The sequence below is a fragment of the Acinetobacter sp. MD2(2019) genome (genome assembly GCF_035615615.1).
Lineage (GTDB): Bacteria > Pseudomonadota > Gammaproteobacteria > Pseudomonadales > Moraxellaceae > Acinetobacter.
On the sequence record NZ_VTDU01000007.1, the window covers coordinates 57672 to 114782 of the forward strand.

Annotated in this window: 59 protein-coding genes and 2 pseudogenes (1 of these 61 cut by a window edge); 38 read left to right on the forward strand and 23 right to left on the reverse strand. The window is 39.9% G+C overall.

Annotated features, from left to right (window positions below):
- The 4 genes from I2F62_RS05585 to I2F62_RS05600 form a co-directional block, all read left to right on the forward strand.
- Window positions 1-578, forward strand: the 3' portion of a protein-coding gene (locus I2F62_RS05585; RefSeq protein ID WP_324626035.1) for a hypothetical protein. The gene continues 10 nt to the left of window position 1, outside the view; 578 of the gene's 588 nt are visible here — the last part of the coding sequence; its start codon lies beyond the left edge, outside the window; it ends in the stop codon at window positions 576-578.
- A gap of 71 nt (window positions 579-649) precedes the next feature.
- Window positions 650-940, forward strand: coding sequence for a hypothetical protein (locus I2F62_RS05590; protein WP_324626036.1), 291 nt, complete (start codon window positions 650-652; stop codon window positions 938-940).
- Between the two features lie 11 nt (window positions 941-951).
- A complete protein-coding gene (locus I2F62_RS05595) occupies window positions 952-1494 on the forward strand; it encodes a hypothetical protein (RefSeq protein WP_324626037.1) in 543 nt (180 codons plus the stop codon).
- An 89-nt stretch (window positions 1495-1583) separates the two neighbouring features.
- A complete protein-coding gene (locus tag I2F62_RS05600; protein ID WP_324626038.1) occupies window positions 1584-2189 on the forward strand; it encodes a hypothetical protein in 606 nt (201 codons plus the stop codon).
- A 157-nt stretch (window positions 2190-2346) separates the two neighbouring features.
- Here the strand turns inward: I2F62_RS05600 and I2F62_RS05605 are convergent, their stop codons facing one another.
- Window positions 2347-2649, reverse strand: coding sequence for an Arc family DNA-binding protein (locus I2F62_RS05605; RefSeq protein WP_324626039.1), 303 nt, complete (start codon window positions 2647-2649; stop codon window positions 2347-2349).
- Between the two features lie 116 nt (window positions 2650-2765).
- Here I2F62_RS05605 and I2F62_RS05610 point away from each other — a divergent pair, with 116 nt between their 5' ends.
- The 15 genes and pseudogenes from I2F62_RS05610 to I2F62_RS05680 form a co-directional block, all read left to right on the forward strand.
- Window positions 2766-2954 carry a DNA-binding protein gene (locus tag I2F62_RS05610; protein WP_324626040.1) on the forward strand — a complete coding sequence of 63 codons (189 nt, stop codon included), beginning with the start codon at window positions 2766-2768 and terminating at the stop codon, window positions 2952-2954.
- Entirely contained in the window at window positions 2951-3919 is a 969-nt protein-coding gene (locus tag I2F62_RS05615) for a KilA-N domain-containing protein (protein WP_324626041.1), read from the forward strand. Before I2F62_RS05610 ends, I2F62_RS05615 begins: the two co-directional genes overlap by 4 nt.
- Window positions 3920-4374: 455 nt before the next feature.
- Window positions 4375-7941, forward strand: coding sequence for a tape measure protein (locus I2F62_RS05620; protein WP_324626042.1), 3567 nt, complete (start codon window positions 4375-4377; stop codon window positions 7939-7941).
- 2 nt (window positions 7942-7943) lie between these two features.
- Window positions 7944-8366: a hypothetical protein gene (locus I2F62_RS05625; protein WP_324626043.1), complete on the forward strand. Its 423-nt coding sequence runs from the start codon at window positions 7944-7946 to the stop codon at window positions 8364-8366.
- Window positions 8356-11925 carry a hypothetical protein gene (locus I2F62_RS05630; RefSeq protein WP_324626044.1) on the forward strand — a complete coding sequence of 1190 codons (3570 nt, stop codon included), beginning with the start codon at window positions 8356-8358 and terminating at the stop codon, window positions 11923-11925. The genes I2F62_RS05625 and I2F62_RS05630 overlap by 11 nt, the downstream gene beginning before the upstream one ends.
- 41 nt (window positions 11926-11966) lie before the next feature.
- On the forward strand, window positions 11967-13250 hold the full coding sequence (locus I2F62_RS05635; RefSeq protein ID WP_324626045.1) for a hypothetical protein: 1284 nt from the start codon (window positions 11967-11969) through the stop codon (window positions 13248-13250).
- The gene (locus tag I2F62_RS05640) at window positions 13247-13561 is read left to right on the forward strand and encodes a hypothetical protein (protein WP_324626046.1); all 315 of its coding nucleotides are present in this window, start codon (window positions 13247-13249) and stop codon (window positions 13559-13561) included. Before I2F62_RS05635 ends, I2F62_RS05640 begins: the two co-directional genes overlap by 4 nt.
- Window positions 13558-13959, forward strand: coding sequence for a hypothetical protein (locus I2F62_RS05645; protein WP_324626047.1), 402 nt, complete (start codon window positions 13558-13560; stop codon window positions 13957-13959). The genes I2F62_RS05640 and I2F62_RS05645 overlap by 4 nt, the downstream gene beginning before the upstream one ends.
- A 12-nt stretch (window positions 13960-13971) precedes the next feature.
- Window positions 13972-15930 carry a hypothetical protein gene (locus I2F62_RS05650; protein ID WP_324626048.1) on the forward strand — a complete coding sequence of 653 codons (1959 nt, stop codon included), beginning with the start codon at window positions 13972-13974 and terminating at the stop codon, window positions 15928-15930.
- Window positions 15923-16153: a hypothetical protein gene (locus tag I2F62_RS05655; protein WP_324626049.1), complete on the forward strand. Its 231-nt coding sequence runs from the start codon at window positions 15923-15925 to the stop codon at window positions 16151-16153. Before I2F62_RS05650 ends, I2F62_RS05655 begins: the two co-directional genes overlap by 8 nt.
- 62 nt (window positions 16154-16215) lie before the next feature.
- Complete coding sequence (locus tag I2F62_RS05660; protein WP_324626050.1) at window positions 16216-16614, forward strand: hypothetical protein; 399 nt, start codon at window positions 16216-16218, stop codon at window positions 16612-16614.
- On the forward strand, window positions 16611-16853 hold the full coding sequence (locus tag I2F62_RS05665) for a hypothetical protein (protein ID WP_324626051.1): 243 nt from the start codon (window positions 16611-16613) through the stop codon (window positions 16851-16853). Before I2F62_RS05660 ends, I2F62_RS05665 begins: the two co-directional genes overlap by 4 nt.
- Window positions 16822-17403: an N-acetylmuramidase family protein gene (locus I2F62_RS05670; protein WP_324626052.1), complete on the forward strand. Its 582-nt coding sequence runs from the start codon at window positions 16822-16824 to the stop codon at window positions 17401-17403. The genes I2F62_RS05665 and I2F62_RS05670 overlap by 32 nt, the downstream gene beginning before the upstream one ends.
- On the forward strand, window positions 17400-17762 hold the full coding sequence (locus I2F62_RS05675; protein ID WP_324626053.1) for a hypothetical protein: 363 nt from the start codon (window positions 17400-17402) through the stop codon (window positions 17760-17762). The genes I2F62_RS05670 and I2F62_RS05675 overlap by 4 nt, the downstream gene beginning before the upstream one ends.
- 159 nt (window positions 17763-17921) lie before the next feature.
- Window positions 17922-18131, forward strand: a pseudogene (locus I2F62_RS05680) (TIGR02594 family protein); the annotation flags it as partial.
- Window positions 18132-18277: 146 nt separating this feature from the next.
- Here I2F62_RS05680 and I2F62_RS05685 read toward each other — a convergent pair.
- The 6 genes from I2F62_RS05685 to I2F62_RS05710 all read right to left on the reverse strand — a co-directional run bounded on the left by I2F62_RS05685 (window position 18278) and on the right by I2F62_RS05710 (window position 23847).
- Window positions 18278-19117, reverse strand: coding sequence for a restriction endonuclease (locus I2F62_RS05685; protein ID WP_324626054.1), 840 nt, complete (start codon window positions 19115-19117; stop codon window positions 18278-18280).
- On the reverse strand, window positions 19117-19338 hold the full coding sequence (locus tag I2F62_RS05690) for a hypothetical protein (RefSeq protein WP_324626055.1): 222 nt from the start codon (window positions 19336-19338) through the stop codon (window positions 19117-19119). Before I2F62_RS05690 ends, I2F62_RS05685 begins: the two co-directional genes overlap by 1 nt.
- Window positions 19339-19343: 5 nt before the next feature.
- The gene (locus I2F62_RS05695) at window positions 19344-20639 is read right to left on the reverse strand and encodes a Y-family DNA polymerase (protein ID WP_324626056.1); all 1296 of its coding nucleotides are present in this window, start codon (window positions 20637-20639) and stop codon (window positions 19344-19346) included.
- Between the two features lie 19 nt (window positions 20640-20658).
- A complete protein-coding gene (locus tag I2F62_RS05700) occupies window positions 20659-21285 on the reverse strand; it encodes a LexA family protein (protein ID WP_324626057.1) in 627 nt (208 codons plus the stop codon).
- 575 nt (window positions 21286-21860) lie between these two features.
- Window positions 21861-22565, reverse strand: a complete 705-nt coding sequence (locus tag I2F62_RS05705) for an alpha/beta fold hydrolase (RefSeq protein WP_324626058.1) — start codon at window positions 22563-22565, stop codon at window positions 21861-21863.
- Between the two features lie 13 nt (window positions 22566-22578).
- Window positions 22579-23847 (reverse strand): MFS transporter, encoded by a 1269-nt coding sequence (locus tag I2F62_RS05710; protein ID WP_324626059.1) that lies wholly within the window; start codon window positions 23845-23847, stop codon window positions 22579-22581.
- A gap of 132 nt (window positions 23848-23979) precedes the next feature.
- Here I2F62_RS05710 and I2F62_RS05715 point away from each other — a divergent pair, with 132 nt between their 5' ends.
- The 6 genes from I2F62_RS05715 (at window position 23980) to I2F62_RS05740 (ending at window position 29395) form a co-directional block, all read left to right on the forward strand.
- A complete protein-coding gene (locus I2F62_RS05715) occupies window positions 23980-24900 on the forward strand; it encodes a LysR substrate-binding domain-containing protein (protein ID WP_324626060.1) in 921 nt (306 codons plus the stop codon).
- Window positions 24901-24930: 30 nt separating this feature from the next.
- Window positions 24931-25146, forward strand: a complete 216-nt coding sequence (locus tag I2F62_RS05720; protein WP_324626061.1) for a DUF1653 domain-containing protein — start codon at window positions 24931-24933, stop codon at window positions 25144-25146.
- A gap of 48 nt (window positions 25147-25194) precedes the next feature.
- Complete coding sequence (locus I2F62_RS05725; protein ID WP_324626062.1) at window positions 25195-25779, forward strand: O-methyltransferase; 585 nt, start codon at window positions 25195-25197, stop codon at window positions 25777-25779.
- 414 nt (window positions 25780-26193) lie between these two features.
- Entirely contained in the window at window positions 26194-27102 is a 909-nt protein-coding gene (cysD, locus tag I2F62_RS05730) for a sulfate adenylyltransferase subunit CysD (RefSeq protein WP_324626063.1), read from the forward strand.
- 37 nt (window positions 27103-27139) lie between these two features.
- Entirely contained in the window at window positions 27140-28765 is a 1626-nt protein-coding gene (cysN, locus tag I2F62_RS05735; protein ID WP_324626064.1) for a sulfate adenylyltransferase subunit CysN, read from the forward strand.
- Between the two features lie 132 nt (window positions 28766-28897).
- The gene (locus tag I2F62_RS05740; protein WP_324626065.1) at window positions 28898-29395 is read left to right on the forward strand and encodes a hypothetical protein; all 498 of its coding nucleotides are present in this window, start codon (window positions 28898-28900) and stop codon (window positions 29393-29395) included.
- A 75-nt stretch (window positions 29396-29470) separates the two neighbouring features.
- On the opposite strand, the gene I2F62_RS05745 is transcribed toward I2F62_RS05740, so the two are convergent.
- From I2F62_RS05745 to tusD, 4 genes are read right to left on the reverse strand one after another with little or no spacing between them, the layout of a single operon-like run.
- On the reverse strand, window positions 29471-29782 hold the full coding sequence (locus I2F62_RS05745; RefSeq protein ID WP_324626066.1) for a TusE/DsrC/DsvC family sulfur relay protein: 312 nt from the start codon (window positions 29780-29782) through the stop codon (window positions 29471-29473).
- Window positions 29783-29803: 21 nt separating this feature from the next.
- Entirely contained in the window at window positions 29804-30085 is a 282-nt protein-coding gene (locus I2F62_RS05750; protein WP_324626067.1) for a hypothetical protein, read from the reverse strand.
- A gap of 4 nt (window positions 30086-30089) precedes the next feature.
- Window positions 30090-30440 (reverse strand): hypothetical protein, encoded by a 351-nt coding sequence (locus I2F62_RS05755; RefSeq protein ID WP_324626068.1) that lies wholly within the window; start codon window positions 30438-30440, stop codon window positions 30090-30092.
- Between the two features lie 42 nt (window positions 30441-30482).
- Complete coding sequence (gene tusD / locus I2F62_RS05760; protein ID WP_324626069.1) at window positions 30483-30851, reverse strand: sulfurtransferase complex subunit TusD; 369 nt, start codon at window positions 30849-30851, stop codon at window positions 30483-30485.
- A 64-nt stretch (window positions 30852-30915) separates the two neighbouring features.
- Here tusD and I2F62_RS05765 point away from each other — a divergent pair, with 64 nt between their 5' ends.
- Both I2F62_RS05765 and fumC read left to right on the forward strand, forming a co-directional pair.
- Complete coding sequence (locus I2F62_RS05765; RefSeq protein WP_324626070.1) at window positions 30916-31926, forward strand: NAD-dependent epimerase/dehydratase family protein; 1011 nt, start codon at window positions 30916-30918, stop codon at window positions 31924-31926.
- 90 nt (window positions 31927-32016) lie between these two features.
- Window positions 32017-33411: a class II fumarate hydratase gene (gene fumC, locus I2F62_RS05770; protein WP_324626071.1), complete on the forward strand. Its 1395-nt coding sequence runs from the start codon at window positions 32017-32019 to the stop codon at window positions 33409-33411.
- Window positions 33412-33489: 78 nt separating this feature from the next.
- Here fumC and I2F62_RS05775 read toward each other — a convergent pair whose 3' ends face one another.
- Entirely contained in the window at window positions 33490-33744 is a 255-nt protein-coding gene (locus tag I2F62_RS05775) for a DUF333 domain-containing protein (protein WP_324626072.1), read from the reverse strand.
- Between the two features lie 209 nt (window positions 33745-33953).
- Here I2F62_RS05775 and I2F62_RS05780 point away from each other — a divergent pair, with 209 nt between their 5' ends.
- On the forward strand, window positions 33954-34445 hold the full coding sequence (locus I2F62_RS05780) for a hypothetical protein (protein ID WP_324626073.1): 492 nt from the start codon (window positions 33954-33956) through the stop codon (window positions 34443-34445).
- Window positions 34446-34592: 147 nt separating this feature from the next.
- Here the strand turns inward: I2F62_RS05780 and I2F62_RS05785 are convergent, their stop codons facing one another.
- Window positions 34593-35894: a dicarboxylate/amino acid:cation symporter gene (locus tag I2F62_RS05785; protein WP_324626074.1), complete on the reverse strand. Its 1302-nt coding sequence runs from the start codon at window positions 35892-35894 to the stop codon at window positions 34593-34595.
- Between the two features lie 568 nt (window positions 35895-36462).
- Between I2F62_RS05785 and I2F62_RS05790 the strand changes: the two genes are divergently transcribed.
- Window positions 36463-37572: an S-(hydroxymethyl)glutathione dehydrogenase/class III alcohol dehydrogenase gene (locus I2F62_RS05790; RefSeq protein WP_324626075.1), complete on the forward strand. Its 1110-nt coding sequence runs from the start codon at window positions 36463-36465 to the stop codon at window positions 37570-37572.
- A gap of 65 nt (window positions 37573-37637) precedes the next feature.
- On the opposite strand, the gene I2F62_RS05795 is transcribed toward I2F62_RS05790, so the two are convergent.
- Window positions 37638-39011, reverse strand: a complete 1374-nt coding sequence (locus I2F62_RS05795; RefSeq protein WP_324626076.1) for an AarF/ABC1/UbiB kinase family protein — start codon at window positions 39009-39011, stop codon at window positions 37638-37640.
- Window positions 39012-39224: 213 nt separating this feature from the next.
- Between I2F62_RS05795 and I2F62_RS05800 the strand changes: the two genes are divergently transcribed.
- Window positions 39225-39527, forward strand: coding sequence for a hypothetical protein (locus I2F62_RS05800; protein WP_324626077.1), 303 nt, complete (start codon window positions 39225-39227; stop codon window positions 39525-39527).
- A gap of 79 nt (window positions 39528-39606) precedes the next feature.
- Here the strand turns inward: I2F62_RS05800 and ychF are convergent, their stop codons facing one another.
- Window positions 39607-40698 carry a redox-regulated ATPase YchF gene (ychF, locus tag I2F62_RS05805; RefSeq protein ID WP_324626078.1) on the reverse strand — a complete coding sequence of 364 codons (1092 nt, stop codon included), beginning with the start codon at window positions 40696-40698 and terminating at the stop codon, window positions 39607-39609.
- A gap of 239 nt (window positions 40699-40937) precedes the next feature.
- Between ychF and I2F62_RS05810 the strand changes: the two genes are divergently transcribed.
- A complete protein-coding gene (locus tag I2F62_RS05810) occupies window positions 40938-41696 on the forward strand; it encodes a glutathione S-transferase (RefSeq protein WP_324626079.1) in 759 nt (252 codons plus the stop codon).
- Window positions 41697-42113: 417 nt separating this feature from the next.
- Window positions 42114-42584 carry an Lrp/AsnC family transcriptional regulator gene (locus I2F62_RS05815; protein WP_324626080.1) on the forward strand — a complete coding sequence of 157 codons (471 nt, stop codon included), beginning with the start codon at window positions 42114-42116 and terminating at the stop codon, window positions 42582-42584.
- A gap of 57 nt (window positions 42585-42641) precedes the next feature.
- Here the strand turns inward: I2F62_RS05815 and I2F62_RS05820 are convergent, their stop codons facing one another.
- Complete coding sequence (locus I2F62_RS05820; protein WP_324626081.1) at window positions 42642-44057, reverse strand: aspartate ammonia-lyase; 1416 nt, start codon at window positions 44055-44057, stop codon at window positions 42642-42644.
- A gap of 144 nt (window positions 44058-44201) precedes the next feature.
- Here I2F62_RS05820 and I2F62_RS05825 point away from each other — a divergent pair, with 144 nt between their 5' ends.
- Window positions 44202-45092 (forward strand): LysR substrate-binding domain-containing protein, encoded by an 891-nt coding sequence (locus I2F62_RS05825; protein ID WP_324626082.1) that lies wholly within the window; start codon window positions 44202-44204, stop codon window positions 45090-45092.
- Window positions 45093-45145: 53 nt separating this feature from the next.
- Here I2F62_RS05825 and dapC read toward each other — a convergent pair whose 3' ends face one another.
- The 3 genes from dapC to purT are packed head-to-tail and all read right to left on the reverse strand — an operon-like array spanning window position 45146 to window position 50233.
- Complete coding sequence (gene dapC, locus I2F62_RS05830; protein ID WP_324626083.1) at window positions 45146-46315, reverse strand: succinyldiaminopimelate transaminase; 1170 nt, start codon at window positions 46313-46315, stop codon at window positions 45146-45148.
- A gap of 21 nt (window positions 46316-46336) precedes the next feature.
- Window positions 46337-49003: a [protein-PII] uridylyltransferase gene (glnD, locus tag I2F62_RS05835; protein WP_324626084.1), complete on the reverse strand. Its 2667-nt coding sequence runs from the start codon at window positions 49001-49003 to the stop codon at window positions 46337-46339.
- A gap of 24 nt (window positions 49004-49027) precedes the next feature.
- Window positions 49028-50233, reverse strand: coding sequence for a formate-dependent phosphoribosylglycinamide formyltransferase (purT, locus tag I2F62_RS05840; RefSeq protein WP_420713727.1), 1206 nt, complete (start codon window positions 50231-50233; stop codon window positions 49028-49030).
- Window positions 50234-50594: 361 nt separating this feature from the next.
- Here purT and I2F62_RS05845 point away from each other — a divergent pair, with 361 nt between their 5' ends.
- Complete coding sequence (locus tag I2F62_RS05845) at window positions 50595-51065, forward strand: hypothetical protein (RefSeq protein WP_324626095.1); 471 nt, start codon at window positions 50595-50597, stop codon at window positions 51063-51065.
- A gap of 139 nt (window positions 51066-51204) precedes the next feature.
- Here I2F62_RS05845 and I2F62_RS13180 read toward each other — a convergent pair.
- The 4 genes and pseudogenes from I2F62_RS13180 to I2F62_RS05865 all read right to left on the reverse strand — a co-directional run.
- A pseudogene (locus I2F62_RS13180) lies at window positions 51205-51336 on the reverse strand (hypothetical protein); the annotation flags it as partial.
- 141 nt (window positions 51337-51477) lie between these two features.
- Window positions 51478-51711: a hypothetical protein gene (locus tag I2F62_RS05855; RefSeq protein ID WP_420713728.1), complete on the reverse strand. Its 234-nt coding sequence runs from the start codon at window positions 51709-51711 to the stop codon at window positions 51478-51480.
- 263 nt (window positions 51712-51974) lie between these two features.
- Complete coding sequence (gene brnQ / locus I2F62_RS05860) at window positions 51975-53273, reverse strand: branched-chain amino acid transport system II carrier protein (protein WP_324626088.1); 1299 nt, start codon at window positions 53271-53273, stop codon at window positions 51975-51977.
- A gap of 192 nt (window positions 53274-53465) precedes the next feature.
- Window positions 53466-54077 (reverse strand): TetR/AcrR family transcriptional regulator, encoded by a 612-nt coding sequence (locus tag I2F62_RS05865; RefSeq protein WP_324626089.1) that lies wholly within the window; start codon window positions 54075-54077, stop codon window positions 53466-53468.
- A 214-nt stretch (window positions 54078-54291) separates the two neighbouring features.
- On the opposite strand from I2F62_RS05865, the gene I2F62_RS05870 reads away from it, so the two are divergent.
- The 4 genes from I2F62_RS05870 to I2F62_RS05885 all read left to right on the forward strand — a co-directional run.
- A complete protein-coding gene (locus I2F62_RS05870) occupies window positions 54292-54918 on the forward strand; it encodes a glutathione S-transferase (RefSeq protein WP_324626090.1) in 627 nt (208 codons plus the stop codon).
- Between the two features lie 189 nt (window positions 54919-55107).
- The gene (gene map / locus I2F62_RS05875; protein ID WP_324626091.1) at window positions 55108-55902 is read left to right on the forward strand and encodes a type I methionyl aminopeptidase; all 795 of its coding nucleotides are present in this window, start codon (window positions 55108-55110) and stop codon (window positions 55900-55902) included.
- Window positions 55903-55928: 26 nt separating this feature from the next.
- The gene (locus tag I2F62_RS05880) at window positions 55929-56822 is read left to right on the forward strand and encodes an alpha/beta hydrolase (protein ID WP_324626092.1); all 894 of its coding nucleotides are present in this window, start codon (window positions 55929-55931) and stop codon (window positions 56820-56822) included.
- Between the two features lie 161 nt (window positions 56823-56983).
- Window positions 56984-57111, forward strand: a 128-nt coding sequence (locus tag I2F62_RS05885) for a transposase (RefSeq protein WP_324626096.1), incomplete at its 3' end; no start/stop codon positions are given.

Sequence of the window (57111 nt, forward strand, 5' to 3'; positions counted from 1 at the left end):
TTTTCTTGGCCAAGAATGCCACTTTAACGCTGAACTACAACAATCAAGACTTTGAAGTACGACAAGTGCAAGTAAAAGACTTTGATTTGTGGCTTAGTGTTGCTGAAGAGGTTAAAAACTTGGTGGACACTAAAAATTATTCAGATGAATTTTTACAGTCATTGTTTGAACAAGCACCAATTCAATGCTTGCAACTAGTGTCCATAGTGACGGACATTCCTGAGCAATTGATGTTGGATTGCATTCTTCCGGCACTCAAATTAGTGCTGACAGTAAATGAAGCTTTTTTCCACGAGCAAGCTGAAAAACAAAAATCTTCGCGTGGTCGCCGTAATCAGCAAAGTACATCCGATGAATCATCGTGGTTTGATTTATTTCAATTGTTGGTGCGGTATGGCCATTCGCATGAAAGCATCATGAATATGAGCTATGGCACATTTAAAAAGTACGTTTCGGCATGCATTAAACAGCAAAAAAATGAAGCGCTGGGCGATTTAAATACCATGCGTGTAGCACAACATGCCGATAAAAAAGGTGTAGAGCGTTATGTGGATAGTCTAAATATTACAGAGCGTTAATGAGTTGTTACATTGATTAACATTACGGCTTTTATTAGTATATGTATGAAATGCCTATAAAAGTGATTCTAATGAAAAAAATATTAATGTGTTTAGCTCTACTTATTTCTAGTTCGGCGTTTGCAATTGGCGACACCGATTCATTCTATTCTACTTCAGGTGCGCTAGTTCGGATTGGTGATACAGAGGCGGAATTGCTGAATAAAATGCGTGCACACCAAAGCCCAGCAATTGAGTGGGTGCAAAATAATCGCGGTTATTCGTTTAGAGCTGAAGTCTACACGTTTTCGATTGAAACCATGATTTATAAGGTCTACATCTCACAAGGTAAGATTTTTAAAATTACCTCTAATTATTCGTGAGGGTGTGGAAAATGAAATATATCATTATTGCAGTCGTTATTATTGTGTCGGGCCTTGGCTTCTATTCTTATAAATCTAGCCAAGCCAGCAAAGCCGAATATGCTCAGAAAATGGCGGATTATGAGAAGCAGCAACTTATGTCTGTTAAGGTTTCTGAATTAAAATCCAAAATTGATTTACGAGATCAGGATGCACTCAAACTGATTCAGTCTGCAAAACTAACAGTTGAAGATGCTACCTTTTACGAAAAAATCAATGAAAAATGGCAAGATGCAATCAAAGTAGCTGGGGCAACAGCAAGAATTAATCTTAATCAATCTGTTGATGGTTTACAGCAAATTAAGCGTGAATTAAGCGAGAAAGTAACTTCAAGTGATTGCGATAGCATGTCTAAAGACACATTACTTTTAGCTTACGATAAAACTATCGACTCTTATTTATCTTTTATGCAAAACAAGGAAACAGAAGCAAGCCTAAACCAATCTTCCAGCGATCAAGTGATGGCTGAAGCAAATAAGATATTGTCATACTGTAAATCTGCAAGTGGGACGTAAATATTATGAATTGTCCTAGCTGTAATTCAGGAAACACCAAAACATTCCAAATGGTGTACATGTCGGGCACAAGAAATGGAAAATCCAGCATGAAGGGTGTTGGTATTTCCACATCAGGAAATATTTCTTTGGGTGTGGGTGGTGGTAGCACATCATCACAATCGCTATTAGCTGCCAATTGCCAACCGCCTAAAATAAGCCAATTGCCGAAACTTGGTTTATTTGCGTTGATCTTTTTTGTATGGATTCCGCTTACTGGAATTGTGCTAAGTGCATTTTCAGCGCCAAGTTTTCTTAAGGGTGTCGGTTCTTTTATTGTTGGTGCTGTGCTACTTGGTTTGGCAACTTACGCCGTAATTAAGTTGTTTAACCATATTAGATTTAGCGGCAAAGAAAAGCTGCATGAATATGCTAATTCGTGGCTATGTTTAAAATGTGGAACAACCTTTTTACCACCAAATTTTAAAACAATATCGGCTGGAAAGACGGAAGTTGCACAGCTAACCAAGCAAATAGCAGAAGATGCGAAGCAGCTAAAGCAAGAACAGTCGAAAAGCATATTAGTGAGCGATACGGCATTTACACCTGTAATCAATGAGGAGCAACTTACGACTTGTTCGAGTTGCGGCAATCAGGTGAGTAAATCGGCTATTAAATGTCGGCACTGCCAAACAATGTTAGAAGAAGCACCCTAGGGTGCTTTTTTATTCGAGAGTGTTCTACCATAACGGCAAAGTTAAATCTCAAGATCGGATTGATGCTTTGAAGCTTACCGCATGAAGATATACTCGAAGAGCCTGAAATGGACTTGTTTGATGCGCCTAGTAAAGGGTTTGTTTAGCTATTAAATAGTTAGTCTATTTTATTTTGAAATTGCTCTAACAACTCATTCTGTTTTTCCACTTGCTCTTGTAGGTTTTTAATTATCCCAAATAGGCTTTTTAAATTCTGTAAAGAGTCCAGTGTATTTATGATTTGGTCATCTAGAATTTTTGGAAGTGCTGCGTTGTACACAAAGCTTTGTTCTAGGCGAGCAATAATGTCCGCATTCATTGAGCGGTTATGAGATTTTGCAGACTCAGCTATTTTACTTTTTAAATCATCCGACCAGCGAAGATTGTATTGCGTTGTTAAGTGACCGCTATCACTACTCATTAGAAACCTTATAAATTGAGTTATAACTCAATACATAATAATTCTATTAATCGGGTATTGACAATACTACCCGATCAATACTACTATTAATTATACCCGATTGATAGGATGTTTAAGTGGAATTACCTACCAAGCCAAAAAAAGGCAGAGCAACCCACGCTAAGGTTCAATATAACCTTAGAATTGATCCAGACTTACTAAATTGGCTTAAAGATCTAGGGTGTGAATATGAGCGACCAGTGAATTATTTAATTAATCACGCAGTAAAACAAATGAAAGAAGCAATAGAGAGTGCGAAAGCATGAAATTAACAGACAACAAAAAAGCCCCTGAATCTTGGCGGATGCGGAGCTTGATTGAATTGTCACTAAATAGGAAAAGTAACATGACAAGTTTAACACAAAACCAATTCAACACAAATGCTCAACCTTTAGTACTGGGTGGCTTCTCAATTCGCCAAGATGACGAAGGACGTTATTGCTTGAATGATTTGCATAAGGCGAGTGGCAGCGACAAGAAACATCAGCCTGCTTACTTTATTCGTAATCAACAAACAAAAGACTTAGTTTTAGAAATTGAGAATCCAAGTAATGGGGCATCTGCAAATTTGCAGACCCCCGCAATTGGAAAAATAAACGATGGTAAAAATAACGGCACATACGTTGTTAAAGAACTCGTTTACTCATACGCAATGTGGATTTCTGCAAAGTTTCATTTACAAGTGATTCGTGCTTATGACTCTTTGGTGATGGAGTGGCTGCTTAATGACAAGCAAACCATTTCACCAGACCAAGCAGGCATTCTTTACAACATTGTTCACACACGTGCAGCAGGGAATAAAAACCTAATTGTGCAAATGTGGAGTCGTTTAAAGAATCACTTTAAATATTCTGCAAGCTATCGTGAGTTAAAGGCTTTTCATTTTGAAGATGCTAAACATTATTTAGAAGTTATGGATTTGAAGGCTAAGAAAGAAACTGAATCAAGAAATGAAGGTGGTGTTAATCAAACCTCACAACCTTGGCAAGATGTGAATGTTCAGTTCTTAATGTGGTATGTGCCGAAGTTAGCCAAAATTATTAAAGATGACGTTTATCCAGCATTAAGGCTGTTAAGAAGTGAATATGCCGCACAGGTCATTGGCTATGCCCAAGAAGCAGTTTGCCATGCGAACGTTTTGAACAGAATTGCTCTAAACAATGGCATGACTCACTACGATCGTGTTGGTGGCCATCCAGTGCATACCTTGGAATGGTATTTGGATAAGTAGTTTTAAATGAATCAAAACCCACTTTCGAGTGGGTTTTTTATTGCCAAAATTTTGTAAGAGCCTCTCTTACAAATACGTTTTCTTTCAATCCCTGTTTTTGGATTCTAAGATTTAATAACACCCAAAGAAAAACCCCGATACGGCAAATATCGGGGTTTTTTAATATCAACCTAAAGAGTTAGGAGACATTAGCAATCTATGTCTAAAGATAACAAATTTTCTTTCAAGTTTCTAGGAGTAGTTATGGAAGCTATGAACTTAAAACCCGATAGTTTTGTAAAGGTGTTTTGGCATATCGCACTTATCACTGCATTTATCATGATTGTTTCGTTTTTAATTCAGTGTGCGAAATTCTATTTAGGAATGCATTAAATGATAAATATTGCAAAAACAAAGCGCACTTAAAACCGACCTTCAAATGGTCGGTTTTTTATTACCTAAAATTCGAGAAAATCATGGCTAAAGATTTAGTTTTTAAACTTGTAATGGATGCTGATGTTAAAAGCTTTGTGACCAATACAAAGCAGTCTGAAGCAACCGCAAAATCTGTATTTGAGTCAATCAAGCAGGAAGCTGAAAAATTACGTGCATCTACAGCAAAGGCAACCGAGCAAATTGGTAATATCATTCCACAGGGTACTGAAACCTTAGTTCATGCTTTAACTCAATCCCTAAAAGAAGCATCAAGAATTATCACGGAGTCTGGAAGTGACGCTGTGGTCGCTGCGAAAAATTTCGAGACACTCGGCGCCAAAGGTAATCAAGCACTCGTACAGATTGATAGAGATTTGATAGAGGCGAAAAATAATTTAGCTGAATTTACTAAAACAAGTGCGTCACCAAAAGATATTGAGTTAGCAAGACAGCGAGTCCAGCAATTAGAGCTAAGTATTGATCAAACACACGCAGCATTTCAGGAATTTCAAACAGTCGCTTCTAATGCAAATAATGAATTAAACAAAATAGGAACATCTGCCAATCAAGCAGCTAAAGGTGCACAGATAGCAGAATCAGGGTTTAACGTATTAAAAGCATCACTTGCTGCACTAGGTTTGGGCGTAACGGCAAATGAGCTTTTGCAAACAGCGGACGCTTACAAAAACTTAAGTTCACGTGTCCAAATTGCAATTGGCGAACATGGCAACTTAAGTCAAGCCATGTCTGACGTTGTAAATATTGCGCTTAAGACAAATTCAGACCTAGAAGCCACTGGAACGCTATACACCAAGATTACCAAGGCTGCTCAAGATTTAAATAAGGTTCAGCAGGAACTATTTAGTTACTCAAATAATGGCACCAAGCAGCTTAAAGTAAATCAGCAAGATGTATTGCAGATTACCGAAAGCTTAAACAAGGCTACACAAATTAGTGGCAGCACGGCGCAAGCAACTGAAGCATCGTTGTACCAACTAGGCCAGTCATTATCTACAGGTGTTTTGCGCGGAGAGGAATTTAACTCTGTATTTGAAGGTACACCAAGAATCATGCAGGCCATTGCAGATGGTTTGGGGGTGTCTACAGGGCAGCTTAAGAATATGGCTGATGCTGGCCAACTGACAACAAATGTTTGGTTGCCTGCATTTCTAAGCCAAGCCAATAAGTTAAATTCGGAATTTGCCAAATTTCCTTTAACGATAGGTACCGCAACCAACAACCTAAAAACATCATGGGCGGTATATCTAGGTGAGCTAGATAAGACTTACGGAATTAGTGCAAATGTGGCAAAAGCTATTCAGCTTATTTCTGAAAACCTTGGAACATTGGCCAGTGTTTTAAAAATTGCAGCAGAAGCCGCGATTGCCTATAAAGCAATTGATATTGCTCAATCGCTTATGGCTAAAGCAAATGCTGCAAATATGGCTAAAGTTGCCTTGGCAACCGAAACACAAGCGATTGTTGCTAATACTGCTGCCAACTTAGCCAATGCAAATGCTGCAAAGGTAGCGGCGGCAGCGCATAATCAAGTTTCACAAAGCACATCAGGGTTAGCCCCTACCTTTACAAGTGTAACTGGTAGAGTAGCTGGGTTTTTAGGCAGATTGGGTACTTATGGCGCTGTTGCAGGGGGTGTTGTCTTAGGCGGTAAAGCTATAGTAGATAGTCTAAAAGAAACAGGTAATTGGCTAGGAGAATCAGTTGCTAAGTTTGCTTTACATCGCCAAGGATTAAAGACTGTTGAAGAAGCCGAAGCGGAACTTGCTGCACAACAAAAAAGAAGCAAAGTAGCAGCTGAAGAAGCTGCGGCAACGAAACGCCGTGATGCTGCTGCGGCCGAATTGGCAAAAAATGCGGCTTTAGGTCTAAATGATGCATCTAAAAAGGTGGTTGCAAACTTTGATCAGCAAGTACAATCGGGAACAAAAGTCACTGAAGCATTAAAAGGTGTTGCAGAAGCTTTTAGTTTTGATAGCACAACGGGCATTAATAATGGCATTACTGCGCTTATGGCATTACAGGCGCAAGGCAAGGCAACAGGGGAGCAAGTTAAAAAAGCCTTATCAGGTGCGCTAGATGGTCAAGATCTTGTTGTATTTGAGACCAACTTTTCAACAGTTGGGGCAAAAATTCAAAATGAGATGGATAAAACCAATGCTGAGTTAAAGCAAAAGCAACAGGCGTATAACGATTGGAACAAAGCATCATCTAATTTATCGTATAACGATTGGGTTGCACAAAGCCAAAAATATAAAGATGGTATTGCAGCAACTCAAGCAAAGGTTAGTTCACTTCAAACCCAGTACAACAACACCATTCAAGGTGCTGCAATGGTGCATGGTGCTGTTTTAGACCAAGCCATTAAACGCACAGGTATTAGCTATGAGGAATTGCAAGGCAAGTCAACCAAAGCCTTTGTTTCGGCCAGCAACGATACCAATTTGCTAATTGGTGATTTGGATAAACTCAAGGCGGACGGCGTAGATACTGGGCGTTTATTAGGCTCAAGCCTAGGTAATGCAATTAACACAGCAACAAACCAGTCTGAGCTAGAGGGGTTAAAAAACAAAGTTAAGGGCTTGCGTGGCGAATTGGGTGAAAAGGTAACTGATGGTTTGCTTCAACAAATAGATCAGAAAATGATTGATGTTAAAGCAGCAACCGATGCATCTTTACCTGGCATTAATTCCGTGGCTGAAGCTTATAAAAAGTTAGGCGTACAAACCAGTGAGCAAGCTAAAGTTACGTCTCAAGGTTATATTGATGCATTTAACAAAATGCAAAGCAGTGGTAAGGCTACAGCAGCACAGTTGAAGCAAGCGTTAATCAATATGGCTGATCAAATCTATGCTTCAGGTGACCGTGGCAAGATTGCTTGGTATGAAAACCAACTGGCCATTAACGGTTTAACCTCCAAAGTTGATGAATTCGGAAAAGCCTCTGTTTCATCGTTAAATGACGTTTCTGCATCTGCAAATTCCACCGCCCAAAGCTTCTCATCCCTTGGTGATCAAGCCGAAACCGATGCAGACCGTGCAGCATCGGCATGGGAAGACGCAGCAGACCGTGTCGATGGCGCAAAAAGCGCAATGGACAAAAAAGGTGGTGGCAGTAGCGACTCATCTTCAAGCACCGGCGGTAGCGTTAGTGGACTTTGGTACACCAAGGAGAATGTTGAACAAAAGCTGAAAGATATTGGCTATAGCGACACACAAGCGTATGAAATGTCTAAAAAGCTTTATGACCAATCCAAAGGCGGTGGCGCACTTGGAGCAACCAGAGCAAGTCTTAGCTATTACGCGCGGCAAGGCATTGCAGCTGCTGATACTTTTGGGCCGAACATGTCGAACACGGCCTATATTGATGAACAGCTAGAGAAATACCGCGACAATTTGATGCAAAGCAAAGCATCAACCGAAGCGGCCACCGCTGCTGCATCGAATGCCACAAGCTCGGCAGGGCCAACCAAAACCATCAAACTGGAAGGCCCTGACGGACAGAGCGTACCAATAACAACTCCAGCGACACAGGCAGACACGCTTGAAAGCATCTTAGGGCAACTTGGACGACATAAAAGGAGTTCTTAAACATGAATTTAACCCGCATTAAAACAGGCGAAACCGTCCATTTAGAGGACGGTTTTTTATGGTCTGATGAATTTGATTGGCAACCGATTAAACAGCAGCTTGATTACGCCGTTGACGGTACACCTATCGTGCAAGAAGGTAAGAAGAAAGGCGGTCGCCCGATTACGTTGTTATCTAAAGATGCATCGCAAGGCTGGATCCAACGCAAATATTTAAACCAGCTTCACGATTGGTCAATTGCTCAAGCCGAGCAATTCACACTGCAGTTTACTTACCCACACGATACACGCTCATTCAAAGTGATTTTTAACCACGAAAACACGGCGTTTGAAGCAACACCGGTGAAAGAATTTCCGACCGTGTCGGAAGATGATTATTACAACGTAACTTTGCGTTTGTTGGAGTTCACACGCGATGCCAATTGAAACAAATAACCTCGTCATTTACGGCGCACAGCGTAACACCGACACCGATGACGGCGGTGGCCAGTACAATGGTCAACAAATCAAAGACGGTGATAGCAATAACCTGTTTGATGATATTTCTGTACTCGACCGCACCATGGGTGATGTGTCGATGCGTAAGTGTTTTCCTGCGGTAAATACCAATGACACCGATAAACTCATGGGTGCAGTGGCATATATCGCTAAAAACCCTGCCGATCCAAATGTGTCTGTGAGCCTGTTTTCTACCAAAGACTGGACAGATAAACGTAGTAGCGCACAAAACCGTGTAGAAAACTATTTGGCGAAAGGTGGTCAAGCGGCAGGGACCTTGCTCGACACGGCATATAAAGGCATGAAGCAAATTCAAACTGCGTTGTTTACCTCTGAAACCGCTTACACGGTAGGTACAACACTGGTATTGGCACAAAATGAAGGTAAAAGCACACAAGCGATTCAGTTTGTACGTGTAACCGCGGTTACAACACGTATTGCTAAAATGGTGATCGATCAAAAAGAAGTTGAATATCAAATTGCAACATATACAACCCAGACGGCGCTTGAGGGTGATTTTGTCGGGCTGTCGGCGAAAGACTGGTACAACGGAGCAACATCACAAACGCTATTACGTGAAACCCTGGTCGCCGACACAGGTAAGTACTATGCATCGGTGAATATGTCTGAAGATGCCGCCGTGGGTGATACGGTTATTACCGGTGATAGTGCTTATATTCAAATTATTCCGAGCGCTGAAACTGAAATTCCAGTTGTTGATGTCAGTGCATCGGGTGAAAGCATTTCTTTGGTTGCATCAAACACCAATGCAATTACCGTGACTCGATCGGTTGATGTCAGTACAACTCAAGCTTGTTACATTGGCTGCGCCGTTCTGCCAAACAGCTTTAGTTGTACTGTTTTTCAAGCAAAACTAACTGATAAGGGCGGGCAGCTAGTTGATTCAAGTGGTACTGTATTTGGTACGATCAACTATCAATACGGATTAATCAACTGGACGAGTAATGCCGGCACAGGCACAGCAAACATTGATTTTGTGTTTCAGCCGGCGGCCACACCGTCACGCCCACAAGAAACACTTTTGATTCAAGTCACAAAGGACAATCGCTCACTCAACTGGATTCAAACTTTAGCGCCCATTCCTTCGCCAAAATCGCTTAAAGTCTCTTATGTGGCTTTGGGCAAGGTGTATACGCTTTGGGATAACGGCTCAGGTGCGCTGATGGGCACAAGTAGCGATTTTGGTACCGGCACCATTAGCTATGAAACTGGCACTATGCTTTTAACATGCGGTGCATTACCCGATGTAGGTTCAGGCATTTTAATCACTTGGGGAGAAAATCTGCATTTGTATTCACGTGCAGATATGCCAATTTCTAAAGCGTATCTTGATCTTACGTTTAGTGCTGACAATATTGCCGCAGGCTCTCTTGTGGTGACTTGGCTCTATAACGGCGTAACAAAAACCGCAACCGATGATGGCACAGGTAATTTTACCGGTGATGCAACTGGCAGCATCGATTACGGTGCAAGTACCGCGAAATTTATGCCCAACCAATTGCCAAACGGTGGTACCACGTTCAATATTGCTTATCAAAAAGGCCAGAAAGCCACGTTTGAAGGCAACGGAACGGTAGGATCGGAAATTAGCATTGATGGAACAGGCGCAATTAAACCCAATAGTGTTGCAATTGCGGCATCGTTTAGTGGCTATGTGATTGATGATGCGAATGCGTCAGGTACAGTTCATACATTGAACTATAAGGATGTTCCCACTAGTAGCACACAAGGCAATCTTGTGCGGACCGATACTGGCCAAGTACAGGGAACAATTAACTATAGCGACCGCAGCATTAAATTAAGCCCGTCAGTGGGTGCGTTTAAATCAATGATCGTCTATCAGTTTGTTTCTGCAGAACGCCCAGAAGTAGCAAACACACTGAAATTTAAAACCACTGAAACGCCGTTAAGTGATGTGTTTACGGTGTCTGTGAAATATCGTGATACGTCTAATGCGACCAATGGTAGTGAAACAACAACCGGCACAACATTTCAAATTGACTTAACCGAAGGGTATGCAGAAACCATGCTAAGTGGTTCTATCCGCTTTTTACTCGGTGGTTCTGTATATTTAGATCGAGGAGGATTGTTGTATCGTGACCCTGACGTTACAACTGGCGCAGGAACTTATGCCGGCACAGTGCAGTATTCAAACGGACTGGTAAAAATCAGTTCATGGAATAGCGGTGCAGATAACAGCACAAGCCTGCAAGCCCTTGTGACCACGATGGATAAACTGGTTACATCACACATTGGATTTCGCTCGAGTGTTATGCCGCTTCGCCCCGAGTCGGTGACGATTCGTGCAACTAAGGCGGACGGCGGTACCATCTCGGTGATACCGGGCACTGATGGCAAGATTGATACTGAAACCGCATCCGGTTGGTTCAATTGGGATTACGGCATGGGTGAAATTACATTTCGTACAAAAACCCAAATTACCGAAAGTAACCGCGCCACGATTGAAGCTTATGACTGGTATGACCAGCGCTATGAATATAGCGAAAATAGCAAAACCTACATTAATGTGCCGATTTGGGTTTTATCTGACTCAATTGTCTATAACGCCGTGGGCTATAGCTCAATTCCACTTGATGAGAGCATTTTGGGCTTATCGGCAACGCGTTTACCGACCGATGGCCGTGTGCCAATTTTCCGAACTGGCGATATTGCGGTGATTAGCTCGTCTAAATCGTTCACGTTGCCAGACTACATTGCAGGCAAGACCTATGCTTTAGATGACCAGCGTATTTCCTATTGCGAGCTTGAGGATTCAAAAGGCACAAAGCTTGATACGTCTATGTATACGGTGGACTACGACTACGGCAAATTTACTTTAAGCGGTGACTTTGCGCTCGGTTCGTTGGTTGCGCCGTTGTCGGCTTCGTATCGCTATCACGACATGGGTGTAGTGAGTGATGTGCAGATCAATGGGCAGATCACTTTAAATAAGCCGGTGACACATAAATACACTGCCGCCGATTCGGTGGTGGGTTCAGGTCTGGTGATTGGCGACATGTATGCGCGTTATACCGGAAAGTTTGTGGATGCGACTTGGAACAATGTTTTCAACGACAGCGCAACAAATGGCAGTATTTCGGCCAATTACAACGATACGCTGTATCCACTGATTGTGACGAACAATGGTGCCATTCAAGAGCGTTGGGCGGTTGTTTTTACAAGCGGCACAAGCTTTCGAGTTGTGGGTGAGTACAGCGGTCAAATTGCCACAGGTACCATTAATGATGATTGCGCGCCAATGAACCCAGTGACCAATGCGCCGTATTTCACAATCAAAGCATTGGGCTGGGGTGCTGGTTGGGCAACAGGCAATGTACTGCGGTTTGATACCAAAGCGGCAACTTACCCAATTTGGTGTATTCGTACCGTGAAACCTTCCGAACCAACCACCATTTCCGATTCGGCTCAATTGATGCTGATTGGTGATATTGACCGAGTTGTTTAAATAATTTGACTTATGCCCACGTAATGTGGGCTTTTTATTGGATGAAAGATATGGCAGCAGAAACAGACGTTCAGTTCTTTAGTCACCTAAATACCCTTTGCCCACAATTAACCAATGATTGGGGCTGCATGATCAAGCTGCTAGATGCTTGTTTGGTTAATGGCGTGATATTACCCACAATTACAAGCGCGAGTGTTGAGGCAGGCGGGAATATTACCGTTAATTTTAATGCAGCACATACGTGTTTACTTTTTCAATGCGTGACACTTGCAGGCTTTAGCCCTAGTGCAATGAATGGGAAATATCGCATTGTTGGTGTGCCGACAACAACGCAATTAACGCTTAGTTCTAATTTAAGTGCACAGTCGGCAATCAGTGTCGGGACTGCTAAATTATCTCCGTTAGGCTATGAAATCATCTTTACTGCAAATACAAAGCGTGTTTATCGTGCATTAAACCCGACAGCACAGCATCCTTACATTCGAGTTGATGAAAGCCGCGCAAGCGCCGATGGTGCAAGTGTTTATAATGATAGCTATGCAAAATATGCGATGGTTGGTTTGCTTGAAAGTATGGACGATATCGATGATGTAAATGATCCGAATGTTTTGCAATTGCCTTTTGATCCAAAAGACCCCGATAAAAATTGGACGATTTCAGGGACAGGGGCAGGTGTGACAAGAGGACGGGCGAAATGGTATTGGGCGCGATCTACTAATGCGTATGCGTCTGGAAGTGATTCAAGCGCACCGGGTAGTGGGGTGAGAAAGTTTACACTGTGTGGAAATGTAAAAGCATTTTACTTGTTAAATGAAATGACTCCTGCCGATAGTCATAAAGTTTTGAGTGGTTGCGGTTTATATGATGCGACATTAAGTGACCTGGTTGTACCAAGCTGGTTTTTAATGTCGATACTCGATACAGCAACAAATTCAAATTATGATTTTTCTGCAGGTGATGTTGGTGGTACACCGATTAGCTCGGATAAATCCATAGCTAGTAAGTTTTATGTTCCTAAATGCAATTCAGCAAACCCAATACAATCGAATGATGTGGCCTATTCAATCATTCCTGACGGTAAAACAGGAAAATCAGCAATTTACAGTGCAAATAATATTGCAGCACTGCAAATACCATTTTATGACGCATCAAAATACCTAAGAGGAACATTGATGCATGTTTATTATGCTGGTAATGCGCTAACACTAACAACTTCAACCCCAATGCTTGCAGACAGTTCTATGTATGTGTCAGATTCAATCGTGATTCAATCCGGGCAGAGTGGAGCGGGTGGTTGTTACTTTTATTTGGGTGAGATGGAATGACAAAACCAGCATCAAGAATGGCAATGCGCTCATCAAATCTAATGGATGTAAGCTATACATATAACTTTGGCCCTGACAATACACCGCGTAAAATAGCAGGAACAGTTAAAAAATTAGGTAGTAATTATCAAAATGCAACCGTTGCTGTTTTTAGGAAGTCAGATTTACAGTTGGTTGCATTAAGAAAGCCTGACAGCAATGGTAATTATTCGATCAACGGCTTAAATAAAGATGTGGTGTGTTTTGTAGTTGCTTTTGACTCTGCCAAAAAATACAACGCCGTTATTCAAGATATGGTGGTGCCAAAATGAGTACACTTCCAAGCCTTAGCGCAAGTTTAGCGATGCTTACATCATTGTCCGCATTCATCGACCAGGGTAGCAATTTCGCTACCCTTGTTTTTTATAGCGATAGCAAACCAACAAGCACAGACGCGGCGGCAAATGACAGCAAAGCATTAGTCACGCTTTCATTGCCAAAGCCTTCATTAAAACAGGTTAATGCTGACAGTATTGATTTAAAGCCAACAGACACGGCGATGGTGAAACAAGCAGGCACGGTAGTTTGGGCACGTCTGTATAACGGTAATGGGCTTGCTGTCATGGATTTTGCGGTAGGTAGCGATATTTTAATTGCAAATACAGAGTTGGCTGTAGGTGGTGCTTTAAATCTAACATCAATTAAGCTTAAACCCAATTTAGGTGGCTAAGGAGGGTGCAATGTGGGTGTTATACCAGATGACTTAGACAGCTTACATATCATTTTAAATTTTGAAGAACTTGCTACAGGTTCAACAGATTTAGAATTTAAAGACGATGCCACGGTTGTTACAACAGGAACGCTTGAATCCTACATCGATTTGAGTGTTTTAAGCGAAAGTCAGGCAATTGATGTTAATGCTGGTCAACTTGAAACAAGTGTTAATTTAGGTGTTTTGGCTGAATTAACGGACGGCAAAACTATTGTCTCAGGCACGTTAAATGCCTATGTCGATTTGTCTTGTATCAGTGAAACACAAGCCAACTTTGATATTAATTTTATTCTTGGTTTAAGTTTAAGCTTAACAACGGAATATCAAAAAGCCACGGCGCACGTACAGCCTTTGGCGATACCATGGCAAAAAGCAGTATTAAAGGCGCATAACAGCGCCTTTTCTTTTGCCCGCAGTTTGGGTTTAAGCGGCGGTGTTTCAGTTGAATATGAGCGCACTATTTCTCTTGGCCACACTATTAAAACTGTATTTGAGCAAGCTAACCGCTTGCAGCAATCTGTTTTTGTGCCATGGCAGGTCGATAAAGCGATTCGTAATAGTCTGACATTGCCGTGGGATGTGACCAATCAAACTTACCAAGATGCTGTACTTAGTTGGGTTGAGTTGGATCATCGGCGTAAACAGTTCACGTACGCGCATGAAGCGGCCAAAGCCATCGAAAAGCATTATGTCTTTGAGTTTGATAAAGGCTTAGAGCTAATAACGGCGAGCGCATTGGTATGGGATGAAGGCCGGGCAATCTATTACCGAAAACACAAAGTTGAACCTTGGCCAAAACCAACCACGCCCGATTATATCGGTTCGACCGATTTAGATTTTCAATGTTTATGTATTGATGTGGATGCACACAATGTCATTTTAGATTTTGGCAACGATGATTGTATTCCACAAATTGCACCAGTTGAGGGGTGGCATATTGTGAATGATGTACAAGTTACACGGGCCGATACTGGCGAAGTGGTGCATGTGTTAAGCGGCAGCGTGGGTTCGGATCGGTCTAAGTGGTGTTGGGATTTTAGCTTAACGGTTCCCGATAGTCAGATTGATAAGACACGTAGTAGCGATGGTAATCCTGTTATTTTAGTTGTGGCCATCAACGGTAAAAACTACAGAATGTTGGTAGAGGATCGCTCGCAGTCCATCCAGTTTGGTAATCGTGTTTATACCGTCACAGGTCGAAGTCCAACGGCGCTACTTGATACGCCAGCATCACCGACACGCACGTTTTTGCAAGAAAACGAGCGTACGTCAGTGCAGTTGGTACAGGCTGAATTAGACCGGGTGAGTAGCACGTTGGCCCTGAACTGGCAGCTCATTGATGAACTTGGTTGGATTGTGCCAGCGCAAAGTCTGTCATATTCAAATTTAGCCCCGATTGCTGCAATTAAAATGATTGCTGAAGCTGGTGGCGGATTTATTTACAGCGAGCCTGAAAGTGACACGTTAAGCATCAAGACGCTGTATAAGAAAACCTATTGGGATGCAATAGAAATGTCTGAGTATGACCGCATTGTGCCTTCATCCTTGGCCGTGGATATTGGCATTAATGACACGCGCTATCCTGAATATAATTCAGTGTGGCTGACCAACGATAAAACAGGAGATACATATAAGGTTTTAAAAACGGGTACAGATGGTGCAACGCAGTATGAAACGCAAAATAATCCGCTTTATACCGCGCCGTCTGCATTTGGTAACGCCGGTAAAGCGTTTTTGGCCAAAGCTGGCTTAGTTGAAATGCATACGTTCCAAATGCCAATTACACAAAGCGTTGGCCATTGTGAATTGGGTGAAGTCTTTGCATACGATGGTCAGTGGTGGGGCATTGTAGATAGTGTCAGCATTGCTTTTTCGTATGAGAAAGTAATTCAAACAGTTGCGGTAGAGCGAGTTGTGACAAATGAGTAATCCATATCAAAAGCTTCTAGATTTACTGCCAAAAACGCCTGAATTTATCGGCACAATTACCTATGCAAGTCATCCGAACTACAAAGTTTTGGTGGTCGATGGCACGGGATTATTACTGTGCACCAGCTCCACACAATTTAGTGTTGGCAACCGTGTGTTTGTAGCCGGTACCGAAATTAAACGTTCGGCACTTGCAGGAACAGTTGCCACAATTGAAGTTTAAATGAGTTTTTTATAACGCCGTCCAATAGGGCGGTTTTTTATTGCCAAAAATTGGGGAATCACGTGGCAGAAATAGAGCCTTACAGTACACGTATTGAGAAAAAATTAGACTCAATTCAGAACGATATGAAAGTCCTATCTGACAAAGTTTTAGAGCTAACAATTGTAAACAGGGCACAGGAAGACCAAAGCAAATCTAATGCAAAACGGCTTGATGACTTAGAAAATTCAACGCTACAAGCGAAGGGGGCAATCAATCTTGGCAAACTTATTTTGGGAATTGGTGGTGGTTCGATCATTGCGTTTCTGACATGGATCGTAAGCCAGAATTCAATGCAAACCCAAAATCTAGCAAATACAAACCAAAAAGTGGCGATTTTAGAATCAAAACTTATTCGTCTCGATACTGATATTTCAGTTGTTGCAAAACGACCACCTGAACCTGTTGGAGCAAATGAGTGAATAACGATAACACACGCGCATATCTTGCTTATGCCGTTTTGATTATTTCAGCCCTGCTTATTGTAGGGCTTTTCTTTATCGAAATGCCGCGTGAAAACAGCAATTTGATTAATACGGCACTTGGCTTTGTCGCGGGTTGGGCAGGGTCAATTGTGAGTTTTTATTTTGGCGCAAGTGACAGACAAATGAATAGAAAAGGTGATCAAAATGTCGAAAAAGATAACACTACAGCAGATTAATGATGCTGCTAAGGCGATTAATGTTCCGACTGCGGCACTTCAAGCTGTAATGCAAGTTGAGTGTAAAGGGTCGGGTTTTAATGCTGATGGTACGCCGGTGATTCTATTTGAACGCCATGTTTTCCGAAAACAACTTATTGCAAATGGAAAGTCTGCAATTGCAGCTAAAGCCATGAAAGAGCGTCCAGACTTGTGCAATACAACCGCAGGTGGATACGGATTATTTTCAGCACAACACGGTCGTTTGAACGCTGCAACACTATATGACCGAACCTCAGCTTTAGAATCTGCAAGTTGGGGGCTTGGACAGATCATGGGTTATTGGTGGAAAGATTTAGGCTATGCGTCAATTCAAGATTTTGTGAATGCAATGTATAAAGATGAAGCATCTCAACTAGAAGCAATGTGTCGTTATATCAAAAAAAATGGCCTAGATAATTATTTGCGTAAATTGGATTGGGCGGGATTTGCACTGCGCTACAACGGTCAAAATTACAAAGCCAACCAATATGACGTGAAGCTGGCAGCAGCCTATAAGGGGTTGGTATGACTTACATCTATTTTGCAATCAAATTTTGGCGAGAGTGCATCATTGTACTGCTCGCCATTATTCTTATTGCCTGCTTACTTCTACTAAATGCAACAGATTCAAAATTAAAAAGCGCAGAAACCAAATGTGCTGCAAAAATCCAAGCAATCGAACAGGCCCAACAAAGGGCTTTAAGTAATGCAAATGCCAAGGCAAATAAAGTGAGTCAAGATTATGAAACACTTAAATCAGAACAACAAACCAAAACCGAAACAATCACACGTACGGTACAAAAAATTGTTGAGCGTCCTGTCTATATCAATACTTGCTTTGACTCAGATGGGGTGTCAGCAGTCAACGCCGCTGGTAATACCAGCTAATCTTAAAATGCCGTGCCCAGATTTACAGAAATTAGAATCTGGGCAGGGTAAAGATATTTTGCCGATTATGATTGATGATCGACGGAAATATGTGGATTGTCAGCAACGGCATGCTGCTATTATAAGGATTGTAAAGGAAGCACCCTAGTGTGCTTTTGCCATGTTTGCTTTGTTGCTAGTCGTGATATCAAAACTGGTAAATTAGTCTGTATTGGTGGAAACCAATCAAATATGGTTTGTTATGCACTATATTATGAATCTAATTTTCAAGAATTCCGTTGGTATGGTAAAGCAAGTAAGCCAGCTGAGTTTCGTTATGATTTTCCTGTTTTGAGTGGAGCTACTTCAACAAAAGTGACTGAACGCTAATTGTCTAGATTATGTAAAATATTACTTTGGCCATACGTGGTACTAAATATGGCCAAACTTATGAAAATCTATAATGCATTGTTTTTATGAGTATTATTATTCGCATGGTGGTAAAATATTACAAAAATAAAGCCCTCAGTAAAGGGCTAATTATCAATATAATTCACAAATTCGTCATAGATTTTTGCTTTTTTACCTTGGTTCAAAAATTCAATAACTCCTTTAAGTTTTTTAGAAAAATCAATATTAATTTCTGATACTGCCATTTTATAAATCGTATAGTTTACTTTGAATCCAAGAATTACAAATTCAGAATCTGGCAAGTTCACTTTACCCTTAAACAGAAACTCTTTTTCAAATTCACCTTTCAAGCCATTATGATCCTTTAACAATTTTAATTGCAGATCAAATACTGTGTAAGATTCGCCCGTTTCCAGATTATTTATTAAAATTTGATCATTCCTAGCATTATCTCTAGGTAAAGTCGTGTTTGGAGGAAGTTGAAATTCTAAATTTGATATTTTTGCAGGTAAAATTGCATTCATGCTGATAATTATTTCTCTTAATAAAGGCGTACCTTTATTATCAACCCAATCATCTTCGTTCTGCTCTCTAACTATCAGAAGCTCAATACCTCTATCTTTAGCTTTTTTCTCAGCCCCAGACTGATAACCCTTAGTGGTAGCGAAAATACCTATTAGATTTGGAAAATCTCTTAATTTACTATCAAGCGCATCAATTTTTTCAAGTTTAATTTTACTATTATAGTCTTTACACTCAATAACATTCCTATAAGTGATTGCTCCCTTTGTAAATTCCCAGTAAATATCAAATTCCCTTTGTACACCGTTGCTTCCTGTTAATAATTTATTTGTTTCAACAATAATATTTTTTTGACCGCCCAATCCGGTGACTTCGGACGTAAGAATCGCTTGATAAAGTGATTGAACAAAATGTTCATATGGTTTTCCTGTGTTTTTTTGCATTAGTCACCTACCGTACCCATAACCGGAACTAACTTAGGCCCAGCCATGCGAGCTTTACTGACAATCTCAACAAGCTCATCATAAGTTAATTCAAACTTGTCCTCACTATCAAAAATATATTCCATATTTTTACCTATCAATTCAGGCGGAGTAGGCGGCACGAAACGCTTAGGAATAAGCATTTGCGTAACTTGTTTATCTGATAATTTAAATATATGCATGGTCTTTATCTCACTCTGAATAGATCTGGCCAACTCGTTAAATAAGAGGGTGATTTTAAATTCTGGGTCATTTGCCAAGGCTGAATCTGATTATTTACAATACCTAATGTCAGTGAGTTTTTTCCAAAGCGACTAGATACAGCATCAATAGTATTTGATAGATTCTCGCGTTCGTTTCTACGATCAATGTCGCAAAACAGGTCAGGTAAATATTTCGATTTATCAATGATGTCCAGCAACACAATACCGGCTTTCTTGTATTTGAAGCCTTGTTTGTAAATTTGATCAATACCTTTTATTGCTGCACGTGTAATCTCGAGTAAATCGTCGGTATGATCATGCATCTGCATCACAATATAAGGTGAGTGCCGCTCCGATTTATCAAATCGGTTTGTTTTTATATAGACCCCAATCATTTTACAAATGGATTCATCTTCTCGCATCCGTTTTACAGCACGCGACACATATAGGCGTATAGATGATTTGATGTCTTCAATATCACAAACAGGATTGCCATACGATCGGCTACTGATAATTTGTTTTTTGGCAACATTATCTGCCTCGATATCAATACATGAAATACCTTGTAGCTCCTGCATGGTTTTCTCCATCACCACGCTGAAGTTTTTACGGATTTCTTGGGAATTGGAATTAATAAGGTCGAGGACTGATGTAATGCCCATAGTATTAAGTTTTTTACTATTTTGACGACCAACTCCCCAAACTTCACTTACATCGGTTTCTGCAAGCAACTGTTCTGCAGAACATGGATCCATATCTACTAGATTACAAACGCCGTTAAAAAATTTGTTCTTCTTTGCCAGGTGATTAGCAATCTTAGCTTCAGTTTTAGATCTGCCAATACCAATACAGCAGGGTAAGCCTAACCATTGCCATGCTTGATCTTTCATTTGGCGTGCGTATTCAGTTAAATCAAATAACTCAGAATAGGCTGTGAGCCTTAAAAAGCATTCATCAATTGAGTAGATCTCTTGTTCGTCGGGTGCAACGTACTGTCCTAGCAATGTCATAAATCTTTTTGACATTTCACCATACAATCCATAGTTACTCGAAAGCACTTGGATATTGTATTTCTGAACCAGGTCTTTTATCTGGAATAACGGTACAGCCATTTTTACACCAAGGTCTTTGGCTTCTTGGCTGCGTGCTACAGCACACCCATCGTTATTGCTCAAAACAATAACAGGTTTATTATTTAAGGAAGGATTAAATACGCGCTCACAAGACACGTAGCAGTTATTCACGTCCACTAACGCAAATATTTGATTTTCACTTTTCATTTTTAGTTCTTCTTATGACTTATGCGCGGTGATAGATACGCTTTAAGTTGAAAGTGATAACACCCCAAACTGAGATAGTCTGGTCATCTGCAGGAATAATATGTTGATATTCGGGATTCTCGGCCTTCAGCCAAATATTGGGGAGCGAATAATTTTCATCACCAAAGATTTCTTTAATTTCAGACTTTGACATCTTACTAGTGATCATTAAACGTTTGATGGTGGAATCTTTATTATCGATTAGTGCGACAACAATATCATAGTGCTTGGCTTCAATACTGCGATCGACAATAATTGGATCATTAACCTCAAAACCAGCACCAAGCATAGATTCGCTATCGACATAGGCCATAAAGGTCGATATTGGGTTATGAATCAGGAAGTCGTTTAAGTCGAGCGCTTTATCTTGCTCGTCTTTGGTACCGAAAGCAGGTCCAGCAGGAATTCGTTCTAGTGAAACAGGAATGTTAACTTTTGATTGAGGAACGATCGGGACAATTTTCAGTGTATTAGCCAATATATTTTGTTGGCTAATCAGCTCAAGAATAGTATTGATTGTTGGGCTGGGTTTGCCATCGGCACCCATTATAGATTGTAGCGATGACCAGGCATCGTCAGAGAAGTAGATTGGTAACTTCTTGGACATAATTAGCTCCTACGCAACTCGGCGTGTTTGGATATGTATTTGAGTAAATATAGTACAAGCTATTCGCACATGAATTCAAATTTATTTTACTGTGGATAAATTTTAATCAATGAATGTTTTAGAAAATAGATGATGCAAAATTCAAAGATTTTTGGTTTATTTGCGCCAATTTTACGCCATGCGCCATGATTTACAATATAAGTTTCTGATTTTTAATTATTAATATTATTAATCTAACCCACCTGCCATAGGCGCAACCCAAAGTTGGTTGCGTTTGGTTTTATCGAATAAGTCTTCAATTACATTGATTTTACTCAATTTATATTTTCCAGTGTTTCAGTAGCTTTGTGCTTTTGAGCCTTGTTCAGGCTCAATGATGACAAGAGGTAACTTTTAAAAATGCAGCAAATGAATGATTGCGGTGAATGACGAGGTATAAGATGCAATAGTTTACCCAAAATTCATGCTTTTGCACAGAATGCAGTGGCTATCGCCCCTTTTAAATAACTCTAAATTGGGCTGATCAGTGTTCTTAATAGGATAAAATAACACGCCATTTTATCCTACCTTGTGCCTTAATTTGAGCTACTGAACCAATCTTTAAGTAAAGCTGTGGTTTCATTTGGATATTCTAACGGAGGCAAATGACCGCAATTTGGCAAGATGTGTAATTTTGCCGTAGGAATGCCTTGTTGAATTTCTTGCGCATGACTTAATGGGGTTACAAGGTCTTGCTCGCCAACGATGACCAAGGTTGGAATTTCAATTTCGGCTAACAAAGCTCGTGCATCTTGCCGATGCAAAATGGCATGTTGTTGCTTCAAAAAAGCAGTTTTTCCAACACGTAACGCCATGCTTTTAATTATGTCTGCAATAGGATCGTGCACACGACTTGGATGAATTAATTGCGGCAATAATTTATCCGTAACGCCCATAAATTTACCCAACTGCGTAAATTCGATGGTCGCTTTGCGATGTTTTGCCGCTTTTGGCGTATCTAGGCGTGCGCTGGTATCCATTAACGTTAGTTTAATGACACGTTCGGGGGCAAGCCGAACAACCTCAAACGCCACATAACCACCCATAGAAAGTGCAACCAAATTAAACTTTTCCGGCGCATTCGCCAATAAACGTTTTGCCATTTCTGTAATGGAATCGTCTAAGGAAATATCGGCAACTTGAACAGAGCAAAGATGGGAAAACGCATCAATTTGGTTTTGCCACAATTGTGTATCACAAAGCAGTCCGGGAATAAAAACAATAGGGTGAAACACTTGCATACAACAACAAACCTTATGAAGATGAACGGGTTGAAAACAGACTAAAAACAGCACCCAGAATGGCTAAAAAACCGGTGAGCATGATGATGGCATTCCATCCGCCATGCAGCCAGAACCATCCACCAAAAGAGCCCATCATGCTAGAGCCTAAGTAGTAAAACAGCAAATATAATGACGATGCATGGCCTTTAGCAATTTTTGCTGTTGGTCCAATGGCGCTACTGGTGACGGAATGAGTAATAAAGAAACCGGTGGTGACTAAAATAACCCCAAAAAGAATGATCCAAATTGAATTAAACTGTGTCAGTAAAATGCCCAGCAGCATAAAAATAAAACCACTGACCATAAGCGGGCGTTTGCCTAAACGATCGGATAAACCACCCGCAATGGAAGATGAAACCACGCCAAAAGCATAAACCAAAAAGATTAGACTGATGACACTTTGGCTTAAGTTGTACGGCGCGCTGGATAAATAAAAGGTAGAATAATTAAAAAGGGTGACGAAAATACTGGTGAGTAAGAAACCAATCACATATAAACGTAACAACGAGGTGTTTTGTAGATGTGTTTTCCACATGTCGACATGAAAACTTAAGTTAAAGCCCGATTTTTTAACAAAATGGCGTGATGCAGGTAAAAGCCATAAAAATCCAAAAGCAAAAATAAAGCAAATCACACTTAAGCTGCCTAATGCCACTTGCCACGAACTGAATTCGGTCACCAAACCCATGAACACGCGTCCCATCATGGCGCCAAAAGCTGTTCCTGCAATATAAAGACCCATGGCTTTACCCAAATGTAATGGGTCGATTTCTTCAGCAAGCCATGCCATGGCAACGGCAGGAACGCCGCCTAAAATAAAGCCTTCTAATGCGCGTAACAGCAAAAACGTGTGCCAATGTGTCACTAAAGCTGCTGCAATATTCAGTAATGACGCCAAAAGCATAGATGCAAACATTAGACCTTTGCGCCCAACAGCTTGTGAAAAAGCACTGGCCAGTACAATTGAAAAAGCCAAGCAGCCAGTTGTTAAGGATAAAGCCAATGAACTGGTTGCTGGGCTGACGTGAAAGCTATGGGTAAATTCGGGCAATAACGGTTGTACGCAATAAATTAATGAAAAGCTTGCAAAACCTAATAAAAATAATGCAATACCGGCACGGTAATACTCTGGTGTGGCTTGTTGAATCCACTGTTTATTTGCAGGTAAGGTATCGGTGGGCGATGGAGTATTTGTTGTAATTGCTTCGGTTGAATTGGGGGTAATTGGCGCGGTAGACATGAGTCGAACAGCATGTTGTATGGTAAATATACTTTAGCAATTGCTTTGGTATTTTTCTAATATATTTAAATACTGAGCTTCATATGTTTTATATATGGCATACTTAGGTTGAATAAGAGCAAGATAATTACAATGGAATTACGTCATATTCGTTATTTTATTGCCGCGGCTGAAGAAGGTAATTTAACCAAAGCTGCTGCAAGATTAGGGATTAGCCAGCCACCGTTAAGTATGCAAATTCGCGATTTAGAAGATGAAATTGGCGCGGCTTTGTTTCATCGTAGCGCACACGGTATTCATCTAACTGAGGCAGGTGCTGCTTTTTTAAATGCGGTGAAACCGATTCAACAACGCGCTGAAGATGCAATGAAGATTGCCAAACGTGTTGCCAATGGTGAACAAGGGCAGCTCAATATTGGTTTTACCGGTTCAGCCGCATTAAACCCGATTGTGCCTGCCAGTATTCGAGAATTCCAAAAATATTATCCACACGTGAATTTAAGAATTGAAGAGGGAAATTCAACTATTCTGATTGGAAAAGTGCTCAAAGATGAACTGGATTTAGTGATTGTGACTGCAAAAAATCCTGTATCTAAGGATTTAAAAATTCAACATTTAAAAGATGAACCCTTGGTGGCGGTGATTTCACAGCAACATCGTTTAGCGAATCAGTCTATTACGCAAGCATTCGATTTACAGCAACTACATAATGATGCCTTTATTATGACGCCACTTTCTGAAACTGGTATGGGCTTGTACGATGCCTTAGTGGATGCGTGTAGAGGCGTTGGCTTTGAACCAAAAATTGGGCAACATGCACCGCAATTGGTTTCCATTTTATCGTTAGTTTCGGCAAATTTAGGCGTTTCTTTGGTGCCTGAATCGTCTAAGCAATTACAATTGAGTGGGCTGAAATATTACAATTTAACCGAGCCTGTACCTACCGTGGCTTTGACTTTGGCTTATAAAACCCAAGGGCCGTCACAATGTGCAATTAACTTTGCCAGTGTTATTCAGTCTTTGTGTCATCAAGCTGAAGATGCGCTAAAATAGTCGGCTTTAGTCAAAAATATTCGGTGCAATATGATTCAACGTGGAATTTATAAACATTACAAAGGTCAGCTTTATCAAGTATTTCATGTGGCAAAACACAGCGAAACAGAAGAGGCTCATGTGGTTTATCAATGTTTATATGGTGACTACAGTATGTGGATTCGTCCATTGGCGATGTTCCAAGAACAGGTGACATTAGCAGATGGTACAAGTTGTCCGCGTTTTGCTTTGATCGAGGCGCTTTAAGAGAGCTATAAAAAGTACATAACAAAAGATGCATTCAAGGAGTGAAGCATGTTTGATGCAGAATTTTTAAATCAGCAACATCAACTTTATTTAGAATATCAACAACATGATTTAATGCAGAATCATCGCTTGGCACGTTATCGTAATATCGAGCCTGATTCTGCACAGTTTTTAGCACAACTGATTTTAACGCAGCACAGTCAAAATATTTTAGAAATAGGCACATCTACAGGATTCTCGACATTGTGGCTTGCAAAGGCCGCTGAAATAACCCGTGGGGAAATGACGACTTTAGAAATCGATGTCATTCGAAGTCAAATGGCAGCACAGAAGCTCAAACCATTTAATTTAAAAACAACGCTTAATTTTTGCGTGGCAGATGCACTCGATTTTCTAAAAACGACTCAGCAAACCTTTGACTTTATTTTGTTAGATGCCGAACGTGATGCTTATGTTGAATATTGGCGTTATTTGCCGCACTTGTTACGAAAAAATGGTGTCTGTGTGGTCGATAATGTTTTGTCACATGCAGATGAAATTGAAGTCTTTAAAGCGCAAGTTCAATCAGACACCGCTTTTTTAACCACAACCCTTGCGATTGGGGCTGGACTCATGTTTATTACTAAGTTATAGCAACATGTGAAAATATCAGTCATAAGCGAGATAGTCGTTTTATTTTTGGCATACAGTGCCTGACGATGTTGTGCTGGCATTTAGCTAATTACATTTTTTGATGCTGCAATATCATTTGAATTTGATTAAATAAACACACACTAAGTGTTTATTTATCTTGTATTTAGTTTGAATCTGCGTTGTGTTCGTGTGTTTGGTATTTAACTTGTGGGTTAGGGTAAATTTCACAGTATTGCTATAAAGCGCTGATGTGTTTTTCATGCGCTGTTTTTATCAATAAATGGCTCAAGATAGCTGTTTCTAAAGTAGAAAAAATGATTTAGGTATTCAGAAAACAGAATGACAATCAAACAGACTATTTATCACGAGTCATGCTAACATAGAGCGCAAAATTTGAGTGTCGCTGGGTATATAATGACTGAGGAAAGATTAACTCACCTTAAGCAGCTTGAGGCTGAAAGTATTCATATTATTCGAGAAGTTGCGGCGGAATTTGAAAACCCCGTCATGCTTTACTCTATTGGTAAAGACTCGGCAGTCATGTTGCATTTGGCAATGAAAGCTTTTTATCCTGCAAAACTTCCATTTCCATTAATGCATGTGAATACTGGCTGGAAATTCAAGGATATGATCACCTTCCGTGATGAAATGGTGAAAAAACTCGGCCTTGAATTAATTGAGCATAAAAACCTAGAAGGAATGGCGGCAAATATTAACCCATTCGATCACGGTAGCTCAAAATATACCGACATCATGAAAACGCAAGCCTTAAAGCAAGCTTTAGATAAATATCAATTTGATGCGGCATTTGGTGGTGCGCGCCGTGACGAAGAAAAGTCTCGTGCTAAAGAACGTGTTTATTCATTCCGTGATACTAAGCACCGTTGGGACCCGAAAAACCAACGTCCAGAACTTTGGAATATCTATAACGGGAAAGTGAACAAGGGCGAAAGCATTCGCGTATTCCCTCTGTCGAACTGGACTGAATTAGATATTTGGCAATATATCTACTTAGAGAACATTCCATTGGTGCCATTGTATTTGGCGGCAGAACGTCCTGTCGTTGAGCGTAACGGTACTTTAATTATGATTGATGACGAACGTTTCCCACTGCGTGAAGGCGAAGTGCCAGAAATGAAGTCAGTCCGTTTCCGTACGTTGGGTTGTTATCCACTCACGGGCGCAGTCGAGTCAACCGCAGATACCTTACCTGAAATTATTCAAGAAATGTTGTTAGCGACCAGCTCAGAACGTCAAGGTCGAATGATTGACCATGACGAAGCCGGCTCGATGGAAAAGAAAAAGCAAGAAGGCTATTTCTAATACAACCTAATTTTGAACGAATTTGTGGAGTTGAGCGATGTCGCATCAATCAGATTTAATTAGCCAAGACATTTTGGCGTATTTAAAACAACATGAAAATAAAGACTTATTGCGTTTTTTAACTTGCGGTAATGTCGATGACGGCAAAAGTACCTTAATTGGGCGCTTATTGTACGATTCAAAATTGATTTATGAAGATCAATTACAAGCCGTGACCCGTGATAGTAAAAAAGTTGGTACAACCGGCGATGCACCGGATTTGGCATTACTTGTAGATGGTTTGCAAGCCGAGCGCGAGCAGGGCATTACCATTGACGTTGCGTATCGTTATTTTTCTACCGAAAAACGTAAATTTATTATTGCCGATACACCGGGACATGAGCAATATACGCGCAACATGGCAACCGGCGCGTCGACGTGTAATTTAGCGATTATCTTAATTGATGCGCGTTATGGTGTGCAGACGCAAACCCGCCGCCATACCTATATTGCAAGCTTACTTGGCATTAAAAATATTGTGGTTGCCATTAACAAAATGGATTTGGTGGGTTTTGCACAAGACAAATTTGACCAAATTCAAGCCGATTACTTAAGCTTTGTTGAGCAATTGGGTACACGTAAACCAGTTGATATCCGTTTTGTGCCAATTTCTGCATTAAATGGCGACAACGTGGTGAATCGTTCAAGCGAAACGCCGTGGTATTTCACCCCAAACTATCAATCACAAACCTTGATGGATATTTTGGAAACCGTTGAAATTACCCAAGATACCTCAAACCAAGATTTACGTTTCCCTGTGCAATATGTCAACCGTCCAAACCTCGACTTCCGTGGTTTTGCTGGCACAATTGCCTTGGGTTCGGTGCGTCAAGGCGATGAAATTGTGGCATTGCCTTCGGGTAAACGCAGCACGGTTAAAGAAATTGTCACTTTTGATGGCAACTTAACCCAAGCGTTTGCGGGTCAAGCAGTCACTTTAACCTTAAATGACGAAATTGACATTAGTCGTGGCGATATGTTGGTTCATCCAGAAAACTTGCCAACCGTTGCGCGTGCTGTGCGTTCAACCGTGGTGTGGATGGCCGAGCAACCGCTTGTTGTCGGTAAACTCTATAACGTAAAAGTGGGTACCCAAAACGTGCCTGCAAAAGTGAGTCAGATTAATTACCGTATTGATGTCAACACGCTTGAACAAGTTCAAGTAGAGCAGCTTGAATTAAATGGTATTGCAGACGTTGTGGTTGAATTTGACCGTGCAGTGGTTTTTGATGATTATCAAGACAGCCGTTTCACAGGTAGTTTTATTTTTATCGACCGCTTAAGCAACGTCACAGTTGGCGCAGCAATGATTGAAGATGTTGCTCAAGTCAGCAATACCACTCAAGCTGTGACGGCTGAAGAACGTGCAGCACGTTTGGGTCAAAAACCTGCGCTATTGGGTGTGAGTGCTGACGTGATTGCCCAAGCACAAAGCCTTGAGCGTCTTTTAATGCAAAACGGTATTGTGGCTGTGGCGAAAGCCAATTTAACGGCTGAACAAACTGCGTTATTACGTGAAACAGGTGTGGTTGTTATTACACATTCTGCAACTGTAGATCAGCAAATTAGTGCTGAAACCGTTGAAGATGTGGCTGAACAAATCCGCCAGTTGGTTCTGATTTAAGTTATAAATAACACATAAAAGCCCTAAGCGTTGTCTTGGGGCTTTTTATTGGGTGAAGTTAAATATTCAGCAGACGAAAAGTGTGTCACAATAGCACCCTTAATTTTATGAAACATTCAATTTAGGTTGTATATGGTTGACGGTGTAGCACCTCTAGATAAACTTCAGTTTTTAACGCAACTTAAAAGCGTAGACTTAACTGAACAAGCACAACAAGCCATTCGTGCAGGTGGCAAAGCAGGCAGACAAGATAGCCATAAACAGGCGTTGACTGAGTTGTGTTTAAGTTTTGAGGAGCATTTTCTTGAAGCAGTTACGGCGGCCTTCGACTTATTTCCTGCGCAAGTGAAAAAAATGCGTTATAAAAAAGACCGCGTGCGTATTTTTAAAGCACACGGCATTGATTATATGGACATTGATGGCGCAGATACCGCACAAGTCTTAGCACAAATTGCCCAAGCGATTCATTATGATGATGCCATTGTGACAGCAGATTTACACAATATTTTTCCATTTTGGAAAGAAGGTTTTCCAATGGTGCAATTTGATAATGCATATAAAATTTTATCGGAAGATATTACGATTCATTATCAAACCATGCTAGATACGTTAATTGCCAGCATCAAATAAACCTAATTCGGTTGAGCTAACCCATCATACGCACCTGCGATGATGGGTTTTTTATTGCAGTTGGATGGTGCAAAATTACAAACAATTCGCAGGTTTCGGCACACCTGCTAGTCGGCTTAAATGCCGCGCCACTAAGCCCGTGTTAAAGCGTTGTTGTAAAGTGGCATTGTCTATTTCTGGGCTGACCGTTTTCATTAAATATTTAATTAAAGGGCGAGTCGCAGGTGAATGTCCAAACTGCTGATAAAACTGCCGAACTGCATTTAATATTTCAAAATGCCAAGGGCTAAGCGTAATCTCTAAACTTTGTGCCAATTCTTGTGCAACCGCTTCATTCCAAATGGTGTAATCTACCAAATGCCCATCTTGATCAAGTGCTAAAGCCATTTTATGTTCCTATATTTTAAATTACTTTAAGCTAATGCAGCGTGAATATTGCAAAAGTAAGTCAGTCAATTGGTCATAATCAAGCACGCTAACATGGTCGGGAATAGTTGAAGTTAATAGCTCTGCTTCGGTTTTTAATACATAAAGTGGATATAACGCTAAATCGGGATGATTTACCAATAATGCGGCTTCAGACATTAAAACCACTGCATCGCTTGGGCTTGCCATGTTTTTAAGCTGAATTAACAGTTGCGTGGCCTGATTAAAATTTGCCTGTAATAAAAAAAGCGTTGAGGTTTGCATAAAATTACCAATAAACAACGTGGTCAAATTGTTGAATCAATTCAGGATTTAAATCGACAAATTGCAGTTCATGCGTTGTGCCTGTAACAAAAGCATGCTGTTCAAATTGTCGCTCAACTAAAATTGGGCTTAAGTCATAAAACTCAAAACTGTCGACCATATTTGAACCCAGTTTAAATGGGTGATGTGCTGCATCAAAATGTAATGAGGCCTTTAACAGTGACAGTGCAGCATCTTTAAGTAACACTTTAACTTCGCATCCGAACGTGGCCAATACCATGGTGGCAGATAGACTTTCATGGCTTTGCAATTGCATTGCATTGGCTTGTGTTAAAATCACCAAAACGCTTTTCACAGAATTACCTTTTAAAATAACAAAATTTACAGACAAACATGGTTAAAATTGAATGAGACGAGTTGCATTTTGAACTGCATCGGCAAATTCACCTAATCCAACTAACTCAAAGCCCGATGCCAAATTAAAATGTGCCAGTTGATGGCGTGTGGCATTGGTCTGATCTGTAATACCGCGTGTTAATGCTGCACTCACACAGACCGGAAGTCGAATATTGAGCGCTTGCCAAGCTTGCGTGAGTTGACGTTGATCTTCAGGCGACCAATTTAAGGTGTTGGCAACAGCAACGCCATCTTGATAGAAAAAAACCTGTACGTTTTGGTTTTTTTTAAGCAACGACTCGGCAACTCCAAAAGCATGCCATGCCAATACAGAATTGGGTGATGAAGTAACAAGAATAAGGGTATTCATAAGCTTAATTTGAATCATCCAAATTAAAGAACGAAAGTAAAAAATATAACTTAGGAAAGTATACATGATTTTAATTACAGGTGGTCTTGGGTTTGTCGGTTCCCATATTGCCTTGCACTTATTACAAAGGGGGCAGGCAATTGTTTTGGTCGATAATTTGGTCAATAGTCAAAGTACGAATTTAGATTATTTACAGCACATCAGTGGGCAATATATTCCTTTTGCGCATTTAGATATTCGTAATACGCCTGCCTTAAACAAGTTTGTGGAACAATATCCCATTGATGCAGTCGTGCATTGCGCTGGTTTTAAATCTTTACCCGAGTCGACACTAAAACCGATTGAATATTATAACAACAATTTGAACGTGCTGATTAGTTTAATCCGAGTGATGCAGCGCATGGGCTGCCGTTCATTGGTTCATATCTCCAGTGCAGCAGTTTATGGGCAATCTGAATCGAATTTAGATGAAGATATGGGCCTCAATCATCAATCTTTAAATCCGTATATACAAACCCAACAAATGATGGAGCAAATTCTAAAAGATGTCGCACTCAGTGATGAGGATTGGAATATTTCTGTACTGCGCGTTTCAAATATCCTCGGGGCATTTGAACAGAGTATTTGGGGCGAATGGGTTCCGAAACTTCCAAAAACAATTTTAGGGTTATTAATGCAAGCGGCGTATGGTGAGCGCGACTATATTGAACTGTATCAAAATGCCAAGACAGCAGACCAAACCGTAGAGCGCGATTTTATTCACATTATGGATGTCTGCTTAGCCATTGAAAAAGCTTTGCATTGGCAATACCAACGCGGTCAAGGTTTAGATACTTTTAATATTGGCAGTCAAACCCAAACCAGCATTAAAAACTTGATTGCGACCGTAGAAGATGTGACCCAAACCAGCATTGCTACTGAGCAATCGTCGCTTTTGTTCACGCCTTTAGATCGGGTAGGCATCATCACAGATAAAGCACAAAGTACACTTGGTTGGTCGCCCAAAAAAAGTTTAGAACAAATGATTGCAGATGAATGGACTTTTTATAAAGCAGTGAAACAAAACAAACGGTAAATGATAATTATTTACTTTGTTGGTTTAAGTCATTAACATGATGCGATTGATTTAACCCGAACAAGTACAGCATAAAATTAAGGAAACGTAATGGAAACACGTATTGAACATGACACAATGGGCGAAGTGGCCGTACCAAGCAATGCAATGTGGGGCGCACAAACCCAACGCAGCCGAGAAAATTTTAAAATTGGTATCGAACATTTACCCCGCGCAATGATTCAGGGGATGGGGTTAGTTAAAAAAGCGGCGGCGATTACCAATGCCGAGCTCAAACAAATTTCGCAAGAATTGGCCGATTATATTGTCGATGCGGCACAAGAAGTGATTGATGGCGACTGGGATGATCAATTTCCGCTGGTGGTTTGGCAAACAGGTTCTGGCACGCAAAGTAATATGAATTGTAATGAAGTTATTGCAAATATTGCCAACAAAAAATTAGGTCAGCCTTTAGGCGCGCAAAATCCTGTGCATCCGAATGATCATGTGAATCGTGCGCAATCGACCAATGACTCTTTCCCAACCGCAATACATGTTGCGGCAAGTCTGCAAATTAACCAATTACTCATTCCTGCAGTTACTCGACTTAAAGACACCTTACAAAAGAAATCTGAAGAATTTCAGGATATTGTTAAAATTGGTCGTACCCATTTACAAGATGCAACCCCGTTAACTTTGGGGCAAGAGTTTAGTGGTTATGTTTCACAATTAGAGCATGGGTTAAAACGACTGCATCAAGCTTTAGAAGGTTTATATGAATTGCCTTTAGGCGGCACCGCCGTGGGTACGGGATTAAATGCACATCCTTTATATGCTCAAAAAGCCGCTGCACAGTTGGCAAGCTTAACCGGTTTGCCTTTTGTAACTGCACCGAACAAATTTGAAGCCTTGGCCGGCCGCGATGCAGCCGTTTTTGCATCGGGCGCGTTAAAAACTTTAGCCGCCAGTTTAAATAAAATTGCCAATGATATTCGTTGGTTAGCCAGCGGTCCGCGTTGTGGTTTAGGTGAATTGACGATTCCTGAAAATGAGCCAGGTTCAAGTATTATGCCGGGCAAAGTGAATCCGACCCAAAGTGAAGCCATGACAATGGTGGTCGCACAGGTATTCGGCAACGATACCACCATTAATGTGGCGGGTGCTTCAGGAAACTTTGAGCTAAATGTGTTTATGCCGGTCATTGCATTTAATTTACTTCAATCTATTCGCTTACTTGGCGATGCGTGTAATAGCTTTAATGATCATTGTGCAGTAGGAATTGAGCCAAATTTAGAAAAAATTGATCATTTTTTGCGTAATTCATTAATGTTGGTGACGGCATTGAATCCTGTCATTGGTTATGAAAATGCCGCAAAAGTTGCAAAAACTGCCTATAAGCAAGGCAAAACCTTAAAAGAAGTTGCAGTAGAGTTGAATTTAGTCACCGCAGAACAATTTGATGAAGTGGTACGACCAGAGAAAATGATTGCACCGAATGTAAAATAATTTACAGAATTTAATCGTCCAATAAAAAACCGACAATCTTGTCGGTTTTTTATTGTGGAGCACATGATTTGAGCAGGCTTATTTTTCTTGCGCGCTTCTAAACAGTTGCCATTCATCAACAAGTTGGCCATTTGGAAGTTTGCAATATCCAATCTCATTGCCATCTTTATCTTTTTGAATAATGCTTTGACCGCCGACTTTTTGACAATACACACTTGCCGGATTGGCCATGCCAATCTTTGGTGGTGTATCCAATTTGCTGTTCGGTGTTGTTGAACATGCAATTAAAAAAGTTGGAGCAATAAATGCCAATGAAGCGACAATTTTTTTCATTTCTATTCATTTCTTTATTAAAACAATATTCTAAATGGAATGATTTTTAGGATTAAAGGAGAATTTTGTAAGTACTGTTTTACATCCAATTTCAATCATCACATTCATGCTGCATAATCTTGGCGCGGATAATCGTGATATTCGCGTGAAAAGCCCAGCATTTGTGCGTACAATATAGCGCTCTAGTTTTCATGATTGATGATCTTTTTATGCTCGATATATATTTAACCGACACACAGCAACATGTTCAGTTTCAAGATTATCCGGGTGATCATCCTGTAAAATTTATTTTGCAGTTCAAAAAAATATTTCCATGTGTGATGGAGTTGTTGCTTCCTGTATTGCCTTCAGACGATAAATTGGATGATATGACGTGGGAGTCGACCACGCGTGATTTTGATATGTTCAAGTTATTGTTAAGTGGTTGGGGGGGGGTTGAACTTCGTTTAAGCGCATTAACGCGTTATAAAGACAAAGCGTATGCCGATCAGTTTGTGAAAAAAGCCAATGCAGCAAGACAAAACAACCGTAAGAAGAACGCGAAATTAAGCCAGTTAGAATTAGACTTTTTATTTCTACAAGATTTGCATGCATTGATTGATGCAGACTTAGTCGAAATTGGCGAGAAATTCTACTTGCCTACCTTACGTGAGCAATGGAAATGCTATGTATCTGATGCCGTTTTATCGGGTACTGTTTAAGTTTGTGCTTTAAAATTGGCTTTATTTAAAATCCGAATGATCCGTCATTCGGCTTTTTATTTGCCTATTCAATCTTATTTTGCTTTTTTCATCGTATAGGCAATAAAAAAGCCGTGGCAAAAGCACGGCTTTTAATATTAAAAGAGATTAAGCTTTTGCTTTATGGCCTTTTAATGCAGCATCACATTGTTCTTTGTCTAATGCTTTATCCCAACGTGCCACAACAATAGTTGCACAGGCATTACCCACAAGGTTGGTTAACGCACGGCATTCAGACATAAAACGGTCAATCCCTAGAATAAGCGCCATACCCGCAACAGGAACGTCTGGAACAACAGAAAGCGTTGCTGCAAGGGTAATGAAGCCTGCGCCAGTTACGCCCGCTGCACCTTTTGAGCTAATCATCGCAACCAATAGCAGTGTTAACTGTTGACCGAATGAGAGGTCGATATTACATGCTTGAGCAATGAAAAGCGCCGCCATAGTCATGTAAATATTGGTACCATCTAAGTTGAATGAATAACCTGTAGGAATAACTAAACCAACAACAGATTTTTCGCAACCGGCTTTTTCCATTTTATCCATTAATGTTGGCAGTGCTGCTTCAGAAGAACTGGTACCGAGCACTAACCACAATTCATCTTTGATATAACGAATTAAGTCGATAATTGAGAAGCCATTATAACGAGCAACTGCGCCCAAAATAATTAAAATAAACAGTAATGATGTGATATAGAAAGTTACAATTAGCATTGCTAAGTTGCCAATCGAGTTAATGCCATATTTACCAATAGTAAATGCCATGGCACCAAATGCACCAATTGGCGCAAGTTTCATTAACATACCCACCAGTTTGAATACAGGTGTTGTTAATGTATTTAAAAATTCAGTAATTGGCTTAGAGTGCTCGTGCGTGGTTGCCAAAGCAATACCAAATAAAACCGCAACAAAGAGCACTTGCAGAATATCACCACCGACCAATGGGCTAATTAATGTTTTTGGTATAATGCCCATTAAAAAGCCAACGATGGTTGAATCATGTGCTTTTTCTACATAATCACTGACTTTTTCGCCATGCAAAGATGCTGGATCAATATTCAAACCATGTCCTGGTTGAATAATATTGGCAACGAGCATCCCGATAAACAGTGCAAGTGTTGAAAAAGTAAGGAAATAAATCATTGCTTTACCTGTTACACGACCAACGCTTCCTACGTTGTTCATGCCGGCAATTCCCGTTACAACCGTAAGGAAAATGACAGGCGCAATAATCATTTTAACAATATTAATGAAAGCATCACCGAGCGGTTTTAAGCTCTCACCAACGCTGGGATAAAAGTGTCCTAATAAAATACCTATTGCAATTGCGAAGATTACCTGTACATAAAGTATTTGATAAAACTTCGGTTTTTTCCCTGAAATTGGTTGTTGGTGTGAATGAATGTCCATTAATTAAAATCCTATAGATATCTCAAATAAAGCCGCTGCCAATGTTGTTGATCATGTGCAAAATGGATTTTACTGTAAAAAAGTATCAGAAGCAGAAATGTAGCCATAAAACTTAAAAATGTAAATTGCAAATAAATCACTAAAAGAAATAAGTGAATTTAATAATGTTTGTTTATATTTTGTTATTAAACATGTGTTTATGTTAATAATTTATGTTTTATTTAGTGTTTTTTACTATGTTAAAAAGCTAAATTTCAGCCAATTGCTGCATTATACTTTAGTCTCATGCTTATTTTTTAGTCAAAAAGTTAGTCAAAAAAAGTTAAAAATGCCTAAAAAAGGAGCAGCAAGCAAGGTGCTTTTTAATCTATGCTTAACAGTGAAAATTTTAGCTTTATTGAAATTGACGCTGTTTTTACATGAGCTAATTAACAATAAAGACAAAATCATCTTTAGTTTAACGTTAATTTTTAAATGCTGTGGTTGCTATTGGATTAAAATTTATAAATATTATATAGTTAGTTTAATAGAAATCACCTTGTTTTAAATAAATTTTAGGAAAAAATATATGAAATCACGTGCGGCAGTTGCATTTGGGCCAGGCCAACCATTAAAAATTGTTGAACTTGATGTTGAGCCGCCGAAAGCGGGGGAAGTTCTGGTTAAAATTACCCATACAGGCGTTTGCCATACCGATGCATTTACGCTTTCAGGTGACGATCCAGAAGGGGTATTTCCTGCGGTATTGGGTCACGAAGGTGCAGGGATTGTGGTTGAAGTGGGTGAAGGTGTTACCAGTGTAAAACCTGGCGACCATGTCATTCCTTTATATACTGCTGAATGTGGCGAATGTTTATTTTGTCAATCAGGTAAAACCAATCTTTGTGTTGCGGTTCGCGCCACGCAAGGTAAAGGTGTTATGCCAGATGGTACAACGCGTTTTTCGTACAATGGTGAGCCAATTTATCACTATATGGGATGTTCAACCTTTAGTGAATATACCGTGGTTGCCGAAGTATCTTTGGCAAAAATTAATCCAGAAGCAAACCCTGAGCATGTGTGTTTGTTAGGTTGTGGTGTAACTACCGGCATTGGTGCGGTACATAACACGGCAAAAGTTCAAGCTGGCGATAGCGTTGCAGTATTTGGCTTAGGCGGCATTGGATTGGCAGTTGTACAAGGCGCGCGACAGGCCAAAGCAGGGCGAATTATTGTAGTTGATACCAATCCAGATAAATTTAAACTTGCAGAAGAATTTGGCGCGACTGACTTTTTAAATCCTAAAGATTATGACAAGCCAATTCAGCAAGTCATTGTGGAAATGACCGGCTGGGGCGTTGATCACTCGTTTGAATGTATCGGTAATGTTAATGTTATGCGTTCTGCTTTAGAGTGTGCGCATCGCGGTTGGGGGCAGTCGGTGATTATTGGTGTTGCCGGTTCTGGTCAAGAAATTTCAACCCGTCCATTCCAATTGGTGACCGGTCGTAGTTGGAAAGGTACGGCTTTTGGTGGTGTTAAAGGGCGTTCACAATTACCGGGAATGGTTGAAGATGCGATGAAAGGTGAAATTCAATTAGAACCATTTGTAACTCACACCATGCCACTTGAACAAATTAATGACGCGTTCGATTTAATGCACGAAGGCAAATCAATTCGTACGGTTGTGCATTTTTAAAAATATGCTTTGCAATAAAAAAGACCGTATATCGGTCTTTTTTATTTGAATGATACAGCGTTCATTTACATAAACGGTTGCAGCAGTTTTCGTACATTGGTTTGTGCATCAAGTACGGTCATAAAAGTGTAAGCCCCAATGAATTTTCGGCTAATAAACATAAATTCTTTGGGTGGAACGCTAAAGTAACGAGAAGCCATCGATTTACTGGCACGTTGCATGACGCGACTATGCAAGTTGCTTTGTTTCCAATGATAACGGTTTTGTAGATCAATCACGCCCTGAGGGATGTCTGGATTATTCTCTAAACTGCTAAACGGTTCGGTGGCAAGCAAGAAAACTTTTGCCATATCTGGTTTAATCCCCACAGGAATCAGATCGAAGAAATCATAACCGGTCATGGCGTTGGTCATCATGCTTAAATCGTGTTCGTAACCTGCCTTAATTAAAGCATGTGCAACTTTTAATAAGGTTTGATCAAATTGTCGGATGGCGCCAAAATCGAGCAGTACAATTTGGTCGGGTTGGGTATCGCTTGGGCTCATTCGAACTAAATAATTACCGAAGTTCGGGTCTGTTTGCATTTCGCCCCATTCGAATAATTCACGAATAGCAATATCTAAGGCGGCTTCTGCTAAGTTATTACGTTTATGCTGAGACAACGCCAATATTTCAGGGCTATTCACAGGCACACCTTGTTCAAACGTCATACATAAAATTTGCGGTGTGCAGTAGTTATCAATAATTTGAGGGACGATATAACGAGAATCGTCTTTTAAATATTCTGCAAAGCGGCGAGTTGTGGCGGCCTCAATTTTATAATCAACTTCGCGGTGCATCATTTCACGCACTTCTTCGAACCACTGATCGAATTCGCGTGTTTGCGGCACAATATGGGTTAGTTTTAGCATGCTTTTAAATAGATTCATGTCTGAATCAATCGCATCTGCCACACCCGGATATTGAATTTTAAGTACAATCTCTAAACCGTCAGATTTTCGCTTTGCTCGATGCACTTGTGCTAAAGATGCCGTACCAATTGGTTCAGGATCAATCTCTAATTCATTCAGTTTATCGCCTAATTCTGCAATCAGTTGGGTTTTAATTGCATTCCATTCGAGTGCGACCGTTTGATTGTTTAAGGTATTGAGCGCTTGAGTGACTTCTTCTGGTAAAAAATGTTCGCCGTACAAGGCCATCATTTGTCCAATTTTAACAATTGAACCTTTGAGTTTCCCAATTTCGTTCACAAGATATTCGGCTTGTTCTTTGAGTGCCTTTTTGCGCTTGCGTTCTTTTTCTTCTTCAGATGAAAAAATTGTACTTGCATTAGAGGTTGCCCAACGGGTACCTGCAAGAAAAGATGCTTTTACAATAGAGAGGCGTCGATCCACAGAAGATGTTTTTAAGTTTTTTAATTTATCTTTCCGGTCAGACATTCAAGCACCTTCAGTTGCGAATAAGATAGGGATATATTGCTTAGTATAGCGAAAATCTATTATGGATGACATTAAAACGCTACAATTGACCTGTAGTCAGATTATTTGTATAGAGATTGTGCAGATTTTTTACAAAACTGCTATGGGCGCTTTAACACAAGCTTTAAAAAGCTCAGTATATTAGATTAAACGTTTGGTTGAGAGTAAGTTTGCGTGAGTTATAAACATAACAATTTAATGGCAATGCGCTTGCGATATTGGCAAGAAAACTCGGCATCGGTACAGCAAGACAAACAAGATTTAAAAAAATTTTTGATTGCACAACAACTTTTTGCTGATGTGTCTGAACAAGATTTACATTATTTTTTCTTTAGTTTACCTAGTCAAATTATCATCAAAGCACATGCTTTGGGGTTTTCCCATCATCATGTGGTGCAAATGATGCAAAGCTATGTTGCAGATCATCAAATTCAACTTAAAAACAAACAAAGTATGAAAATTAAGTACCGTAACTAAGCCAATGGATTGCTGAATTATACTTCAGATAAAAAAACCGCCCAATTAGGCGGTTTTTGGTTTAAATGCAGCAGATGCTTTAAACGTTAAAACGGAAATGCATCACATCGCCATCTTGGACGATGTAGGTTTTTCCTTCTAAGCGCCATTTGCCTGCTTCTTTTGCACCGGCTTCACCATTAAAGGTAACGAAGTCATCATAAGCGATCACTTCTGCGCGAATGAAGCCTTTTTCAAAGTCGGTATGAATCACACCAGCAGATTGCGGCGCAGTTGCACCAATTTTAACGGTCCATGCGCGAACTTCTTGTACGCCAGCAGTAAAATAGGTTTGCAGACCAAGCAATTTATAACCAGCACGAATCACCACATTAAGACCTGGTTCTTCCATGCCCATCGCTTCTAAAAATTCTGCGCGTTCGTCATCTTCAAGCAATGAAATTTCAGATTCAATTTGGTTGCAAAGCGGAACTACAATGGCATTTTCTTCTGCCGCAAGTTTGCGTACAGCGTCTAAATGCGGATTGTTTTCAAAGCCGTCTTCTGCAACGTTGGCAATGTACATGGTTGGTTTAAGGGTAAGTAAACCATAACCACGAATGAGTTTACGCTCATCATCTGAAAGGTCGGCTGCGCGTGCAGGTTTGCCTTCATCTAATAACGGTAAGATTTTTTCTAAAATGGCTTTGGTTGCAATGGCTTCTTTATCGCCACCTTTTGCAGTTTTAGTAAGACGCAGTAAAGATTTATTCAATGTGTCTAAATCGGCCAATGCAAGTTCGGTATTGATGGTTGCAATATCATCGAGCGGGTCAATTTTACCATTGACGTGAATAACATTTTCATCTTCAAAACAACGCACAACGTGAGCAATTGCATCAGTTTCACGAATGTTGGCTAAGAATTGGTTACCTAAACCTTCGCCTTTAGATGCACCTGCAACTAAACCTGCAATATCTACAAATTCCATTGTGGTGGGTAAAATGCGTTGCGGTTTAACAATCGCTGCTAATTTATCTAAGCGTGCGTCTGGAACAGGGACAATGCCTGTATTGGGTTCAATGGTACAAAAAGGAAAGTTTTCAGCAGCAATGGCTGCTTTGGTTAATGCATTAAATAGGGTAGATTTCCCAACGTTAGGTAAACCAACAATACCACAATTAAAACCCATGCAAGACTCACAAAAAGTTGTTATCAAAAATTGCAGTTATTCTACTACAAAGTCATTTTAAAGTCAGGATATGTTGATGGAATGGCGATAATTGCAAAGATTCAACATTATAATCGGATGCCGCTATAAACATGCTGTAGATTCAAGTGGCTATAAATGCAATTGTGTTTCTTGGCCGCTGTGACTACAGTAACAAGTTCATTCGGTTATTTTTATTTTGGCTTGGGTTTGGAGCAATTATGCGTATTTTATACCAGTTTCCATTGTCGCACTTTTGTGAGAAAGCAAGATGGCTGCTCGATTATAAAGAACTCGATTATATGGCTCAAAATTTAACACCAGGATGGCATCAAGCCTTTGCTCGGCTTAAAACGGGTCAAAACAATTTACCTATTTTAAAAGATGGGTCGAATTGGATTGCAGATGCCACCCAGATTGCAAAATATTTAGATCAAAATTACCCAGAACATGTGTTGCTTGGGGTAAATACCGCCGAACAAGAAAAAATATTGGCGCTAGATCATATCAGTCAGCAATTAGGCGGTTTGATTCGTCAGTGGTTATTTAGTGATTTATGGCAACAGGACGAAGCCGTTGAAATTGCACTTGGTGAAAAAGGATATTTACGCAAATTTTCTCGATTTTCTAAGCCCGCTATAAAAAAGATTTTAAGTAAAGGCTTTGATTTAGATGACACCGCCAAGCAACAACTACAACAGCAGATTCAACAACAGATTTTAGAATTGAATCAGCAATTGCCTGCATCGGCAGAATTTTTTGTAGGACAGCGATTAAGCCTTGCAGACATTGCAGTATGTAGTATGTTGGCGCCGTTATTAAATATTGTAGGCACGCCTTGGGAGCTAGAAAGCTCTTTTGTGCTGGATGCTCAAACAGCAGAACTGCAACAATTTCTTATAGATTTACCTTTGGGGGAATATGTCATGCAAACCTATGCAAATGCTAGAAATGCACGGGTGGATTGGCGAGGGGTTTAGTTAAAGTTTTAATGAATAAATTTCATAAATAAGGGGAATGTAAGAAAAAAAAATGGTTAAAAAATATCTAAAATAATTATTTTTTCATTTATATATTGAAATGTGAAAAAAAATTCTTTAATAATGTGAAATCACTTAGATAAAGAAAAATAATTCGAAATGAAGGTCGTTATAGTATCAATCAGGGTGTGATAGGGATCGAACTGAACGGAAAATGCTATTGGGAGATCAGCATTGACCAACACTCAAAAGGTGACAGTTCGGCTTTACAGACACAAACAATCACAAGTTGTTTGTCTAACTTGATTCTATCCAAATCAAGTGGTCTTGAAGTAAACATTGGTTTTCCCTTGACTCTTAAAATTATAACTCAAATTTCAGCTCTGTTTTATTTTTCCTAAAAATACAGGAAAAGCCATGCAATTAGATCGCTACGATAAACAAATCCTTGAAATATTAACGCATGAAGATTTAAACCTGAATGAATTATCTGAACGAATTAATCTTTCAGTCAGTTCCGTGCATCGCCGCATTAAGCATTTGATTGAATCGAATATTATGACTAATTTGAAGCGTGAAATTAATTACGCCAAATTGGGGTTTACTTTGCATATTTTGCTGCAAGTGTCGCTGAATAAACACGATAGCGAAACATTCGACCGCTTTTTGGAGCAAATTGAAGCCATTCCTGAAGTGATTAATGCGTATTTGGTAACGGGGCAAAGCGCAGATTTTATTGTAGAGTTGGTGGCAAAAAATATGGAAGATTATAGCGAAATTCTATTGCGCCGAATTGCAAAAATTGAAAATGTTGTGGCGCTGCATTCAAGCTTTGTGATTAAAAAATATAATGTTTTTAATTGCTACAACATGCTTAGTCGGGTTTAAGTGATTTAAAAAAAGCCCTGTGATGACGGATCATCACAGGGCTGAATTGTTTTTAGATTAAGCCGATGCTTTTGGCTGAATCATATTTTCAATGGCTAAAATTTCTGTTAATTGTTGCTCTGACAGTAAATTTTCTTCGCGGATTAAATCCAGCACATTACGATTTTCTTGATTGGCTGTTTTGGCAATCCGTGTGGTATTTTCATAACCTAAATATGGATTGAGCGCGGTTACAATACCAATCGAGTTTTCGACTTGCTGTTTGCAATGTTCTACATTTGCAGTCACTGTGCTTACGCACTTATCGTTAAACATATGCATGGCTTTGCTGAGTAAATCAATTGATTCAAATAATTTAAACGCAATTAAAGGTTCCATTGCATTTAATTGTAATTGACCTGCATCGGCAGCAAGCGTAACCGCTAGATCGTTTGCAATCACTTGGAATGCTGCTAAGTTGACAGCTTCAGGAATAACAGGGTTTACTTTGCCCGGCATAATTGAGCTGCCCGGTTGGCGCGGCTCTAAATTAATTTCGCCAATGCCTGTGCGCGGCCCGCTCGATAACAGACGTAAATCGTTGGCAATTTTAGAAAGTTTGGTTGCCGTACGTTTTAACAAACCTGAAAACAACACAAAATCGCCCATGTCAGATGTGGCTTCAACAAAGTCAGGCGCTGCTTGAATGTTGTGTTGTGAAATTTTGCTCAGTGCAGCAATCGCTAAAGGTGTGTATGCCGCTTCAGTATTGATGCCAGTGCCAATGGCCGTACCGCCTAAGTTCACGTAACCAAGCATGTCTGGAGCAATACTATTTAGTTTGTCTAAATCTTTTTGTAAGGTATGTGCAAAAGCCCCAAACTCTTGACCAAGCGTCATAGGAACAGCATCTTGCAATTGCGTGCGGCCCATTTTTAAAACCGATTTAAACTCTTCTGCTTTGCTTTCAAAGCCTTGAATGAGTGCGGCAAAAGCATCTTGCAAGCTTGCAAGGCTTAATAAAAGTCCTACACGAATAGCCGTTGGGTAAACGTCATTGGTCGATTGCGACATGTTGACATCGTTATTTGGGTGCAAGTTTTTGTATTCACCTTTTGCATAGCCCATGTGTTCTAACGCAACATTGGCAATGACTTCATTGGCGTTCATGTTGGTCGATGTGCCAGCACCACCTTGTAGCATATCTACAGGGAACTGCTCGTGATATTGACCATCGATTAATTTTTGGCATGCAAAAACAATCGCTTGATGTTTATCTTGATTTAAACTGTTTAATGCATGATTTGCATCTGCACACGCCCACTTCACCATGGCTAAAGCGCGAATTAAATTTGGATGATTGCTAATTTTATTTTGTGTTAAGTTAAAGTTCTCTATAGCTCTAAGTGTTTGAACTCCAAAGTAAAACTGATTTGGAATATCACGATTGCCTAAAAGATCCTTTTCTGTACGAACAGCGACATTTGTATTCATTCTTGAAACTTATGAAAAATTTGGTAAAGCCATCATAGAAATAAAAATATGAAATTGATAATGTATAAAATGCACTAAGTATGCATTTTTTGCATAAACTATTTATAATCCGCGCTACTTTAAAATGATTTTAAAAAGTGTGGTATGAATTTAGAAATTCGCTGGGCGTTAGACTTAATTACATTGGATCAGGAACGATCGATCTCTAAAGCAGCAGACAAACGTTATATTTCGCAATCGGCATTTAGTCGCCGTTTACAACATTTGGAGGAAACTGTCGGTTTTAATTTAATTGATCGACATGCCAAAGAAATTTCATTTACCGAACTTGGGCAAGTATTATTAACGACAGCATATTCTTTGCAGTCACAATTAAATGAAAGTATGCATTTAATTGACCAGATGAAACACACCAAAGAAAATACCATTAAATTTGCCGTAGCACATTCTTTAGTTAATAGCTTTTTTGCCGATTATTTGCGTTTTGTTCCCATAGAAGAACAAGGCATTAAATTTGAAATTATCGCCATTAACATTGGTGAAGGGCTGAAGTTATTAAAAGAGGGCAAAATTGACTTTTTGGTGTCTTATTCTTCCAAAAGCATTAAGCAAAAAGCACAGTCAGAAAGTTTGGTGGCAGTAAAAATTGGTGAAACTGAAATTATTCCAGTATTTGCACCCTTAAATGCGGAAAAAACTTTCGATTTAAGCACCGATTTTCCACTACTGACCTATAGTAATAATGCCTATTTACGTCATTTGGTCGATCAAGTAATAGAAAACAACAATTTAAATTGCCATATTTTGTATGAAACAGATAATGCAGAGAATTTAAAGCAGTTGGTGCTGCAAGGTGCTGGCGTGGCTTGGTTGCCTAGAATTACCATTGCAGAAGAATTGAAACAAAAGAAATTAATTGAGCTTTCAACGGCCGAAATTGTGGTCACACAAAATATTTTTATTTATAAAAATAAATTGAATAATCATGAATTGACCAATTTAGTGCTCGATCATTTTAAACAAAAAGAGTATTAATGATATTTATTAGGGGAAGCAGATTGCTTCCCCTAATCAATTTTGCTTATGGTTTATAAAATATTTTTTAAGCGTTGAATCACTTGTTCGCATTGTGCAATATCGGCAACCAAAGCCATACGCACATGGTTTTGACCCGGATTACCTTGCTTTGTATCACGAGATAAATAACGTCCAGGCAAAACTTTCACATTGGCTTTTTCTAGCAATTTACGTGCAAACGCTTCGTCATCTTCCACTTGTAACCAATAATAGAATCCGGCATCTGGTTTTTTGAGTGGCAATAAATGTCCTAATTCGCTTTGGAATAACTCAAATTTAGCACGATACAATTTACGATTTTCTTCAACGTGCTGTTCATCATCCCAAGCGGCAATTGAGGCCATTTGGTGTTGTACAGGCATGGCTGCACCATGATAGGTGCGATATTTTAAATAAGGCGCAAGTAATTGGGCATCACCCGCAACAAAACCTGAACGCATGCCGGGTAAATTGGAGCGTTTTGACAGTGAATGAAACACCACACAGTTTTTATAATCGTGGCGGCCCATTTCAGCGCAGACTTCAAGTAAACCAGTTGGTGCGTGTTCAAACCAAAGTTCTGAATAGCATTCATCCGAGGCAATAACAAAGTTATATTGGTCTGAAAGTGCGATCAGTTTTTTGAATTGCTCTTTAGATAAAACCGCGCCAGTAGGGTTCCCCGGAGTACAGACAAACAATAACGCCGTTTTTTCCCAAACCTCTGCCGGTACGGCATCGAAGTCGCCTAAATAGCCATTTTCTTCGGTACAGTTAATAAAATAAGGTTTTGCACCTGCCAGTAAAGCGGCACCTTCATAAATTTGATAAAACGGATTTGGCATCACCACATACGGCGCGTCATCTCGATTAACCAAGGCTTGCACAAAAGAGAAAATGGCTTCGCGTGTGCCAGATACAGGTAAAATGTGTTGTTCAGGATTAATTTGCGTGAGATGAAAACGCTGACTTAACCAGTTTGCAATGCTTTGGCGTAATTCAGGAATCCCTTTGCTATTCGGATAAGTCGATAAATGCTGGAAATTATTTGCCAGTGCTTGCTTTACAAATTCTGGCGCTGGGTGTTTCGGCTCACCAATGGATAGTGGAATGAGTGGTAAATCGACCGGTTGAATATCTTGAAATAATTGATTCAATTTTTCAAACGGATACGGGTGGAGCAAATTTAAACTTGAATTCATACCAATGACCAAACTTCAAAATTAATGTTGAATAACCACTTGATTAGACGCTTCGTCTAACGCGGCTTTAAGTTGTGCAGCAAATGTTTTGGCTTCATCGACCGACATCGGAACGCTATTCTTTTTTGTCACAAAGAAAATATCTTCTGCGCGTTCGCCCAATGTGGCAATTTTTGCTGAATGAATATCGAGTCCTTGCATCATAAAAATGCCACCAACGCGTGCCAATAATCCAGGATGATCCAGCGTTGAAATTTCAATCATGTTCTGATTGAGAACTGGATTTAAGCTAATTTCAACAGTATTTTCAATGTCAAAATGGCGTAATTGACGTGGAATTCGGCGTTGCATTAACGCAGGATAATTATCCGACTGGCTCAAGGCTTGAATGAGCGCATCCTTTACGGTTTTTTCGCGTTCTGCATCGGTTAGTAAGCTACCGAAACGATCAAGCACAATATAAGTGTCTAAGCTAAAGGCTTTGGTTGCGGTAATAATACGGGCATCTTGTACATCTAGATTCATCCGATCGAGTATCGCCACTGTGGTTGCAAACAGGTTCGGTTTATCTTGCGTGTAAATAAAGATTTGTACTGCATCGGGCGCAGATTTTCCGTGCGCGCGCAACATCACCAACGGCGCTAAATTATCGCCATGTTCCAAAATAGCGCGAGTATGCCAAGCAATATCTTCAGCAGATTCTTTTAAGAAGTAATCATCACCGAGTTCTTGCCATACTTTTTCGACATCACTTAACGAAAATTCTTGGACCAATAATTCGCCCGCGGCAAATTTGGTGTCTTCAATTAACATCGGATAATCGACAGGGCGGTCAAAACCTAAACGAATGCTGTCGCGCGTTTGGCTATACAACTGGCGCATTAAGGATGCGCGCCATGTATTCCAAAGCTTCGGATTGGTCGCATTAATGTCTGCCACGGTTAGCGAATAAAGATAATCGAGGTGTTCCATATCACCTAATTTTTCTGCAAATTCTTTAATCACTTCTGGGTCAGAAATATCTTTCTTTTGCGCGGTTAAAGACATTAATAAATGGTTTTGAATCAACCATGCAATTAATTTTCCTTCTCGTTCGGTAAAGCCATGCTGACGGCAAAATTCAATCGCATCTTCTGCACCTAATTCGCTATGATCGCCACCGCGCCCTTTGGCAATATCGTGGAATAATGCGGCAATCATGACAATATCACGGCGTTGCATGCGTTGATAAACCGAACTGACTACAGGGAATTGTTTGGCAAATTCAGGTTCTTTAAAACGACTTAAATTACGCAGTAACAATAAGGTGTGTTGATCTACCGTATAAATATGAAATAGATCGTACTGCATTAGGCCAATAATTTGCCCAAAGGCAGGAATATAATTTCCTAAAATGCCATAGCGCTTCATTGCCAAAAGGGTTTCGTACAAGCGTGAAGATGTCCGAATAATCGACATAAATAACGCTTGATGTTTTGGGTTGTCTCTAAAGCTCTGATCAATACGTTTAGCCGCTAAAGATAACAAACGCAATGTACGCGCACGGATACCTTGAATTTCTGGCATCTGCGTTAAAAGGTGGAAGATTTCTAAGATGGCGCTTGGATCTTCAGAAAATACTTTATGGTGTTGTACTGCAATTTTACCATCAACTAATTTAAAGTTTTGGTTAATCTCTTCAATTTGGCGTTCGTAATCGGGTAAACGTGGGGTAATGACTGACTCGTTAAAGTAAGCCAGTAAAATTTCATTTAAGGTTGAAACTTGCTGCGCTGTTCGGTAATAGCGCTTCATGAATTGTTCGATAGGGTAATTGGGTGATTTACCTTCTTCACGTTCATAACCAAATTTACTTGCAATTTCACGTTGGTAATCGAACAAAAGACGATTTTCATCGCGTTTGGTCAGTTTGTGCAAATAATGGCGGATTTCCCAAAAAAATACTTCCGCTTCTTCTAAAACTTTTAGTTCAAATTCCGAGATAAAACCTAAGTGCACCAAATCGTAGACACGATTGACCCGAAAATGACGTTTTGCAATCCAACCAATTTGGTTCATATCACGAATGCCACCGGGTGCATTCTTAATATCTGGCTCTAAGTTGCTTTCGGTGTTGTTGTGCTGAGCATGGCGCTTGGCTTGCTCTTGCATTTTGGCATTAAAAAATGTCTGATCCGACCATGTTTGTGCCACAATTCGTCTTGGCCAACGGCTCAGCGCTTGATTGCCGGTTAGCAATCGCGCTTCAATTAAAGAGGTAGCAATGGTTAAGTCATCTGCTGCTTGTTCAATACAGCTTTCAATGGAACGAACACTGACCCCTGGTTTGAAATTGCCGACATCCCATAACGATGCAATAAATGCCGACACCTGTTTTTCGAGTTCTGGAGTTAATTCATGTTCAGAAAGAATCATGATATCAACATCAGAATAGGGCAGCATTTCTTTGCGGCCATACCCCCCAACAGCAAACAAACCCAGTTCGCTGTCTTGTAGACCTGCATGTTGCCATAAGAAGCTTAGTGCTTCATCAATCATATTTGAACGTGCCAATATGATTTGACGAATATTATAACCGTCTTCAAATAGCTGCTCGAGTTGTTGCTCTACAGCAGGTTTCCATTGGTTAATGGCAAGGATGTCTTGAGAATCTTTGACATAGTCCAAGAGGGGTAAGGTTTTAATCATGGCTTGAACCTATTCTGCTAAGCATTAATTTTGTTTGACATGCACACTTTTTGCGGCTTGTTGGGCAATCTCGCGTGCTTGGTCGGTCGATTCTGCACGTGCAGTCACAACGCCCATACGACGGCGAGTAAATCCTTCAGGTTTGCCAAATAAGCGAATGTCTGTGTCTGGGTGGCTTAAAGCCTGTTCAATGTTTTCAAAGCTTAAGTTGTTGTCATCTACACCTGCATAAATGACTGCGCTTGCACCCACACTATGGCATTTTGTATTTACAGGTAAACCCAAAATCGCACGCGCATGTAATTCAAATTCACTTTGGAACTGTGTTGCTAGAGTAACCAAGCCTGTATCGTGTGGGCGAGGGGAAACTTCACTAAACCAAACATCATCGCCTTTGACAAACAATTCAACGCCAAAGATGCCACAGCCATCTAGGGCAATGGTGACTTTATCGGCAATTTGCTGTGCCTTAGCTAGTGCAATAGCAGACATGATTTGTGGTTGCCAGCTTTCGACATAGTCACCCGAATCTTGACGATGCCCGATTGGGTCACAAAAATGGGTTTCCACGTTGCCTGTTTCTGGATTTTTTGCACGAACAGTTAACAATGTAATTTCAAAATCAAAATCAATTTGTGCTTCTACAATCACTTTACCCTGATTGACGCGTCCACCTTGCATGGCATATTCCCACGCAGCATCGACTTCGGCAAAGCTTTTAACTCGGGATTGGCCTTTACCTGAAGATGACATGACAGGTTTGACAAAGTTTGGATAGCCAATATCGTCACAAGCAGCACGGAAGTTTTCTAAAGAATCTGCAAAGCGATACGCAGAGGTTGGCAAGCCCAGTTCTTCTGCTGCAAGGCGGCGAATGCCTTCGCGGTTCATGGTTAAATTAACCGCTTTTGCCGATGGAATAATTACAGTTTCTTTGTTTGCTTCAATTTCGAGTAATACTTCGGTGGCAATCGCTTCAATTTCTGGAACAATTAAATGCGGTTTAACGTCACGAATTAATTTTTTTAATGCTTCTGGATCTGCCATATTAATCGTATAGGCAAAATGCGCAACTTGCATGGCTGGTGCGTGGTCATATCGGTCTGCGGCGTGAACTTCGACACCTAGACGCTGTAAAGAAATCACCACCTCTTTACCAAGTTCACCAGAGCCTAATAATAAGACTTTAAATGCTGAAGATTGAAGAGGAGTACCGATAGAGACTTGCATGCAATTCATCCTTGTTTCAGGTGGACTTTTAGCATAACAGAACTGACGAAGCAGTTAAGCCTTGTGAAAAAGAAAATTTAAAAAAATGCATTAAATTTGTGCTATTGATTAAATTGTACGCATTTTATGAATTGTGTTTAAAAACAGCAGTTAAGTTAAGATTTATTGATTATTCAAAACAGGTGCTGAGTTAAATAGATACTGCATTAATGCTGCGAGATTTTTACGATTGAATCGTTAAAGTATGATTTTTATTGTGCATCTTTTGTTCAAGATGCAATGCGTGACAATATCTACTACACTATTGACTATGAATGTAAACGAACTGATCCATATGATGTACAAAAATATGCGTGGTTTAATGCGGAAGTCGCACAATAAAACAAAGTTAATCAATTTATTCGGATTAAGTCTTTTGTTGGCTTTAGGTGGCTGTAATCAGTCGAGTAATTCGGAAAAAAAAGTTGAAATTAAGCCTGCGCCGAAACAAAGTAATGATGCAACGGCGTACGCCAAGCAAGCATGGCATTTAATGAATCAAGTTGAGCCGTTGGTGGTTCCTGCACAAAAGGCAACTATTGATGACCAAGTTCGAAAACCCCTGCGCGAACTGGGTATTGCGTGGAAAATTAATGTAAAAATGACCGATTCTGTGACTGAAGGTAAATATGCATTGTGTCGCAAAGCCTTAACGAGTCTTGACACGTGGGCAAGAGCGGTAAAAGAGGCTGATCCATTACAAGCCGACTTAAAACAAAGTTATTTAAATGACAAAGCTGAATGTAAAGATGCTTTAGATCATCCAAGTTTAGGCAATACTTCACCCAATTAAACTATAAAAAAAGCGGATATAGAATCCGCTTTTTAATTATGTCACTTTCAACTGATTATGCTTTTGGCTTCGCTGCAGGTGCAGGCGTGGCGACTTTGTCCGCTTTTACTTTTGGTTTTTTGTCTTGTTTAATTACAGAAGATACGCATTTTCCACCTTTGTGATGAGGGCCTGTGCCGCCTTGTAATGAACTTCCCTTAGGGCATGCCATAGCACTTGCGCTAGCAAGAGCGATACTTGCGATTGCGATCGATGCAAAAATCTTTTTCATAGTCTAAACATCTTTGGGTTGTCAGGTGAAAGTACCTGATTCTTATCATAATCAAAACAATAAGAAAAACAATGTAGTGAATATGTTTTTTTATTTTTATCATGCAACATGAAAAAGCCAGAAAATTTCTGGCTTTTGGGTTTAATTTGAATCGTTAGGCTTTCGGTACTTTTGATCAATCACCGCCCACAGGGCAAATGCTGTAGATACAACTAAGGCATATAAAAAGTATTCAGCTTTCAAATTGCCACTAATCACACCTTGGAAGGCTAAAGTAACCATCAGTGCTAAAGTGGTGACGCAATAGGTCAGCATGTGCTGATTGCTTTTTACGGCATTGATGAAGACTAATTTATTTATTGAAGTCATCTTCATTCCTCCTGTTTGTCGAATGGACAACTGCGTTGTGGTGATTAAATCAATTCTTATTGTTTTACTTGGTATTTAACAATAATTCAAGAGCAACTAACGTAGTTTTATTAAACTAATATGACAAAAATGAAAATTTGTTAAATTTTTACTAAAACGATATAAAAACTTCACATTTTTTCAAATGGAAGGCATGATTTAATGGTTTACCCTAATAACTATGCAAAAAAAATGCCTGAATTATTCAGGCATTTTTAAATGTTACATTTTTATTTCTGCGGACTTAATTTATCTATTGCATAACAGATAGCAAACACCACAAGCGATGGTAGCAACCACGCTAGATTCTGTTCATTTAACGGTAAATTTTGTAGCGCACTTGGTACAAGGTTACTTAAGCTAGATGCTTTTAATCCTTCAAAAATACCAAAAATAAAAGAAACAGCTGTCACAGGCAGCACAATAGTTGATGGTTTATGGAAGAATTTCCAGAAGAAACTCAACACAATTACAACAATGGCTGGTGGGTAAATGGCAGTTAAAACTGGAATAGAAAAGGCAATCAGTTTAGTTAAGCCAAGGTTTGAAATAAGTAAGGCAAAGGCAACCAAAATAAACACTAAAATTTTATATGGAATTTTAGTTAACTCGTGGAAATATTCTGCACATGAACAGGTGAGGCCAATGGCTGTAACCATACATGCTAAGAAAATGAGCGTACTTAAGAATAATGAACCCAAGTCACCAAATGCGTGTTGTACGTAGGCATGTAAAATGACTGCGCCGTTACTTGCATTCGGAATAAATGAATGGCTTTGTAAACCTAAGCGGAAAAGGCATAAATAAAGCAAAGTTAAGCCAACGCCTGCAATTAAACTTGCAATAATGGCGTAGCGCATAACCAATTTTTTGTCCGTTACGCCGCGCGAATGAATGGCTTGCACGATCACAATACCAAAAACCAATGCGCCTAAGGTATCCATGGTTAAATAGCCGTTAACAAGACCTTCAGACATTGGACGATCAATATAGTGATCGACAGGTAATGACGCGCCAAGTACAGGAATTAATAACGTGGTGATACACAATACTGCTAGAGCAACAATTTTGAGTGGTGCTAAAATATGCCCAATCGTATCCAATAATTTATTTGGATAAAGCGACACGGCTGCAACCAACGCAAAATAAATACAGCTATAGATGAATAAATGGCTTGAAGAATCTCCAAAATAAGAAGAAAAGCCAATTTCATAGGAAACTGTCGCGGTACGCGGGGTTGCAAAAAGTGGCCCCACCGAAAGATAACAGACGATTGTTAAAATCAAACTTGCAGTGCGCCCCAACGGAGCACTTAAGTTTTCAATAGAACCTTCAACGCGTGAAAGTGCCATAATGGTAAGAACGGGTAAGCCAACGGCAGTAATAAGGAAACCTAATGCAGCAAGCCAAACATGGTCGCCTGCTTGCTGGGCAACGATAGGGGGGAAGATAATATTGCCTGCACCAATAAAAAGTGCAAAGGTCATAAAGCCAAGCGCAATAATATCTCCAAAACTAAGCTTAGTCATAGACTTGGAAAATGCCTTCTAGAAGAAGGGCTAGATTTTAGTGCAAAAACAATCTTTTTCAATCCTTAATGCACTAAAAATATGCTAAATTAAAGGCAATAGCGCTGCTTTAGTGAGCAATCGCTGGGTTGTTTTGGTGCAAATTTACACAAAAATTGCTTATTTTATGAATCTTTTTACCTGAACAATAACCTAGACTGCTTTACAGCCATTCAGCATAAATTCAGTCGCGCGATAGGCTTGGTAAAGCGGCGCTTTGTCTTTGTGTAATTTACTTAATAAGGCTGCGCCAAGCCACATTTGGTAAAGCACTTGCGCAGTTTGGGCAGGGTCTGCTTGAATATGCATAGAAGCATCGTCCATGCCTTGTTGAATGAGTCGGCAAATATGTTGTACAAGACGTTTGGTGCCTTGTTCCATAATTAAACGCATATCTTCAGAAAGATCTGCAACTTCGGCTGCAAGTTTCACAATCAGGCAGCGATCCGCCCAGCTGGCTTGTTCTGCACTATCTTCAATCCATTTGTGAAAATAAGCGAGCAGATTGTCTTTGGCACTGTGTGTGTTGCTCCAAAGCGTATTTAATCTAGCTTGATAATCGCTAATATAGTGCTCGAGTAATTCGCAGCCAAAAGCTTCTTTAGATTGAAAATAATGATAAAAAGAACCCTTTGGAATGCCACAGCTTTTTAATAGTTCTTGTAAGCCAACCCCGACAAATCCTTTTTGTAATACCAAATCAAAGCTGGTTTCTAAGATATATAAACGCTTCTCTTCAGATTTTTTCGCCTGATTGGTGGACATGCAAGGGATACCTTTATAAAATAGACCAGTCGTATATATTTATTTTATCTGAATATACGTCGTTGTAAAGCATTTACTATTCAAGTTGTCCAAACACAAGTATTGGGATATACATAATTAACCGATTTATTATGCGTATTTTTAATATCGACAAACTACGATACGACACAAGTAAACCTCGATTGCAGCGGCTCAATCCATTGAAGGACGTCTTATGATTGTTTTACATCATCTTAATCAATCTCGCTCATTACGAATTTTATGGTTACTTGAAGAAATGCAGCAGCCATACGAATTAAAAGTCTATAAAAGAAATGCATTAACGCGTTTGGCGCCTGAAGAATTAAAAAATATTCATCCGCTTGGCAAGTCGCCAGTTATTGAACTTGATGGCAAAGTGATTGCAGAGTCGGGCGCAATTGTTGAATTGCTGATTGAAAAATTTGCAGCACATTTGGCACCAGAACGCCATGAAGAAGATTATATCGATTATTTACAATGGATTCATTTTGCTGAAAGTTCGGCTATGGTTCCATATTTACTGAAAATTTTTAATTCCATTGAAACCCAAAAAGGCACGGAACTGTGTTTCTTAGACAGTTATGCCGATGCTGAATTTAATAAGGTTTTTGGATATTTAGAGTCAACTTTGGAAAATAAAACCTTTTTAGTCGGCAATCGTTTAACTGGTGCCGATTTCATGCTTGGTTTTGTGGCACATGGCTTGGTTTACGGCATGAAATTAGCTGATAAATTCCCAAATATTCATCAATATTTAAAAAATTTAGAGGCGCTGCCAAGTTGGCAGCGTGCATTAAAAATCGAAGCAGAATGTAACTAGTCCTTCATGTATCTGTTGGATGATGACTGTTGTCAATAAAATCACAGAATCATCCAGCAGGTTTCTATATTCCAATTTATGCGATTTGCATATTTTTTGCTTGCTTTGTATGCTAAAACGAAATTAGCTCATGATTATACTTAGAATATTCATTGTTTCACTTTTTATCCCTCTTAAATAAGGATCTGTATGCGCGCCTCGAAAGTTATTATTAAAACTGAACAAGAAATTCAAAAACTGAGAGTGTCAGGGCGTTTGGCGGCAGATGTATTGGCCATGATTGGAGAATATATTCAACCGGGCGTGACCACCGGAGAGTTAGACCGAATTTGTCATGATTTTATTGTGAATACCTTAAAAGTTACGCCTGCAAACATTGGTTATTATGGATATACCAAATCGACCTGTATTTCGCCCAATGAAGTGATTTGTCATGGCATTCCATCTGACAATATTGTGTTAAAAGCCGGTGATATCGTCAACATTGATGTTGCGATTATTAATGAGGGTTATTTTGGTGATACCAGTCGGATGTACTATGTGGGGCAAGTCAGTGCCGACGCGAAAAAACTGGTCGAAACAACTTATGCTGCAATGGTTGCAGGAATTCATGCTGTTAAACCAGAGGCCACTTTAGGTGATGTCGGACATGCAATTCAAACCGTAGCAGAACAACAAGGTTACAGTATTGTTAGAGAATATTGTGGGCACGGCATTGGAAAAGTGTATCACGAGCAACCGAGCGTTGTGCATTATGGTACACCGGGTTTGGGTTTAAGCCTAAAAAAAGGCATGGTTTTTACCATTGAGCCGATGGTGAATTTAGGTAAGCCACAGGTGAAAGAACTTGCCGATGGGTGGACGGTGGTATCGGTAGATGGTTCGCTTTCTGCGCAATGGGAACATATGGTTGCAGTCACTGACGATGGCTTTGAATTACTCACGCCGTGGCCTGAAGGTGTAGGCAGTTTTCCTGAAATTTAATTCAATTGCATTTTAAAGGAACTAAAATGACATACCAAATACAACAAATTGATTTTGAAAGTGAGGGTGAAACACTCGCTGCAGATTTTTATATGCCTAATCAAATAGAACAACCACCCGTGATTATTATGGCAAATGGCTTTGCCTGTGAACGTCGTTTTAGCTTGCCAAATGTTGCCGCAGAATTTGCAGAACAAGGTTTTGCGGTAGTTTTGTTTGATTATCGTGGTTTTGCAGAAAGTACAGGCGAGCCTAGAGAGCTGGTTTCGCCGTCACATCATCTTCAAGATTGGAGTAATGTGGTACGTCAGGTGCAGCAGTGGAATAGTGTTGATTTAACACAGTTATTTTTATGGGGTGTGTCATTTAGTGGTGGACATGTAATGACAATTGCATCACAAATGAATGGTATTCGTGGAATTATTGCATTGGTGCCGCATGTAGATGGCCTTGCCAGTGCGATGAAATATCCTAAAAAATACTTTTTCTCAGCACTTAAACTGGCTTTGAAAGATGTATTGAATATGACCTTAGGGCGGCCGCCTGTACGTATTCCTGTGGTGTCTGAACAAGGTGTGGCGTGTTTGGCGGGCGAAGAGAATTATGCAGCATTCATGGCCACTGTGCCAAAAAATTCTTCTTGGTTAGGTCAAGTTCCTGCGCGAATTATGCTGGATATTAACCGCTATAGACCCATTTGTATTGCCGATAAAATTAAATGCCCAGTGTTACTGATTGCGGCAAAAAATGATTCACTGATTCCTTTTCAGTCGATTCAAAAAACAACACAGAAAATTCCACAAGTTCAATTTGAAAGTTTTGATATGACGCATTTTGATATTGTAAATAAAGATAGTTGTTTTTTTCAGCAAGGGATGCAGTTGCAAATTCAGTTTCTTAAGCAATATGTATCATCTTAACTGGAATAATTGGTGGTGTTTCAAAAAGTATGCTGAAATAAAAAAACAGGTAAGAATTTGATACTATAGAGAAATGCTAATCACTCTACAGGTAATGCTCCCGCAAATTAAGCGAGTTTAAAAGTAGAAAATCGATTAACCTTTGTCCAAGGAGATTTTCTATGAAAACATCAAAATATTCAGACAGTTTAATCATGAGTATTTTAAAACAAGCTGAATCTGGCACGCCTGTACCGAATCTTTGTCGTGAACACGGTATGAGTACGGCAACGTTCTACAAATGGAAGTC

Coding starts and splice junctions, on each gene's coding strand:
- I2F62_RS05590 (WP_324626036.1), top strand. CDS start 650: ATGAAAAAAATATTAATGTGTTTAGCTCTACTTATTTCTAGTTCGGCG.
- I2F62_RS05595 (WP_324626037.1), top strand. CDS start 952: ATGAAATATATCATTATTGCAGTCGTTATTATTGTGTCGGGCCTTGGC.
- I2F62_RS05600 (WP_324626038.1), top strand. CDS start 1,584: ATGAAGGGTGTTGGTATTTCCACATCAGGAAATATTTCTTTGGGTGTG.
- I2F62_RS05605 (WP_324626039.1), bottom strand. CDS start 2,649: ATGAGTAGTGATAGCGGTCACTTAACAACGCAATACAATCTTCGCTGG.
- I2F62_RS05615 (WP_324626041.1), top strand. CDS start 2,951: ATGAAATTAACAGACAACAAAAAAGCCCCTGAATCTTGGCGGATGCGG.
- I2F62_RS05620 (WP_324626042.1), top strand. CDS start 4,375: ATGGCTAAAGATTTAGTTTTTAAACTTGTAATGGATGCTGATGTTAAA.
- I2F62_RS05625 (WP_324626043.1), top strand. CDS start 7,944: ATGAATTTAACCCGCATTAAAACAGGCGAAACCGTCCATTTAGAGGAC.
- I2F62_RS05630 (WP_324626044.1), top strand. CDS start 8,356: ATGCCAATTGAAACAAATAACCTCGTCATTTACGGCGCACAGCGTAAC.
- I2F62_RS05635 (WP_324626045.1), top strand. CDS start 11,967: ATGAAAGATATGGCAGCAGAAACAGACGTTCAGTTCTTTAGTCACCTA.
- I2F62_RS05640 (WP_324626046.1), top strand. CDS start 13,247: ATGACAAAACCAGCATCAAGAATGGCAATGCGCTCATCAAATCTAATG.
- I2F62_RS05645 (WP_324626047.1), top strand. CDS start 13,558: ATGAGTACACTTCCAAGCCTTAGCGCAAGTTTAGCGATGCTTACATCA.
- I2F62_RS05655 (WP_324626049.1), top strand. CDS start 15,923: ATGAGTAATCCATATCAAAAGCTTCTAGATTTACTGCCAAAAACGCCT.
- I2F62_RS05670 (WP_324626052.1), top strand. CDS start 16,822: ATGTCGAAAAAGATAACACTACAGCAGATTAATGATGCTGCTAAGGCG.
- I2F62_RS05675 (WP_324626053.1), top strand. CDS start 17,400: ATGACTTACATCTATTTTGCAATCAAATTTTGGCGAGAGTGCATCATT.
- I2F62_RS05685 (WP_324626054.1), bottom strand. CDS start 19,117: ATGCAAAAAAACACAGGAAAACCATATGAACATTTTGTTCAATCACTT.
- I2F62_RS05690 (WP_324626055.1), bottom strand. CDS start 19,338: ATGCATATATTTAAATTATCAGATAAACAAGTTACGCAAATGCTTATT.
- I2F62_RS05695 (WP_324626056.1), bottom strand. CDS start 20,639: ATGAAAAGTGAAAATCAAATATTTGCGTTAGTGGACGTGAATAACTGC.
- I2F62_RS05700 (WP_324626057.1), bottom strand. CDS start 21,285: ATGTCCAAGAAGTTACCAATCTACTTCTCTGACGATGCCTGGTCATCG.
- I2F62_RS05705 (WP_324626058.1), bottom strand. CDS start 22,565: ATGCAAGTGTTTCACCCTATTGTTTTTATTCCCGGACTGCTTTGTGAT.
- I2F62_RS05710 (WP_324626059.1), bottom strand. CDS start 23,847: ATGTCTACCGCGCCAATTACCCCCAATTCAACCGAAGCAATTACAACA.
- I2F62_RS05715 (WP_324626060.1), top strand. CDS start 23,980: ATGGAATTACGTCATATTCGTTATTTTATTGCCGCGGCTGAAGAAGGT.
- I2F62_RS05720 (WP_324626061.1), top strand. CDS start 24,931: ATGATTCAACGTGGAATTTATAAACATTACAAAGGTCAGCTTTATCAA.
- I2F62_RS05725 (WP_324626062.1), top strand. CDS start 25,195: ATGTTTGATGCAGAATTTTTAAATCAGCAACATCAACTTTATTTAGAA.
- cysD (WP_324626063.1), top strand. CDS start 26,194: ATGACTGAGGAAAGATTAACTCACCTTAAGCAGCTTGAGGCTGAAAGT.
- cysN (WP_324626064.1), top strand. CDS start 27,140: ATGTCGCATCAATCAGATTTAATTAGCCAAGACATTTTGGCGTATTTA.
- I2F62_RS05740 (WP_324626065.1), top strand. CDS start 28,898: ATGGTTGACGGTGTAGCACCTCTAGATAAACTTCAGTTTTTAACGCAA.
- I2F62_RS05745 (WP_324626066.1), bottom strand. CDS start 29,782: ATGGCTTTAGCACTTGATCAAGATGGGCATTTGGTAGATTACACCATT.
- I2F62_RS05750 (WP_324626067.1), bottom strand. CDS start 30,085: ATGCAAACCTCAACGCTTTTTTTATTACAGGCAAATTTTAATCAGGCC.
- tusD (WP_324626069.1), bottom strand. CDS start 30,851: ATGAATACCCTTATTCTTGTTACTTCATCACCCAATTCTGTATTGGCA.
- I2F62_RS05765 (WP_324626070.1), top strand. CDS start 30,916: ATGATTTTAATTACAGGTGGTCTTGGGTTTGTCGGTTCCCATATTGCC.
- fumC (WP_324626071.1), top strand. CDS start 32,017: ATGGAAACACGTATTGAACATGACACAATGGGCGAAGTGGCCGTACCA.
- I2F62_RS05775 (WP_324626072.1), bottom strand. CDS start 33,744: ATGAAAAAAATTGTCGCTTCATTGGCATTTATTGCTCCAACTTTTTTA.
- I2F62_RS05780 (WP_324626073.1), top strand. CDS start 33,954: ATGCTCGATATATATTTAACCGACACACAGCAACATGTTCAGTTTCAA.
- I2F62_RS05785 (WP_324626074.1), bottom strand. CDS start 35,894: ATGGACATTCATTCACACCAACAACCAATTTCAGGGAAAAAACCGAAG.
- I2F62_RS05790 (WP_324626075.1), top strand. CDS start 36,463: ATGAAATCACGTGCGGCAGTTGCATTTGGGCCAGGCCAACCATTAAAA.
- I2F62_RS05795 (WP_324626076.1), bottom strand. CDS start 39,011: ATGTCTGACCGGAAAGATAAATTAAAAAACTTAAAAACATCTTCTGTG.
- ychF (WP_324626078.1), bottom strand. CDS start 40,698: ATGGGTTTTAATTGTGGTATTGTTGGTTTACCTAACGTTGGGAAATCT.
- I2F62_RS05810 (WP_324626079.1), top strand. CDS start 40,938: ATGCGTATTTTATACCAGTTTCCATTGTCGCACTTTTGTGAGAAAGCA.
- I2F62_RS05815 (WP_324626080.1), top strand. CDS start 42,114: ATGCAATTAGATCGCTACGATAAACAAATCCTTGAAATATTAACGCAT.
- I2F62_RS05820 (WP_324626081.1), bottom strand. CDS start 44,057: ATGAATACAAATGTCGCTGTTCGTACAGAAAAGGATCTTTTAGGCAAT.
- I2F62_RS05825 (WP_324626082.1), top strand. CDS start 44,202: ATGAATTTAGAAATTCGCTGGGCGTTAGACTTAATTACATTGGATCAG.
- dapC (WP_324626083.1), bottom strand. CDS start 46,315: ATGAATTCAAGTTTAAATTTGCTCCACCCGTATCCGTTTGAAAAATTG.
- glnD (WP_324626084.1), bottom strand. CDS start 49,003: ATGATTAAAACCTTACCCCTCTTGGACTATGTCAAAGATTCTCAAGAC.
- purT (WP_420713727.1), bottom strand. CDS start 50,233: ATGCAAGTCTCTATCGGTACTCCTCTTCAATCTTCAGCATTTAAAGTC.
- I2F62_RS05845 (WP_324626095.1), top strand. CDS start 50,595: ATGCGGAAGTCGCACAATAAAACAAAGTTAATCAATTTATTCGGATTA.
- I2F62_RS05855 (WP_420713728.1), bottom strand. CDS start 51,711: ATGAAGATGACTTCAATAAATAAATTAGTCTTCATCAATGCCGTAAAA.
- brnQ (WP_324626088.1), bottom strand. CDS start 53,273: ATGACTAAGCTTAGTTTTGGAGATATTATTGCGCTTGGCTTTATGACC.
- I2F62_RS05865 (WP_324626089.1), bottom strand. CDS start 54,077: ATGTCCACCAATCAGGCGAAAAAATCTGAAGAGAAGCGTTTATATATC.
- I2F62_RS05870 (WP_324626090.1), top strand. CDS start 54,292: ATGATTGTTTTACATCATCTTAATCAATCTCGCTCATTACGAATTTTA.
- map (WP_324626091.1), top strand. CDS start 55,108: ATGCGCGCCTCGAAAGTTATTATTAAAACTGAACAAGAAATTCAAAAA.
- I2F62_RS05880 (WP_324626092.1), top strand. CDS start 55,929: ATGACATACCAAATACAACAAATTGATTTTGAAAGTGAGGGTGAAACA.